Below are 57,335 nucleotides of genomic sequence, written 5' to 3'. Positions count from 1 at the left end.
GCTCACCCGCCTACCGGGCCGCCCTCGACGAAGAGCGCGAACGGGCGGCCCCCGCCGCGCGGGTGCGGGACACCGTGCTCGACATCGTCCGGGACCGCAACCGCAGCCGCGTGCTGCTCATGCTGTCCATCCTGCTCTTCGGCGGCGCCTGGGCCGCCTCCCGGGCGCTCATCACGCCCTACGGCATGGAGGTGCTGGGCCTGTCCCGCGGCGAAGCGGGCGGCCTCACGCTGCCCAGCGGGGTGGCCTTCATCGTGGCCGCCTACCCGGTGGCCCGGCTCGCCGAACGCTTCGGCCGGCTCCGGGTCATGACGGCCGGGATGACGGTGTTCGCGGCCGGCACGGTGTTCGCCACCGTGGTGGCGACGCCCGCCGGCGTCGTGGCCGGCCTCTGCGTGGCGTCCGCGGGGGCGTCCTCGTTCCTGGTCAACGCGGTCGTCGTCCTGTGGAACCTCGCCCCGTCCGACCGCGTGGTGGGGACCTACACCGGGCTCTACACCGTCGGCTGGGTCAGCGGTGGCTTCCTGGGACCGGCCCTGGTCGGCGGCTTGGTCGACCTGACCGGCTGGCCCCTCCTGCTGCTCCACGTCGCGATCGTCGCGCTGCTGGCCGTGCTGGCGGTCGTGCGCGTCAGTGCCCTGCAGCGCCGGACGCCCGCGAGCCGTGCGCTGTGACCGGGCGCGTGCTGATCACCACGGACTACCTGCGTCCCGGCGACGACGTCGACCTGTTCCTGCGCGAACGCGGGCTGGAGACCCGGCACCTGCCCCTGGCGGGCCGTCGCGATCCCGGTGAACTCGCCACCGCTCTCGCCGGGATCGACGCGGCACTGGTGGCCAACGAGCCGCTGACGGCGGACGTCCTCGCCCGCGCGCCGCGATTGCGGGTCATCGTGCGGACCGGCGTGGGTTACGACTCGGTCGACGTCGGCGCGGCGGCCCGGCTCGGGATCAGCGTGAGCAACCTGCCCGGCGTCAACGCCAACGCCGTCGCCGAGTACACCATCGGCCTGCTGCTCGCCGGAGCCCGGCGGCTCGTGCAGTCCGCTTCCGGTGTGGCGCAAGGGAACTGGCCGCGCGAGGACGGCCGCGAACTGCGCGGCTCGACGCTCGGGCTCATCGGCCACGGCGCCTCGGCGCGGGCCGTGGTGCCGCTGGCCCGCGCGTTCGGCATGGACGTGGTCTGCACGACGAACGTCCCCGCGCGGCTGCGGGAGCCCGGTGTCCGGTTCACCGGGCTGACCGAGCTGCTGTCCACATCGGACTACGTTTCGGTGCACACCGCGCTGACCGAACGAACCCGTGGCCTGCTGGGCAAAGCGGCGTTCGAGCGGATGAAGCCGACGGCACTGCTGGTCAACACCGCACGCGGCGCCATCGTCGACGAGGACGCCCTCGTCGCGGCCGTGCGGGCGGGCGAGATCGCGGGCGCCGCGCTCGACGTCGTGGCCGACGAGCCGCTATCCGCCGGCAGCCCTTTGCGCGGCGTGCCCGGCATCGTCGTCTATTCCCACCTGGCCGGGCAGACGGCCGAAGCACGTGCCGCCGCGGGCCTGCGCGGCGCGGAGGAACTGGTCGCCGCCCTCGCGGGACGGGCGCGGTTCGCAGTGAACACGGAGAAATGAGGGACATGGACACAGTGCGCGTCCTGGCGCCGAGCGGCATGCTCGGCGCCGGCTGGGACCACGCGACGATCGAGCGCGGCATCGCCCTGGGCGCCGACGTCATCACCATCGACGCCGGCTCCACCGACTCCGGCCCGTACTACCTCGGGTCCGCGTCGCCCAAGACGGCCGCCGAGGCGGTGGCCCGGGACCTGCGCAGCCTGCTGACGGCCGCCGCCGGCGCGGACATCCCGGTGATCGTGGGCTCGTGCGGCACGAGCGGAACCGACCGCGGCGTCGACTGGGTCGCCGGGATCGCCGCCGAGGTGCTGGCCGAGGAGGGCCTGGACCTGGCGGTCGCCCGGATCTACAGCGAGCAGGACGCGGCCGGGCTGAAGGAACACCTCGGCGCGGGCCGGATCCACCCGCTGCCGCCGCTGGGGGAGCTGCGGGCCGAGACCCTGGAGAGCTGCACCCACATCGTCGGGGCGATGGGGCACGAGCCGATCGTCGACGCGCTGCGGGCGGGCGCCCAGGTCGTGCTCGCCGGCCGCGCGACCGACACGGCGGTGGCGGCGGCGTACCCGCTCCTGCGGGGGATGCCCGCCGGGCCCACCTGGCACGCGGCCAAGATCGTCGAGTGCGGCGGCCAGTGCACGAGCAACCCGCGCGCGGGCGGCGTCCTCGCCACCATCGACGCCGGCGGCTTCACCATCGAGCCGCTCGATCCCGCGGTGTCGTGCACGCCGCTCTCGGTGGCCGCCCACATGCTCTACGAGACCGCGAACCCGTTCGAGATGCGGGAACCCGCCGGCACCCTCGACGTCCGGGACGCGCGGTACACCGCGATCGACGACCGGAGGGTCCGCGTCGAGGGGTCGCGGTTCCACGTCGCCGACCAGTACACGATCAAGCTGGAAGGCGCGCGGATCACCGGCTACGAGACCGTGTCGTTCTCCGCGATCCGGGACCCGGGCATCCTCGCCGACCTCGACGCCTGGGCGCGGCTGATGCGCACGATGATCACGCAGCGGGTGGGGCAGACGCTCGGCCTGGCGGACGGCGACTACGCCTTCGACCTCCGGCTCTACGGCCACAACGCGGTGCTGGACGAGCTCGAGCCCGAGACCGGGCCGCCGCGCGAGGTCGGCGTCATGCTGCTGGTCAACGCGCCCGACCAGGCGACCGCCACCGCCGTCGCCAAGGTCGCCAACCCGCTGCTGCTGCACCTGCCGACGCCGGGGATGGACTACCTGCCGAGCTTCGCCTTCCCGTTTTCGCCCGCGGAGATCGAGCGCGGCGCGGCGTACGAGTTCGTGCTGAACCACGTCGTCGACTGCACCGATCCCGCCGAGCTGTTCCGGACCGAGCTGGGGGAGAAAACCCGTGCCTGACACCACTCTCGCGGATCTCGCCCACGAGGTCCGCTCCAAGAACGCCGGCCCGTTCTGGGTCACCATGGAGCTGTTCATGCGCGACGCCGAGGGCTACCGGCTCGCCGCGGACCTGGTGGACGAGCGGATGATCGCCCGGCTCTACCGGATCGCGGAAGACGCCATCCGGATCTTCCGGATCCCTTCGCTCAACGTCGTGAAGATCTCGTTCCCGCGGCCGGTGAGCCAGGGCTCGCTCCGGGACCGCGACGTCCACGCGGGACAGCACCACGTCCCGCTGGCGCGCGTCCCGGTGACCGGCGGGGACATCGCGTGATCCGGGTCGCGGACCTGCCCGCCGCGCACCCGGGCCGCCGGCTGCTGACCAAGCGCACGCCCTTCTTCGCCGCGCCGGGCGAGCCGCGCTGCAGCTACTGCGCCTACGTGCCCACGAGCTGGACCCCGGAGGCCGAACTGCCGGTCCTGGTGGCCGTGCACGGCACCGGCCGCAGCGTCGGAGAGCTGCGCGAGGGGTTCATCCCCTTCGCCGAACGCCACCGCCTGATCGTGGTCTTCCCGCTGTTCCCGGTCGGCATCGACGATCCGGACGACGTCGACGGCTACAAGCGCCTCGAGGCCCACGGCATCCGGTTCGACCTGGTGCTGCTGGAGATCCTCGAGCAGGTCCGGTTCCGGTGGAACGCCCGCGTCGGCACCGTGCTGCTGTGCGGGCACTCCGGCGGCGGCCAGTTCGCCCACCGCTTCCTGTACCTGCACCCGGACCGCGTCACGGCCGTCGCGGTCGGTGCCCCCGGTGGCGTGACGGTGCTCGATAGGTCGCTCGCCTGGCCGGAAGGCATCGGCGACACCCGCCGGCGGTTCGGGATCACGGTGGATCCCACCGCCGTCGCCCGGGTCCCGGCCCTGCTGGTCATCGGCGGCGACGACGACGGCCGCGCCGACCTGGCGGCCATGGGCGAGCACGGCCACAGCCGCCCGGAGCAGCTCGACCGGCTCGCGGAAAGCCTGACTCGGCACGGATCGGTGGTGGAGAAGGTGGTGGTGCCCGGCGTCGGGCACAGCGCCGCGGGGACCCGGCCGCCGGTCACCGGGTTCTTCGCCCGCCTGCTCGATCCTGCGTGCGCGCGGCCTGCTGGTGGCGGCGTAGCCCCGGAAGACCGGGGTACCCGCTCGCCAGGATGAACGCGCACCCGAAAGGAACGTGCCCGAATGGCGACACGCACCGTGACCAGCAACCGGGGGATGACGGCCGAAGCCGACATCGTGCTCAACACCGCCTCCGACGCCACCCGCGCCCAGGCGTGGCTGCCGGGTGGCGACGACCGCGACGTCGACCTGCGGGCGGACGAAGGCCGGGTGGCGTGGCGCACCGGCGGCTGGGCGGGTGACCTGCGGGTGACCGACAACGGCACCGGGGCCAGCGAAGCGGAACTGCGGGCGCAGGTCGACGACGACGCCGACACCGAAGAGGTACGCGCGGTTCTCGACCGGGCGCTGAGCGCACTGGCCGCCGAAGTGGACCAGAACTTCAACGCCGGCTGACCGGCCGTCGAGGACACCGGCTGGGCCGGCTTCTGCGGCTCACGATCGGGGGATACCGCCCCACCACGATCGCTGCGTGTGCGCCGATCACGGTTTCTGCGGTGCGGTGCCGGGTAGGAGGCAGGCAGACAGCCGGGGTCTGGCCTGCGGTCGCCCGGCGCCGGTTCGCACTTCACGGGAAGGGATCACCGACATGGCTGACAAGGACGCCAAAGAGGTCAACCCCGACGCGCCGGTCTCTCCGGGCACGGCCCCGGTGCCGGACCTGGACGTCGACGTGGCGCAGTTCATGGCAGACGACCCGCCGTCACCGGGGCCCGCCGCGGCCGAGCCACCGGACTGACTCAGCGCCGCGTCGGCGTGATCCGGCGCGCCGATCGGCCGCGCCGCTGCCAGACTGGCCGCATGGACGACGAGTCCGCGTGGACGATCACGATGCCGCCGGCGCGGACGACCGCCGGCATCGTGCAGGTGGAGATGTCCGGAGCGCTCGGCCCCGCGGCGCACGCCCGGCTGCGCGAGACGCTGCGGATCGCGCTGCTGACGGCGCTGTCACCCGAACCGGCGGCGCTCGGTGTCACGCTGACCGCGGTGACCTCGTGCGACGGGGTACTGCCGGCGGAGCTGCAGGAGCTGGCGCTCACCTGCGCGCGGGAAAACCTCGCGCTGCGCATCGAAGTCACCCCGGCGCTGCTGCCCGTCCTCGGCAGCCGTGAACTGGCGCCCTTCCTGCACCTTTCCGACGCGCCGGCCGCCGGCGCTTCGGACGTCGCGGTCGTCCCGACGTGGATCGACCGGGCCACGCTGGTCATCGCGGTCACCGGCGAGCTCGACCTGGTGACGACGGCGCGGACGCGGGACGAGATCGCGGTGATCCTCGCGGCCCGGCCGCTGCGGCTCGTGCTCGACCTGACCGGCGTGAGCTTCCTGGCTTCGACCGGCGTGAACGAGATCGTCCGGCTCGCCCACGCCGCCGCCGACGACGCCGTGGCCCTGCACGTCGCGGCCGGCGTGCACAACCGGCGGACCTTCGAGCTGCTCGGGCTCACCGGCACCTTGCTGCGCGTCTTCGACACCCGCGCCGACGCGCTGGCGGCCTTCGGCGGGTGAGTGCCCGGCCGGGCCGCGGACGAGCGGGATCGGCGGTGACCACCCTGGCCGATTCCGCCGAGGAGGCCGTGCGGCACGGGGACGGCACGACCCTGGCGGTGATCGCCGCATTGCTCGCACTGCCGCCGCCGCTGTCCTGATCGAGGTCGTCCGGAACCTCGGCGCGCTGCGCGATCCGGCCCGGCCGGCGTTGTGTGAACATAATCATGTGGAACCAAACGATCGTGTGCTGCGGGCGGGACCGGCCGGGTTCGCGGAGCTCGCCGAGGTGCTGGGTGACGCCGTCCGCGACATCGGGGCCTGGATGGCGGAGTACGGCAGCTACGACCCGCACCCCGCGCAGGACGTGCCGCTCGAGCTGTTCCGGGAGGCGACGGCGGAGCTGCACCGGCGCCTGCGGGACAACTACCCGTTCTTCCACCCCCGCTACGCCGGGCAGATGCTCAAGCCGCCGCACCCGGCCGCCGTCGCCGGCTACCTCAGCGCGATGCTGATCAACCCGAACAACCACGCCCTCGACGGCGGTCCCGCCACCGCGGCCATGGAGAAGGAGGTGGTCGCGGACCTGGCGGCGATGTTCGGCTTCGCCCGGCACCTCGGGCACCTGACCAGCAGCGGCACGATCGCGAACCTGGAAGCCCTGTTCGTCGCCCGCGAGACGCACCCGGGCAAGGCGATCGCGCACAGCGCCGACGCCCACTACACCCACGGCCGGATGAGCCACCTGCTCGGCGTCGAGGCCGTTCCGGTGGCCACCACCGCCGCCGGAACCCTCGACCTCGACGCGCTCGAGGACCTGCTCCGCACCGGACGCATCGGCACGGTGGTCGCGACGACCGGCACGACGGGCCTCGGCGCGGTCGACCCGGTCGCCGAGGTCGTCGCCCTCGCCCGCCGGTACGGGGCCCGGGTGCACGTGGACGCGGCCTACGGCGGGTTCTTCCGGCTCATCGCCGACGACACGGCGGACGGCGTGGCCGCGGCGCCGTTCCGCGCGATCGCCGACGCCGATTCGGTGGTGATCGACCCGCACAAACACGGCCTGCAGCCCTACGGCTGCGGTGCCGTGCTCTTCCGCGACCCGGCGGTCGCCCGCCACTACCTGCACGACTCGCCGTACACCTACTTCACGTCCGACGAGCTGCACCTCGGGGAAATCTCCCTCGAATGTTCCCGGGCCGGCGCCGCGGCCGCGGCGCTGTGGCTGACGACGCGGGTCCTTCCCCTGACCCCGGACGGGCTGGGCGCGGTGCTCCGGCCCGGGCGGCGGGCCGCGCTCGCGTGGGCCGGCCTGATCGGCGGCAGTGCCGAGCTGGCGGTGTTCCAGCCGCCGCAGCTCGACATCGTCAGCTACTTCCCGGCCCGGGACACGCTTTCCGAGATCGACCGGGTCAGCGCGCACGTTCTCGAGGCCGGGATGCGCCGCGCTCCGGAGGAGGCGTTGTTCGTGGCGACGTACACCGTCAGCGGCGCCGACCTCGCACGCCGCGGACACGCCGTACGCGAGGACGTCCCGCGCGCCCGGATCCTGCGGAGCGTCCTGATGAAGCCGGAGAGCGAAGCACACGTCCCCGGCCTGCACCGCGAAATCGTCCGGTTGAGCCGCGTATAACGCCCTATTCGGCGACGCCGGTTCGGTACAGACAGGGGACCGGCGCCTTCCCGCGAGGTGGGGTAGGAACAGGGCATGGTGACCCTGGATCGGCTCGTGAACGTCCTCGGCGGGTACGGCGTCCGGCTGTGCTGCTGCCCGGTCTCGCGGGACGTCGCCCTCCGGGACGTGGTGATGCACGACCCGGCCGAATCCCGCGAGCTGCGCGGGGACGTCCTGCTCGCGGTCGGCGCGGAGTCCGCCGGAGCGGCCGTGGCGTCGGCGGCCGCGGCCCGGGCGTCGGTCGTCCTGGTGCGGGGCCCGGTTCCCCCGGCGCCGGCGGTGATCGCCGCCGCGGAGGCCGCGGGAGTCGCGGTGCTCGCCGTGGACCCGGAGGTGTCGTGGGGGGAGGTCGCCGGGGTCGTCTACGGGCTGGTGCTCGAAGGGCGCGAGACCGAGTCGGGGCGCGGGCCGACGGATCTGTTCGCGCTGGCCGACAGCCTGGCCGATGCCCTGGGCAGCACGGTGACCATCGAGGACCAGCTTTCCCGGGTCCTGGCCTATTCCAGCCTGCAGCACGGCGCCGACCAGGTCCGGCTGGAGACGATCCTGGGCCGCCGGGTGCCGGAGCGCGCTCGCGAGCTGTTCGAGCGGCGTGGCGTGTTCGCCCACCTCGCCGAGTCCGACGAGCCGCTGTTCGTCGAGGCCGCGCCGGAGCACGGGCTGGGCGGCCGGATGGCGGTCGCGGTCCGGGCCGGCCGGGAGTCACTGGGCTCGATCTGGGTCGAGTGCGAGCGTCCGCTGGACGGGGCGCGGCGCGGCGTGCTGCGGGACAGTTCGCGCACGGTCGGGTTGCACCTGCTGCGGTCCCGGGCGAGCGCGGACCTCGAGCGGCAGGTCGAATCGGACCTGGTGATCCGGCTGCTGGAAGGCACCCCGGACGCGGCTTCGGTGCTCAGCAGGCTGGGGCTGGCGCCCGGGCGGTTCCGGGTGGTCGCCCTGCAGGCCCACATCGCCGAGGAGCGGCACGCCGCCCTGCTGCTGGCCTTCGAACGGGCCACGACGGGCTTCGGCTGGTCGCGCCCCGGACGCAGCACGTTATTCAGCAACACCGTCTACACCGTCCTCCCCGGCGAAGACGTCGCCGCGGCCCGGAAATGGGTCGGCGCCATGCGCGACGCCCTGCCCGCCCAGGTGACGGTCGTCGCGGGGATCGGTGCCGCCGCCACCTTCGCCGAACTGCCCGCGAGCCGGCAGGAGGCCGACGAATGCGTCGCCCTCCACGACGCGCACCCGGGCTCCGCCGCGGCGACGGTGTACGACGAGTCCTGGGACGACATCCTGGTGCAGCGGCTCCGGGCGGCCGCGGCGGCCGGCCGGGCCCCGGCCCGCGGGCCGATCTCCGACCTCGCCCGGCACGACGCGGAGAACGGCACCGGCTACCTCGCGACCTTGCGCGCGTGGCTGGAGACCCAGGGCGACCTCGGGCAGGCCGCCGAGCGGCTGGGCGTGCACCCGAACACGATCCGCTACCGGCTGCGGAAGATGGCCGAGGTCACCACCCTGCAGCTCGACGTGCCCGCGAAGCGGCTCGCGATGATCATCGAGCTCGTCGTCGCCGACCCGGCGGGTTGACCGGAACCGACAAACACACCGCCCGCGGTTGTCCGGTCCGGACAAGCACCGCCCGCCCGATCCGGGTCATCCTGGCCGCATCCAGCACCACTCGCGCCACGGAGGACCTGATGCCCGAACTCGACCGGTGGGACGGCGGCCCGCGCTCGGTGATCGTGATCGGCGCCGGCGTGGTCGGTTTGTCGACCGCGTGGTTCCTGCAGGAACGCGGGGTCCGGGTGACCGTGGTCGATCGCGCCGGCATCGCCGCGGGGGCGTCCTGGGGCAACGCCGGCTGGCTTTCGCCCGGGCTCGCCATCCCGCTCAACGAACCGGGTGTGCTGCGCTACGGGCTCCGGACGGTGTTCGACCGGCAGGCGCCGCTGCACGTTCCGGCGACCCCGGACCCCCGGCTGTGGGCGTTCCTGGCCCGGTTCGCCGCGCACTGCACCGGCAGGTCGTGGACCCGCGCGGTCGAGGCCAACCTCCCGCTCAACGAGGAATGCCTCGAAGCGTTCGACGTCCTCGCCGCGAACGGGGTCGACGCCCCGACCGTCGAAGCCCCCATCACGGCGGTGTTCGAGACCGCGGGCCACGCGGCCGGGCTGCTGGCCGAACTGCGGCGCCTGCGCGAAGCCGGGCAGGAAGTCGCCGCGACCGGGCTCACCGCCACCGAGCTCGCCGCGCGGTTTCCGCAGGTGAGCGCGCGCATCGGGGCCGGCGTCCGGCTCGAGGGGCAGCGGTACGTGGACCCGGGCCGGTTCGCCGAGTCGCTGGCGCGTTCGGTCGTCAGCCGCGGGGGCACGATCCGCAGCCGCTTCGCCGTCACGTCGGTGCGCCCGCATCCGCACGCGGTCGCCGTGCAGTCGGCCGCGGGGCAGACGTTGTCGGCCAACGCCGTCGTCCTGGCGACCGGCGCGTGGCTGGGCGAGCTCGGCAGGCGGTTCGGGGTCACCGTCGGGGTGCGGGCCGGGCGCGGCTACTCGTTCACCGTGCCGACGGACCACCCGGTGCCGGAGCCGGTGTACCTCCCGGACATCCGGGTGGCCTGCACGCCGTACCGCGGTGGCCTCCGGGTGGCCGGCACCATGGAGTTCCGGAAGCCGGACGCGCCGCTCGACGAAGCGCGGGTCGAGGCGATCATCGCCTCCGCCCGGCCCTTCCTCACCGGGATCCGGTGGGGGGAGCGCACGGACGTCTGGGTCGGCTCCCGTCCCGTCACGCCCGACGGACGCCCGGTCATCGGCGCGGCGGGCGCGCCGGGGTTGTTCGTCGCCGGCGGGCACGGCATGTGGGGGCTGACGCACGGCCCGATCACCGGGCGCCTGCTCGCCGAGCACATCACCACCGGCAAGCAGCCCGAAGCCCTCCGCCCGTTCGACCCGCTGCGGTGACCGCCGTGCACCCGACCGCGCTGACGCCCGGCGAGCGCAGCGAACTGGTCCGGCTGCGCGCCGAAAACGCGTTGCTGCGCATCGAAAAGGACCTCCTGCTGAAAGCGGCCACCGGGTTCGCCGTCGACGCCGGTGCCCTCCCGCCGGGCGCGGCCGGAAAGCCAGAGCCCCGCTGACCGACGCGGGCTCTCCGAAGTCCGTGGGGGCTGGGACCCTCCCCCACTCGTCCAGCCCCCACGGACGCCCAGCTCGAACCCCTCCGGAAGGAGATCGCACGACCACCTCGGCTCGCCCGTGGCTGACCCCCCACACCCACCGCAGCCTGCTCCGGGAGCGGGCCGACCTGCTGCGCGCCGGGAACGCCGCGGTCGGTGACGATCCCGACGGCGTGGTGCGCGATCGCCACCGCCTGGCCCGGATCCGCCGGATCGACGACATCCTGCGCGAGGCCGTCGTCGGCGAGGACCCGCCCGACGACGGGATCGCCGAACCGGGCATGGTCCTCACCGTCCGGTACGACGACACGGACACGGCCGAGACCTTCCTGCTCGGCTCGCGCGACGAAACGACCGAGGACGAGCTCGAGGTCTATTCGCCGGAGTCCCCGCTCGGCCGTGCCCTGGCCGGCGCCGAGCCGGGGGAGCAGCGGGCCTACCGGGTTCCCAACGGTGCGATCGTCCGCGTCACCCTGATCGACGCCGAGCCCTACGGACGCTTCCGGAACGTCACCGGCTGATCGTGGTTCCGGACGGCCGGTCCGGCCCGGCTCGTCCACTGAGGACTGTGCGGGCAATTGCTCCATAAGGGACATAACGATCCGCGGACCGGCTCCGGGCCCGGCTGGCGTCTTGACGCGCCCGCTGTGTTCGTCGATAGTGATGGCTCAATCCCGAAACTGAGCCGAAGTCCCAAGCCACCTGAACTGTTAGCGCTAACATCTGTCATCGATGAACAAGGGAGTTCATGGTGCCTGCGCTGTCCCTGTTGCGCCGCAATCGACTTCGGCACGGAATGCCGGTTCGGCACCGCGAAGCTCACCTCGCTCCGGCGCGAGGACACCACCTGGCTCGTCGCGGCCCCTGGAACTGACTGCGCACCGGCCCGTCCGGTGGCGCATTCCCCACCGTGTTAAGGAGATTCGATGACCCGACGATCGTGGATCCGCCGTGCCCTCTTCGCGGCAGGCACCACCACCAGCCTCGCCGCCGGCCTGCTCACGGCCACGGCCACGACTTCGCAGGCCGCCGCCCAAGGGCCGTGCGACATCTACGCCGCGGGCGGCACCCCCTGCGTGGCCGCGCACAGCACCACCCGTGCCCTGTATGCGGCCTACAGCGGCCCGCTGTACCAGGTGCGGCGCGCCTCCGACAACGCGACCAGGGACATCGGCGTGCTGAGCGCCGGCGGGTACGCCGACGCCGCCGCGCAGGATTCCTTCTGCGCCGGCACCAGCTGCGTCATCACGGTCATCTACGACGAGTCCGGCAAGGGCAACCACCTCACGCAGGCGCTCCGGGGGTACTGGCCCGGCCCGGCCGCGGGCGGGAACGACAACCTCGCCAACGCCTTCGAAGCGCCGGTCACGGTCGGCGGCCACAAGGCCTACGGCGTCTCCGTCGCGCCCGGTACCGGCTACCGCAACAACCACACCAACGGCATCGCGACCGGTGACCAGCCGGAGGGGATGTACGCGATCTTCGACGGCACGAACTACAACGGCGGCTGCTGCTTCGACTACGGCAACGCCGAGACGAGCGGCAACGACGACGGCAACGGCACCATGGAGGCCATCTACTTCGGCAACAACAAGGGCTGGGGCTACGGCAGCGGCGCCGGCCCCTGGATCATGGCCGACCTGGAGAACGGCTTGTTCTCCGGTGTGAACCAGCACTTCAACGCGAACGACCCGACGGTCACCAACCGCTTCCAGACCGCCATCGTCAAGGGCGCCCCGAGCCAGTGGGCCATCCGCGGCGGCAACGCCCAGTCGGGCAGCCTGTCCACCTACTACAGCGGCGTGCGCCCCAACGTCGCCGGCTACAACCCGATGAAGAAGCAGGGGGCGATCATCCTCGGCATCGGCGGTGACAACAGTGTCGGCGGGCGCGGCACCTTCTACGAAGGCGTGATGACCGCGGGCTACCCGTCGGACGCCACCGAGAACGCGGTCCAGGCCAACATCACCGCGGCCGGCTACAGCAGCGCCCCGACCGGCTCGGGCACCCTCACCCCCGGCGCCAAGGTGTCCCTCCAGGCGACGACCGCGTGCTGCACCTCCGACTACCTGCGCCACGACGACGCCGACGACAAGGTCGTCATCTCCGCCGTCGACGCGTCCAGCACGGCCACCCTCAAGGCCGACGCGACCTGGATCGTCCGGGCCGGCCTGGCCAACAGCTCGTGCCTGACGTTCGAGTCCGCCGACCAGCCCGGCCGGTTCCTGCGCCACTACGCGTTCCAGCTGCGGTTGAACGCCGACGACGGCGGGACCGCCTTCGCGCAGGACGCGACGTTCTGCTCCACGCCGGGCAACAGCGGCGTCGGGCGTTCGTTCCAGTCGGTCAACTACCCGGCGAAGTACATCCGCCACTACAACTTCACCGGGTACGTGGCGAGCAACGGCGGCAGCAACGCCTGGGACGCCACGACGTCGTGGGCTCAGGACACCAGCTGGCTCACCGCCACGCCCTGGAGCTGACCAGGAATCCCTCCGACCGTGGGCACGGCTTCCCTGCAGCGCCGCAGGGGGGCCGTGCTCGCTTCCACCGCCGCCGGCTCACGTGCCCTCGGGCCGGGCGAGCGCGGCGATGCGTTCCAGCGCCCGCGTGTGGCGGGCGAACAGCGCGGAATCGCCGGCCTGGCGGGGACGTGCAAGAACTCGTCGAAGTCGGATGCAGCACCGCCCGCGCACCACCGCGCGGAAGCCCGCCCGGTGCGGACACAGTGCCACCAGGGTCAACCAGCCCTACGGCCAGTTCCCGGCCGTGCCGCTCGGGGTGACCCCGGACGCGCGGCCGGCGCCGGTCCGTCGAGCGGCGTTCGCCTGGTCGCCGGTCCGGCTCGGTGGTGACAGAACGACGGAAGGCCAGGTCCCGGCCGAGGATCGCGGTGGTCGGCCCGCGCCGGGTCGGCGGCTCAGGGTTCGGTGCCCCAGGCGAGGGTGCCGGACTGGTAGGCGGTCGCGGTGGCCAGATCGCTGAATGCCGCCGCCGCGCGGTAGCTGTAGTCGTCGGCCTGGTTCAAGGGGGACCAGTCGGCCTTGGCGACGCGGATCTGGACCTCGCCGGTGTTCGCACCGGCGGCCAGGGTGCCGCCGGTGAAGGCGAGCTCCACGTAGGCGTCGGCGCCCGGGCGTGGGGTGACGAGCTTGACGACGCGCAAGGTGACGTTGCTGCAGCCGGCCACCGCGTAGTCGCACCAGATCTGGTAGCCCGGGTTGGTGGCGTCGCCGGTGAACCAGTAGCGCGCGGTGACACCGTTCAGCGCGACCGGCGTGCTGCCCCGGTTGACGATCTGCAGGCTGGTGCGGATCTGGTTGTCGGAGGCGGCGCTGCTGGAGCGCTGCTGGACGGCGAGTGAGCCGGTGCCCGGGTTGCCGCCGCCGGTCGTGGTGGTGACCGAGACCGGGCTGCCGGCCGCGGACAGGTTGCCGGCGGCGTCCCGGGCGCGGACCGAGAACGTGTAAGCGGTGCCGGGCGTCAGGCCGGTGACCTGGTAGGAAGTGCCGGTGGTGCTGCCGATCGCCGCGCCGGCCGCGTCGAGCACGTCGTAGCCCGCGACGCCCACGTCGTCGGTGGCGGCGGTCCAGGTGAGACCGACGCTGGTGCTGCCGGCGGTGGCGGTGACCCCGGTCGGGGCGGACGGCGGCGTGGTATCCACTGTGGACGGTCCCGGTGGGGTGCCCCACACCACGGTGGAACCCTGGGCGAGCACCAGCCGCGAGGCGTCCGCGGGCGCGGACCCGCTCGGGGCGAGGCCGGTGTGCGACCAGTCGTTCGCGGGGTCCCAGGTGCCGGTGCTGCTGATCCGGAACTGCACTTCCTTGCGGTAGCGGGATTGCCCGCCGGGGGCGACCCCGCCCGAACACGTCACCTCGACGTAGTACACCGCGCCGGAGAACGGGCGGATGGCCGGCGCGTCGCACTGGTTGTAGGCCGAGGTGACGGAAACCTGGCTGGGCGTGGTGGCACCGTCGAGGGTGAAGTAGTAGCGCAGCGAGCCGGTGAACGTGCGGGCCGGCCACGCCGACTTGTTGAGCACGTACGCCTTCACTTCGGTGAACGTCCCGCCGTCGGGCTGGTTCAGGGCACCCTGCGTCAGCAGCTCGGGGCCGTCCGGCGTTTCCTTCGGCGGGAAGGAGGCCAGCGGCGTGCCGCCGTACTCGCCGTAGAGGCGAGCCAGCGCACCGGTGAAGCCGGCGTTGTAGTCGAGGGCCACCTCGTTCATGGTGTAGTTGGTGCGGTCGTCGGTGTAGGAGTCGTTGGCCGAGCTGGGGCCGCCGACGAGCGCGCCGTAGAGGGTGTGCCGGCTCTGCGCGGGCTCGTTGATGTTGTCGGCCCAGGAGCCGTGCGCGGTGCGGTGGTGCGGGTTGCGGGGCGGGTTGACACCGAACCCGACTTCGAAGCTCGCGCCGCGCGGGTTGTCGCCGAGCGCGTAGTCGATCTGCCGGACGCCGAAGTCGTGGTAGGTCGTGGCGCGCGTGGGATCGGTGGCGCGCAACGAGTCCGCGTAGGTGAGCGCGACGAAAGCGGTGTTCGCGGCGTACCGCAGCGAGCCCCACTGGTCGAGCACGGCCTGGCCGCCGGGGGAGTAGGGCACGCGCTGGCCGTTGACGCCGGTGGTCCACCAGTCCAGCCAGCGGTTGGCGTCGGCGATGTACTCCGGGTCGTGGGTGAGCTGGGCGAGCAGGACGTAGGCGCCGTAGGACTTGTCGTCCCAGGCCAGCGTCCAGCGGTAGGAGCGGGTGGTGGTCTGCGGCTCGGTGCCCAGCTTCTCGTACTCGGCGCGCGCCTTCGTCAGGTAGTTGCTGTCGCCGGTGGCCTTGTAGAGCCAGATCGCGCCCCACACGAGCTCGTCCTGGTAGCCGCTCCAGGACTTGTAGAAGCTCTGGGCGTCGGTGATGCAGTTGGAGTAGACGCCCCGGTGGTTGTCGGCGAACGAGTACAGCTGCTTGGCGTGGGTGAGCAGGGTGGCCGCGTAGGTCGGGTCGCCGCCCTGGAACACCATCGAGCCGGCGGCCAGCTGCGCGGCGGCCTCGCCGGCGAGGTCGGAGCCGGGGCAGGAGTCGTCGATGCGGTAGGCGGGCCGCGCCATCGTCATCGTCTCGGCCGGGCCCCACCACTTGTGGTCGTCGTCGCCCTTGCCGACCTGGCCGTAGAGCACGTCGGGCTGCGGGTGCGCCTTGATCAGCCAGTCGGCACCCCAGCGCAGGTTCGACAGCAGGTACGGCCACTGGCCGGAGTTCTGGTAGGCCGTGCGGTTCTCGAGCGCGCCCCAGGCGAGCATGGTCATGCTGAACTCGAACGGCAGCCCGAACTTGACGTGGTCACCGGCGTCGTAGAAGCCGCCGGTGAGGTCCAGGCCGACGTCCTTGCCGTCGTTCAGGGCGGAGGGGCCCCGCCAGGAGACGCGGTTGTCGGCGGGCAGATTGCCCGAGCGCTGGGCGTCGTAGAACCAGACGGCCTTCTGCAGCGCCTCGCCGTAGTTGAACTTCCCCGCGGCGGCGGACTGTCCCGTGACGACCAGGGTCAAGCCGAGCACGAGCACCGCCACGATGGCCTGGGCTGCCGCCTTCGTCGTTGACGAGCGCACTCCGCCTCCTCGGTTCTGGGAGCGCTTCCAGAGGGAGGGTAAGGACCGGAGGTCAGGGGTGTAAAGGACCGTTTGCCGAGGTAGGCGAAACGGCGGCTTGGGGGCGGCCGTCCGGCGTAGCGCGGGGCATCGGTGGAGTTGCCCGGAGGCGGGGAAGCGGCTCGATTCTGGGAGCGCTCCTACAGAATCACGAGCTGCTCAGCGGGTGGGGAGGTCGATCTCGGCGTGCCGCTCGGCGAGCGTCCGGGCGAGGTCGGCCAGCTTGACGTTGAGGTCCTGGGACGTCCGCCTCAGGACGTCGAACGCGGCGTCCGCGGAGACGCCTCGTCGCGCCATGATGATCCCTTTGGCCTGGCCGATCACGTCGCGGCTGTCGATGGCTTTGCGCAGGTGGGCGGCCTGCAGTTCGGCGCGGGTGACGGCGTCGGTGGCGGCCAGGGCGAGGGAGGCGTGCGTCGCGAGCAGCAGCAGGACGTCGCGGTCGGCTTCGTCGAGTCCGTGCCGGGAGCGGGAGTAGACGTTGAGGGCGCCGCGGGACTCCCCGGTGGGCGGTCCGCTGATGAGCGCGGTGGAGACGACGGAGCCCATCCCGAGTTGCGTGGCGGCCGGGGCCCAGCGAGGCCAGCGCGGTTCGGCCGCCAGGTCCGGGGCGATCGCCACGGCCGGGCCGCCGGGCTCGGCGGCCTCGACGCAGGGTCCCTCCCGGAACCGGTACTGCAGCCGGTCGAGTTCGGTGGCGACCTCGTCGGTCTCGGCGGGGGTGTGGAAGTGGCCCTCGGTGTCGAGCACGGTGAAGCTGGCGAGCTCGGCGGCCGGGACCATCACCGTGGTCGCCTCGAGCACGCGCTGCAGGACGTCTTCCACGGTCGGGGCGGTGAGCAGGGTGCGCGTCAGCCGGGCGAACTGGTGGGCCAGCGGCCCCGGCGCGACGGGCTCGAGGTCGGCGGCGAACCGCTCCTTGTCACGCTGCCAGTCCTGGTCACTGCTCATGCCGGTCTCCCCGAGTCGCTGTGGAAGACGGCTGCCTTTTCAACCATCGCGACGACCAACGTAGCCCGCCGGGCGCCAGGTCGCCACGGGCCCGGCAAGACCGCACGGGCCACGCGCGGCCTCAGCGCAGACGGGCCACCAGCGCCAGCCAGGTTTCGGCCTCCGCGCGGTCGGCGTGGACGGGCAGGACGCGGCCGAGCTGCAGCAGCTTGATCGGGCGGAGCACGGCCCGCTGGGTGGCGACGATCGCGCAGGGGATTCCGCGGGCGTGGGCGTTGGTGACGGCTTCCAGCAGGGCGGACAGAGCGCCGGAGGAGCAGAACCCGACCGCGTCGAGGTCGATGATCAGCGCGGTGGGCCGTGACTTCAGAGCGGCGTCCACCTGGTCTCGCAGGCGGGGCGTGGTGGCCAGGTCGAGTTCACCCTCGACCGTCACGATCGACGCGTCCGCCGTGGTGGTCACGGTGATGTCCGTGCGTGCGTGGTGCCCTGGGTCGAGATCGCGGGGGGTGGCGATGCCGGGCATGGTTGGCCTCTCGTTGTCCGGGAGGCCGGGGGTTCACCGTGCCTCCCGCGTTTCCGGCCCGCGGGTGGACGGGCCGAACCGGTGGGGGCGGCTGGTGGCTCAACCGCTGCGTCGCGCTGGGCATACTGCCCAGCCCGCGGGAAACTCAACCAGCTCGCCGGCTGCGGCGGGACACCCACAGCAGGACCAGGGCCGCGCAGCCGTCGAGGGCGACGCAGATCCAGAGGCCGCCGCGGGTGCCGAACGACTCGGCGAGCACGCCGCCCGCCAGCGCGCCAGGGTGCCCGCCGCCTCCTTTCCTGCTCGGTGCCCCGGAGTGTGGAGCCCTGTCGAGGAGGATCGTGGCCACGGCGGTCGACAATCCGTCGACAGCCGGGTGCAGCGCAGGTCGGCGGCCCTTGACGCGCGAGCCACCCGGCACGGCCCGCACTCTCGGCGCCGGTCCGGCCGCGGCGGGTGGCCCGGCGGCCGATTCCTTTCTCCGGTGGTGGCGGTCTTCCTGTCGGTACGGCCGCCGAGCCGGCCGCGAAGCCCACCGAAAAAGGAGAGCCGTGAGCATTCCCGCCACCATGCGCGCCCTGGAACAGACCACCCTGAAGGGGCCGCAGGACATGCGCCTGATCACCGGCGTCCCCGTGCCGGAGCCCGGCCGGGGCGAGGTGCTGATCCGGGTCGTGGCCGCCGGGGTCAACTTCGCCGACGTCTCGAAGGCCTGCGGCACGTTCGGGGACGGTCCGCAGCCGCCGTACCGAACGGGTTTCGAGGCGGTGGGCGAGGTCGTCGCGACGGGTGAGGCGGTGACCGGCCCGGCGCCGGGGACGTACGTCACCGGTGTCGGCGACGGGGCCTTCGCCGAGTACCTCGTGCTGCCCGCGGCGGCCGCGATGCCGGTACCGGCCGGGTGGCGTGCGGAGCAGGCGCTCGGCCTCGCCGTGAACTGGCCCACCGCGCTCGCCGCGCTCAAGCCGCTCGGCCGGGTGGCGGCCGGGGAGACCGTGGTCGTCCCCGCGGCGGCGGGCGCGACCGGCCGGGCCGCGCTGACCCTGGCCAAGCACTACGGCGCGACGGTCGTCGCCACCGCCTCGCCGGCCAAGCACGAGACCGTGCTGGCGCTGGGGGCGGACCACGTCCTGGACTCCCGCGACGGCGACCTCGCCGCCGAGGTGCGGCGCCTGACCGGCGGTGCCGCAGCCGATCTGGTGCTGGAGTCGGCCGGCGGGGCCGCGTTCGCCGCGAGCCTGGCCGCGGCCAAGCCGGTCACCGGGCGGGTCGTCGTCTACGGCCTCGCGGGCGGGGAAGCGTCGCTGACCAACTGGGAGCTCGTGTACCGGCACCAGGTGCAGGTCATCGGCTTGAACATCGGCACGCTGATCCGGTCCGCGCCCGCGATCTTCGGCGAAGTGATGGGTGAGCTGTCTGCGCTGGTCGCGGCCGGGGTCGTCGGTCCGGCGGAACCGGTGGCCTATGAGCTGGCCGAGGGGCCTCGCGCGCTGGCGGACTTGGCCGCTCGGGCGACGGTCGGCAAGGTGGCGCTGCTGCCGTGACCGGGGCGGCCGGGCGGCGCTTGGCTCCGAGGCCCCGCGTCCGACTCCGCCGCCGACCCGCCATGGGTGATCGCGATACCTGCTGACCTGTGCTTCGATTCCTTTTCCGTGGTGTGCCGGTCCTACCGGGAGGAAGGATGCCGACCGGTGGGAACGAGGAGCAGCGCATGGCAAGCAGGCAATCCGCGGCGGCCCGCGACCAGGACCGGTTCGCGGCCGAGACCGGCGAGTACCGCCGGGAGCTGCTGGCGCACTGCTACCGGATGGCCGGCTCGGCGCACGACGCCGAGGACCTGGTGCAGGAAACCTACCTGCGGGCGTGGCGGTCCTACGCCCGTTTCGAGGGGCGTGCGTCGATCCGGTCCTGGCTCTACGCCATCGCGACCAACGTCTGCCTGACCGCGCTGGACCCGCGTCGCAACCGCGTGCTGCCCTCGGGGCTGGGCGGTCCCTGCGACGGACCTGATCGGCCGCCGGTCCCGGCCGCGCCGGGTGCGGTGTCCTGGCTGGAGCCGGTGCCGGACCACTGGGTCGGCGATCCGGCGGCGGCCGTGGCGGCACGCGAGTCCGTGCGGCTCGCGCTGGTCGTCAGCCTGCAGTGCCTGCCGGCCCGGCAGCGCGCGATCCTGATCCTGCGGGAGGTGCTGGCGTTCACCGCACCCGAAACGGCCCGCATCCTCGGCACCACCACGGCGGCGGTGAAGAGCGGTCTCCAGCGGGCCAGGGCCCGCCTGGACGAGCTCGAGCCCCCGGCCGGGGACCTGCTCGAACCGGCCGACCCGCGGGCGCGGGCGTTGCTCGAGGGCTACATCGCGGCGTTCGAACGCTCCGACGCCGGCCTGCTGGAGCAGGTCCTGCGCACCGACGCCACGCTGGAGGCGACCCCGTTCCGCGACTGGTACGCGGGCCGGGTGGCGTGCCTCGCCCTGCTCGGCAGGTACGTCATGGGCGAGCCGGGCGACTGGCGGATGACCGCCACCACGGCCAACGGCCAGCCTGCCGCCGCCGTGTACCACCGCGGCACCGGCGGCGTCCACCGGGCGCACGGCATCGTGGTGCTGACCGCGACGGCCACCGGTGTCTCCCGCGTGGTCGAGTTCCACGACCCGGCGCTGGTCACCACGTTCGGGTTTCCCGGGGAGCTCGCGCATCGGTGACCGTAGCGGCGGAGGAACAGCGCTTCGGCCATCGCGCGGTGGGCGGGACCGCCGGTGACGGCAGCGAACGGCTCGCCGATCGGAGACCAGCGGCGGCGGATCCGATGGTGGCCGCGCCCGGTCCCCGGGTCGTCACCCGGCGCGGGCGAAAGCCGGGCCGCGCGGGACGGGTCCCGGCCGTCGCGCACTGTGACGTAGGTCGCCGCGGCGGACCCAGTGCTGGTAGGAGGGCCGTCCGCGTTCCCGGCCCGCCGGCAGCCGCCGGGCGCCGGAATGATCGGGGCCGCTGGTTCGTTCCTCGCGGGGGCAGGGGGTTCAAACCGTGAGCCGGCCTGAGAACCGGTTTTTCGCCCGCACGAACGGAACCCCTCTGCATGTCCCCCTTTTCTCCACCCGCAGGCGTTCGCACCACGAGAACCCGTCAGGGGCCGCCGGTGCTGGCGCTGACCGGGGAGTTCGACCAGGCGACGCTGGGGCGGCCGGCGCTCGCCCTGACCGAATTGCTGGGTGAAGCCGCCGACGTGCTCGTCCTCGACCTGACCGACGTGACGTTCGGGAGCGCGGGCATGGTCACGATGCTGCTGGCCGCGCGAGCCCACGCGACCGAGCGCGGGACCGACTTCCGGGTGGTCACCGGGCGCAACCGGATCGTCGAACGGCTGCTGGACCTGACGGCGTCCCGCCCGGCTCTCGACACCTACCCCGACCTGGCCACCGCGCTCGACGCCATGAGTTCCGCCCGGTTCGTGGAGCTGGCCGAACGGATGTGGACCAGCGCGGCGTAGCCCGCCTGCTCCGGCGTTTTCCGATGTGAACGTTCAAAAGCCCGGGGAAATCTTCGAAAATCGTGCCGCGGAATGGCCCGGTTTTGATCGAATTGGTCCGTCCGCGGGAAGCGTGTCCCGGTTGGTTTCGCCGTCGCCGTCCGGGTGCTACCGTGGGCTTCCGCTTCGGCCGCAGGGCGGCGAGAAAGCGCTTACCGTCCCGAGCAACGAGGTCTTCGCGCGGACGAATCGCCAAGAGGGTACTCGCCACGGAGGTCAGGCAGTGCGGAAAAACAATTCCCGGCGGACATTCGCCGCGTTCCTGTTTTCCTCGGCGGTCGCGTTGGCGTCCGCCGGTGGTGTCGCCGCGGCGGCCGCTCCCGACGTGGCCGCGGCCGCGACGATCCAGAACGACGTCTTCTGGAAGGACACCTCGGGGAACCCGATCTACTCCCAGGGTGGCGGCGTGCTGAAGGTCGGTGGCACGTACTACTGGTACGGGGCCAAGTACAACGGCGCGGTCACCTACTACAACAACCCGGGCGGGGGGAAGAACGGGGACACGTCGCTGAGCGCGATCACCATCTACTCGTCGACCGACCTGGCCAACTGGAAGTTCGAAGGCAACGCGCTGACCGGCAGTGAGCTGAGTGGCGGCTGGGTGGGCCGGATCGGGGTCGCACGCAACCCGAACACGGGCAAGTACGTGCTGGTTTCGCAGCTGGACAGCGGCTTGGTGTTCGCCACGAGCAGCACGCCGAACGGCCGGTTCACCCGGGCGGGCACGCAGTCGAGCATCAGCGGTGTGTCCACCGGCATGTCCGGCGACCAATCGGTCTTCACCGACGACGACGGCAAGGCGTACCTGATCTACAGCAACAAGAGCGGCCGGTCGCACCTGTACGTCTCGGCGCTGCGGGCTTCGGACTACTTGCAGGTCGAGGCGGCCAAGAACGTGTACAACAGTTCCGCGGGCGGCCGCGAGGGCAACATCATGTTCAAGTACGCCGGGACGTACTACTTCTGTTCCTCCGACCTGCACGGCTGGAACGCCTCTCACACGTACTGCATCAGCGCGAAGAACATCACGGGCCCGTACTCCGCCGAATTTGTGCTGCAGGGAACCGATGCCGACTTCTCGCACGTGACCCAGACGGGCCTGGCGTTCACGGTGACCGGTTCGCAGGGTTCGTTCGTGATGTTCGGTGGTGACCGCTGGAGCGACTTCGCGGGCAACGGCCTCGGGTACAACGACTGGGTGCCGGTGACGTTCACCGGGACGACGCCGGTGTTCCACTCGCTGAGCCAGTGGACCGTCGACGCGGCCGCGGGCACGTGGGCGGTCGGCCGGGGCAACAACTACGTCCTCAACCCGAGTGCCGAGGCCGACCGGGTGGCGCAGAACGACCTCGCGGGCTGGACGATCTCCGGCGGGACCGTGAACGGCAACAAGCAGGGCGGCCACACCGGACGGTGGGCGTTCGCGCAGAGTTCGTCGTCGGCGTACACCGCTTCGCGGTATCAGAACATCTCGCTGCCGAACGGGACGTACACGCTGTCGGCGTGGGTGAAGAGCAGCGGCGGGCAGAAGAAGGCGACGATCTTCGCGAAGAACTTCGGGGGGAGTGAGCTGAGCGCGTCGATCAGCCAGGCACTCGGGAGCTGGACGAAGGTGACCGTCCCGAACATCGCGGTGACGAACGGGTCGATCCAGGTGGGCGTGTTCTCCGACGCGAACGCGGGCAACTGGGTGAACGTCGACGACTTCAGCCTGGTCCAGACGGGCAGCTAGCGCATCGGGTAGCCGGTGCCGGCGACGCGCTCAGCGACGGCGGCCAGGGTGGTGCCGGAGTTCAGCGCGGTCACGACGCTCGCGGTCAACGGCTGCCCGGCGTAGACGTGCCGCACCGCGTCGAGGTCGATCGGCGTCTCGTAGTAGTCCTTGGCCCAGTCCTGGAAGGCCTCGGGTGTGCGGTCGGTCAGCAGGGCGAACAGCCAATCGGCTCCGTCGTCGCCTTCGCGGGGGAATTCGACGACCCCGTGCCGCCACGCGGAATCGTCGTGCTGACGCCACAGGCACACCGTGACGTACGGGGTGCCGAACTCGTCGCAGAACGCCGGCTCGTCGACGTAGTTCCGGAACACCTCGGGCACGGCATCGAGAACACCGGGCCAGGGCTGCTCGTCGTCCGTGGCGAAGGGGCTCATCGGCGACTCGTGGTCGAAACCGCGCACGTACGCGCCCGCGGCGGTGAAAATCATGGAGTACTCGTTGCCCGCGCCGTCCCGCATGGACGCCAGATCGGCACCAGGCGCCCACGCGGTGTCGTAGCCGTGGTACCGGTCCTCGCTCCCGGGATCCAGCACGACGTCCAACGCGGCCAGCGCACGACACAGCGCGCGCAGGTCCGGAACGGCGGGCAGGCGGCGAGCGAGGTCGTACACGGTCACGTCGGTATCCAAGCAGAACGGACGGTGCGGGTCGCACAGGTCGCCGGATCGCTCTCGCAAGCGGACCCGCCGGCGTTCGCCCCGGGCAGCTCGACCTCGGTGGTCGCCATCGCCTTCAGGTGGCGGAGCAGCAGCACGGGGCGCCGCCGAGCGATCCGCGACACGCGGCCGCACGTGCTCCAGGAGCGAGTTTCGAGGCGTCCTGCGATGTGCGGTCGCTGCCGGAATTGCTCGCGGCGTTCCGCCGGTTCGCCTCGGCCACGGAGGAGGACTCGGCATGACCGGCACCGAGTGCCCCGGGTGTGCGAGGCTGGGGGAGACCGCCGCCGACCCGGCCGAGAGAGGACCCCGATGCACCGGCTCACCGTGCTGTACCCGCCGCCCGCCGACGAAGCCCACTTCCGCGACTACTACGTCGGCACGCACCTGCCGCTGGCGGCGAAACTCCCCGGCCTTGTGCAGTTCCAGTACTCCTTCGACGTGGCCGCCGTCCGCGGGGAGAGCAAGTACTTCGCGGTCTTCCACGCCGACTTCGAGTCCGCCGAGGCCATGGCCCGGGCGCTCGGCTCGGAGGAGGGCAAGGCGGTCGCCGCCGATGTGCCGAACTACGCCACCGGCGGCGCCGAGCTGATCCACTACCCGCTCGGCTGAGGGCGGGGGCCGCACGCGCCGCCCCCGCCCGGCCGCCTCATTCCGAGCGCAGGGTGTCCAAACGGGTCACCTGCCGCAGCAGCGGCATGGTCAGCCCGGTCACCAGCAGGACCGCCGCCACCGTCGTCGCCGCCAGGGTGAGCAGCACCGGGACGTCGACGATCATCGGCCGGTCCGCCAGCCGCAGGATCGGCGCGGTCAGCCCGAGCCCGGCCGCGACCGCCAGTGCGACGCCGACCACGACCGGGATCGCCGTCTGCCACAGCGATCCGCGGGCCAGCACCCCGATCGGCACGCCTGCCGCGGACAGCGCCGCGAGCGGCCGCCGCCGTTCGCTGATCTGCTCGATCGACAGCATCAGCAGGCTCATCGCCGCCACCGCGAGCACGAACAGGGACGCGGTGATCAGCACCGAGCGGAAGCTCTCCACCATCTGCCGGTCGCGGGCGGCGAAATCGTCGAGGTAATCGCTCTTTCCTGCCGAGGCGTTCCACGCGAGCGGGGTGATCGCCCTGGCGACGTTGTCGATCAGCGCCTGCACGTCACCGGTGCCCGATACGTAGACCGTGACCGTCGAGTCCGGGAGGGCGAGGCCGCCGAGCGCGCCGGGCGTGACCAGCAGGCTGTCACCCGCCGCGTCGGCCGCCTGCACGACCTTGACACCGGCCGGGACCGTCCACTCCGGACCGTTCACTTCCTCCCCGCGAGAGTAGCCCTGCAGCTGCAGCCGGCCGGCCGGCGCCGCGCCGCCGCGGCTCGGCACGAGGGAGAACACGTCGCCGTCGGAGCAGGCGCCGATGTTCGCCCGTGCTCTGAGCGCCACGCAGTCGCCGACCACGCCGTAGTTCCGCTCCTCCCCGGACCGGAACGTCAGGTTCCTGGCCGGGTGCACGCCGGTCACCTCGGGCACGGCCGACACCAGCTTGCCGACCTCGGCCTCGTGCGCGGCGGTGGTGTCGACCCGCACCGGGACGGCGGCCACGCCGTCCGGAGTGGCCTGCCGGTCGTCACCGCTCGCGAGCGAGGTGATCACGCCCTGGATCAGGATCGTGCCGGCGAGCACGACGACCAGGCCGGAGACCACGCGGCTGGCGGTGCCGCTGTCGAGCTGCAGCCGCCGGATCGCGAGCTGCCAGGACGGCGGACCGCCGTGCAGCCGCTCCACGAGCCGCTCGACCAGCCAGGGGAGCAGGGCCGCGACACCGATGAGCAGGAACACGCTGCCCACCGAGAGCGCCAGCGCGGCGGGCGTGTCGCCGTGCCCCCGCTCGAAGGCCAGGGTGGCGGCCAGGAACAGCACACCGGTCGCGGTGAGCGCCCAGCGCCACCACATCCGCCTGCGTACCGGTTTGCCCTGGCGGACCACGCCGAGCGGTTCCACGATCGTGCGGCGCAGCCCGAACATCGCCGAGCCGACCGCGAGCCCGGGTATCAGCAGCACGATCACCACGACCAGTGACCAGGACGGGACGAGGTCTTCGGGGAAGATGCGCAGCCCGAACGGCAGGATGTCGGCGACGAAGGTGCGCAGCACGGCGAAGAACCCGATCCCGGCCGCGAGCCCGAGTGCGGCCCCGACCAGCGATTCGGCCGCCGCGACCCGTTTGACCTGCCGCGCATCCAGGCCGATCAGCCGCAGTGCGGCGAGCCGGCGTTCCCGTTGCGCCGCGCCCATCCGCGACGCGGTGGTCACGAAGATCAGCAACGGCAGCAACAACACCGCCACGATCGGAAGGATGACGGCCAGCATCGCCGCCGACAGCCCGAGCCCGGTGTAGGGCAGGCCGAACGCATAGACCTTGCGGCCGTCGGCCTCGGCCTCGATCTGCGCGGCCGGCACCCCGTAGTACCCGCTGAGGTCGCCCGCACCGGCGACGCCTTCCCGCGACAGCTGGCCGACGATGCGCCCCGGCAGCTGGGCCCGCATCGAAGCGCCACCGGGGGCGGCCAGCTTCGCGGCGAGCTCCGGCGACACGACCAGTTCGCCCGGAGCGGGCAGCCTGCTGAGCCCCGGCGGCACCGGCGAGTCCGCCCCGGTCGCCGCGACCGCGGTGAGCTTGACGAAGTCCTCGCCGGCCGAGGCGTACCAGTTGTAGACCAGCAACGGGGCGACACCCGCGCGAGGCTGGGTGACCTGCGCGATCGCCGCCTTGCGCTCGGCCTGCGCGCCGACGAGGTGCTGGACCGCGGCCGCGGACAGCAGCACGGCGACCGCGAGCGCGATCCCGAACGCGGTCATCGCCAGGCGCAGCAGCGCCGCGCCGGACATCCGGCCGCCCCCGACGGCCAGCCGGAGGCCCAGCGCGAGATCCCGCATCATGCGACCAGCTCCCGGTCGACCGTGCGCCCGTCGCGCACCACGATCTCGCGATCGGAATAGGCCGCCACCCGCGGCTCGTGGGTCACCAGCACCACCGCGGCGTGCGTTTCCCGCGCGGCCCGGGTGAGCATCTGCATGACCTTCTCGCCGTTGAGCGAGTCCAGCGCGCCGGTCGGCTCGTCCGCGAAGACCACCTTCGGCCCGGTCACCAGCGCCCGCGCCACGGCGACCCGCTGCGCCTGCCCGCCGGACACGTCGCCGGGACGGCGCTTGGCCAGCCCGTCGACCTCCAGCCGGGCGAGCCACTCGGTCGCCGTGGCCTCGGCCTGCTTCCGCTTGGCCCCGGTCAGCCGCAGCGGAAGGGCGACGTTCTCCAGGCAGGACAGCTCGGGCACGAGCTGGCCGAACTGGAACACGAACCCGAATTCGGTACGCCGCAGCGCACTTCGTCCCTTGTCGTCCATCCCGACCAGGTCGGCGCCGCGGTAGCCGATGGTGCCCGAGTCCGGCCGGACGATGCCGGCGAGGCAGTGCAGCAGCGTCGACTTGCCCGAACCGGACGCACCCATGATCGCGAGCACTTCCCCCGCCGAGACCGACAGCGACGCCCCGTCGAGCGCCCGCGTCTGCCCGAACGACTTGTTCAGCCCTTCGGCGACGAGCAACGGTGTTCCCGGCCCGGTCATCAGCGCACCGCCTTTTCGAGTTCGCCGAGGCGCGCGGCGGTGAGCTCCAGCCACCGCAGGTCCGCCTCGAGGTGGAAGAGCGCGTGATCGCAGATCAGCTGATCGGCGAGGTCGCCCCCGTTCTTGCGTTTGGTGAGCGCCCGCATCGCGTTCAGGTGCTCACCCCGCTGGACGTCGAGCACCTCGGCGGCGCTGCGGCCGGACAGCAGCGCGAGCACCACCTTCGTGTACAGCGTGTTCTGCAGGTACGGCTGCGGGTCTTCCGGGGTGCGCAGCCACGTTTCGACGTCGGTGATCCCGGCGTCGGTGATCGTGTAGCGCTTCCGCTCCGGCCCGTCGCCGCTCTCGACGCCCGCCACCTCGACCATGCCGTTGCGCAACAGCCGGGACAAGGTCGAGTAGACCTGGCCGTAGGCGAGCGGGCGATCCTGCCCGAACTGCTCGTCGTACGCGCGTTTCAGGTCGTAGCCGTGTCGCGGGCCCGATTCGAGCAACGCGAGCAACGTGTGTGAAACCGACATCCTGCTCGTCCTCCCTTGGCCCCGGGTTCGGGGTTGGGATCACTATAACGCAGGTGTATACGCCGGGTGTATACGCACGGGGGATAGCGGGTTGTCGCAGGTTAGCGGCCTGCGTCGAGGTGTCGATGCGGTCAGCGCACGGCTTGCTTGCCGTTCCCGATCTGGATGCGGAGAGAGCTGAGCCCCCGGGAGATGTGACTGCGGACGGTGCCGACCGCGCAGTCGAGCACCTCGGCGATCTCACCGTCGTCGAGATCGTCGTAGAAGCGCAGGACGATCGCGGCCCGCTGCGCTCGCGACAGGGCGGCCAGCAGCTGGGCGAGCCGGTCGGCGTCGGCGATGCGGTCGGCGTGGTCGGGCGCGGCCGCTTCGGCGAACTTCGTGACGTCCGGGGTGGTGTGGACCGAGCGCTGGTACCAGCGGCGCCGCCACGAGAGGTAGCCGTTGACCACCATCTTCCGCAGGTACAGCTTCGGCCGGTCGGCCGCGGCCACCCGGCGCCACTGCTGGTGCGCGCGCACGAGCGCGTCCTGCACGACGTCCTGCGCCAGGTCGCGGTCGCCGGTCAAGACGGCCGCGAACCGCACCAGGTCGGGCAGCTCCTCGCGCGCGAACTCTTCGAAGTGCACATCGAATCAGACGCCCGGACCCCGGCGAACTGTTGCGCCGCGACGGGAATTGCCGGCGAGCTCGGCGAATCGGCCCGACCCCGGCCCCCTCCGCAACAGATCGCGGAGCAGCCGCATCTTAAGGGTGTGCAGTTCGAAGGGTTCTCGCGCGGGCCACGGCCCGGGGCACAGGAGAGTGTGATGACCGACCTCGAGGCGTTGCGCCGCACCCTGCGCGCACAGGAGTCCTTGGCGCCCGACCCCGACGGCGTGCTCGCCGTCGCCACCCGGCGGCTGCGGCGCCGCCGGATCGCCGGTGTCACCGCGGTGACGCTCACCGTGGCCGCACTCGGGGTGGGGGCCGTCGCGATGCTGGGCCGGGGTACCGCCACGGTGGCACCGGCGTCGCGCGTGAACGCCCCGCCGGTCTCGGTGACCGCTGCTCCGGCCGCCGGCCAGGTGCCGCCGTCCCCGCCGGCGGTGAGCCTCGAAGACGGCTCCTGGGACCTGCTGTTCTGGGCCGTCCAGCCGCACTTCGCCGCCGTGCACTACGGGCAGGCGCATCGCTACGCGTTCGAGATCGAAGTTCGCGACGGCACGGCACCGCATGGCGCGCCGGCGGCGAAACCGTCGGACGCCGGTCAGCTCCGGCACCCGCAGACGGTGCAGTGGCAGGACGCCCCCGGCCGGTGGATCCGGGTGACGACCACGAAGCCGGTGACGCCCGAGGAAATGCTGGCCCTGCTGGGGAAGATCCGCACCGCTCCGCCGGTGCTCGGGTCGCCGCTGAAGTCGCTGGAGGTCCCCGCGGGCCAGAAGGTCGCCACGTTCACCAGCGAACCCGAGACCAACACTTTGGTGCTCTGTCCCGACCTCGAGGCGGGGATGGCCCCGCTCGACAAGCGGTGCCTCTCGCTGACCGTGTCGCTGACCAGCCGGGCCGGCAACGCCGAGGGCGGGGCCTCTCCCGAGGACCCGCTTCCCGTACGCCGGTTCCGGACGCTCGGGGCGTACACCGTCGAAGTCCAGAGCTCGCCCGCCCAGGAGCAGACCGCGGCGGCCATGCTGGACTCCGTCCGGCTCAACCGGTGAGCACGCTTGGCAGGTCATCCCGCCCGTTGCGGTCGACGAAGGCGAGGGCGTCTACAGTGGACTTCCGGGGCGAACCGACAGAGAGGCGTGACGCCGTGCGGAAGCTGGTCTACGGCATGAACCTGTCCTTGGACGGCTACATCGCCGCACCGGGGGGCGACTTCGGCTGGAGCGAGCCGAGCGATGAGCTGTTCCGGTGGTGGCTCGAGCAGGAGCAGGCGATCGGGTTGTTCCTGTACGGCCGCAAGCTGTGGGAGATCATGAGTTCCTACTGGCCGACAGGCGATCAGCAGCCGGGCGCCACCCCGGCGGAGGTCGAGTTCGCGCGGAACTGGCGGGACACGCCGAAGGTGGTGTTCTCGTCGACGGTCGGCGAGGCCGGCTGGAACACCCGGGTGGTCACCGGCGACGCGGTCGAGGAGATCACCCGGCTCAAGGCCGGCGACGGCGAGCCGATGCGCGTGGGTGGGGCGACGCTGGGCGGCGCGGCCATGCGGGCCGGGCTGGTCGACGAGTACGAGATCGTCACCCACCCGGTTCTGGTGGGCGGCGGCACGCCGTTCTTCGCCGCGGTGGGCAGCCAGGTGAAGCTGGACCTGGTGGAGACGCGGACGTTTCCCGGCGGGGTCGTGCTGACCAGGTACGCTGTACCGGCCACGGCCTGACACCGAGGGGGATGGGTGACCGAGGAGTACCCGCAGCAGGCGCGTCCCGTCCACGTCCCGGTCGAGATCGACGGCCGGACGCTGTTCGTCGAGGCCGTCCCGGTCGGAGAGCAGGAGGACCAGGAGGTCGCCGCGCGGCTACTGGGCTTCGCCGAGTTCACCGACTCGCTCGGTGCGCTGACCGGGTCCGTCACCGACGCCGTCCTCAGTGGCCTGCGGAAGGTCAAGCCCGCGAAGGTGGCGGTCGAATTCGGCTGCGAGGTCGGCGTGGAGAGCGGGCAGCTGACGGCCATCCTGGTCAAGGGCACGGCGAAGGCGAACCTGAAGGTGACTTTGGAGTGGAAGCCCGGCGAGCAGGGCTGAGGCCGACCGGCTCTACGTGCCACGGCCCTCGATCTTGTTGAGGTAGTCCCGGATGACCCTTTCGGTGGTCAATCTGGCCCGGAGCTGAACGCCATGGGCCACGTCGAGGTCTTCGACCGCGGAGGCGGCCTCGAGCCGGACTCTCGGGCTCACCAAAGTGTCGGAAGCCACGTGACGCAAGATCTCTATGCCCAGCTTCTTGTCGGTTCTGCCGATCCGCGTGCCGAGTCGTATTCGATCGCCGGACCTCGCGTCGGTGCTCAAGGCTATCCGGCGGATGACCGCCCGGCCCGATTTCCTGTCCAGCAGCCAGATCTGCTCGGCGGCGCCCAGCCGGACCTCAGGCTGGGTTTCGACGCCTTCCACCAGTCTACGGGCGGTCTCGAGCCCAGCCCGGGGCGCCACTTCGCAGAGTGTGGTCAGTGCGGCCAGCCGAAGAGTCGGGGAGAACTGATGCCCCGCGGTCAGGTCCTGAAGGGCCGTGGCACCGACTTCTGCATCGATCTGGGCGGCCTCTCGGGCGGCTCGGACCCAGAGCTTTTGCTCGGCAATAGTGGAATACCCGGAGCGGCTGTCGCTGTGGACACCGACTATGTCAGCCAGCGCACGTGCGGCGGCGTGGGGAGCTACGCGACCCGCGGCGATTCCGGCAGCGATCCTCTCCTCGCCGAACGCCGGATCCGCCACGAGCTGGAGCAGTAGCGGCACGCCGGCTTCGGAGTCGATGGCGACAATTCGCTCGGCGGCATCCAATCGGATGTCTTTGGCGACCATCTTGCTGTCGACAATCGATCTGTATGCCTGCACGGCGTGCTCGTCGCCGTGGTGGGTGAGTACCTGTGCGGCCTCGAGACGGGTATCGACGCTCACTTGAATGTCCTGGGCGACGGCGAGCAGCAAGGAGGTACCGGAACCGGCTTCCCAGCTCTCGATCGTCAGGGCGGCGTTCAGGCGGATGCGGCCGGCCACCTCGTGGCCGTTGCTGAGCGAGGCCAATGCGTCCGAACCCGAGCCGGGACCGAGCGCGATTCCCGCGCTGAGCCTGGCCTTGTCCGAGGCACCGGGGTCATAGGTCACGGCGTGGAGCAGTTCGGCACCGCGCTGTGGGTCACGTTCGGCGATGACCCGCGCCGCCTCCACCCGCAGCTCGTCGGGCCGGATGTCACGGGCCAGCTTGCGCAACGCGGCCATCCCGCGCCGGGCGTGCTGCGCGAGCAAGTACTTGGCGGCCTTCAGCCGATCCGAACCGTCGAGCGTCTCGTCGACGGTGAGGTCTTCGAGGGCCTGGATGCCGATCGGGGCGTCGTGCTCCAGCAGCATCAAGCTGGAGTCGAGGCGGCGTTGCCAGCCTGCACCCTGCCGGGCCGTCAGCTGGAGGACCGCGGCGGCCCGCCCTCGGTCGATCTGGTTCAGCGCTTCGGCGGCCGCACGCCATTCGCCGTGGCTCCGGCCGTGTGCGGCCACCCAGCCGGCCAGGGTTTCCACCAGTTTGGCGTGCACCTTCGGCGGCAGCTCCACGCCCTGCCGGTGCAGTTCGACGAGGAAGCGGTAGTTGCCGTCGCGGTGGCGCCGCTGCAGCAGCCGGCGGAGAACGGGTGCCAGGTCGCGGCCCTGCCGGGCCCACAGGGCGGCGAGGAAGCTCTTGACTTCGAGGTCCGGCCAAGGCCACGGCTGGGGGACGAACAGCCGGCGCGCGCCGCGCCGGCGCGGGTCCGGGTGCAGGACGGCCAGGTGCGCGGCGGCCAGGTACTCCTGGACCGTCTGGTGGATGAACCCGAAGACACCGCGGCGTTCGACGAGCAGTCCGCAGCTGCGCAGCACCTCGCGGATGACGCTGTCCCACTCGGCCGACGACAGGCCGGCCGGCCGGGGGACGTGCCGCGCGATGATGACCGCGGAGTCGGTCCGGACCGCGAACCCGGACGGATCGGTCCCGGCACGTTGCCCTTCGTGGGCCAGCAGCCGGAGCAACTCGGGGGTCCGCTGGACCAGGTCCTCGCCCGCCGCCTCGGCTTCCGGACCGCTCCGGCCGGTCCACTCGGCGAGCAGGTCCCGCACGTTCGTGATCTTCCGCTTGGTCAGCAGCAGATCGACGAAGTCGGCGTAGAGCTCCGCCCGGTTCTCCGGCAGGCGCTGGCCGGGCGAGTTCGCGTAGAGGATGCACAGCATGGTCGCGATCAACGGGACGCCGGCCAGCCGGTCGAGCCGGGCCTCGTCGACCCGCCGGACGAACCCCGCGGCGGCGGACCGCGGATCGGCGAGCTTAAGCTGGGTGAACCAGTTCTGGGCGAAGTCGGCCAGCTCGTGGCGCCCGAACGGCTCGATCGTGAACGTCGGGTAGTCGCCGTTCTCGGCGATCCTCTCCATCAGGAAGTCCGGAAGCGGCCGCGAAGTCAGCAGGAACCGGTAGCGGCCTTCGTTGCGGTGCCGGGAGACCTTCGAAAGCACGATCGACCGCAGCTGCGGGTTCAGGATTTCGTCGACGCCGTCGACCAGCACCAGCCATTCCGCGCCGGGGAGCGGAGGTTCGCCGAACAGGGCGGTCAGCGTGACCCGGTCGAGGTCGGTGTCGAGGCTGCGGACGACGCCGTCGGCCAGCATCTCGCTCAGACCGTAGCGAAGGGTGAGGGCCTCGGCCGCGACCAGGATCGGCACCACGTCGCCTTCGCCGTCCCGCAGCCATTTCCGGGCCGACAAGGCCGTGAGGTGACGAGCGAGGCTCGACTTCCCCGCACCGGGCCCGCCGAGCACCTGGACACCGCGGAACGCGTGCAGGAGGCTGTCCGCCTCCACGAGTTCCCCGGCCTCGGCGGCCGCCTCGTCCTGCGGGGCCCGGCCGGCCTTTTGCCGAAGGTAGACCTTGGACAGCGGGGAGGGGACGTCCAGCATGGCCGCGTAGGGATGGCTGTCGTCGGCGGCGCTCGCCGCCTCGAGGTACCGGCGCAGCCGCGGTCCCGGATACCGTGCGCCGGACTCCGCGAGCTGGGTCTCGTCCAGCAGTTCCAGCCAGGCGCGGGCGGCGGGCATTGCCGTGTTCGCCTCGGCGAGGCCGGGGTAGACGGCGAACGCCGTCTCGATCGGAACGAAGCGTGCGGTGTCGTCGTGCGCGCCGTCGCGGTAGCGGACGACCCCGCAGACCGCGCCGGTTCGCCAGTTGAGCACCGGAGCTCCGCTCATGCCCGGTTTGATCCGCCCCTGGGTGCCCTTGAGCAGGACCGGGCCGTCGATGTGCTCGGATGTCCCGTCCAAGCGCAGCGAGACGACGTCGCCGGCGCGGTACTTGCCCTCCGGGTGGCCGAAAACCCACAGTTCGTCGCCGGGCGCCACCGGGGCGGCCAGGTGGACGGGCGCGGCCCGTTCCCCGCCCAGCGGCCGCAGCAGGGCCAGATCCACGCCGCCGGGTCCACCCGCCAGGTAGTAGTCGCCGAGGACTTCGTAGTCGCAGGCCGCCCGCGCCGCGGTGGCCGGGCCGTGCACCACCTCGACCGGTCCGCCGGCCGAGGTGACGACGTGGGCGCACGTCAGGACGAGCTCCGGGGTGACGAAGAAGCCGCTGCCCTTGACCGTCGTCGACGGGATGGTCAGTGGCACGGTCGCCGCACGCACGACCGCTGCGAGCGCTTCGCGTTGTCCGTGCATACCCTCCATCGCTCCCTCGATCGGAGGTAGAGCGTCCGATGCCGGTTCGCCCGTGTCAAGGCACACCGCGGTGGCCGGTTCTGCGCTACCGTCGGGGGGACTGCAGCCACGGGGGGAATCATGCGTCGACTCGTCGTCTCCGCCGTTTGCGCCGTGCTTCTGGCCGCCGGCACCGGTACCGCCGCCGCCGCGGGGCCGGACCCGCGGCAGACCGCGCTGGACGCGGCCGTGCAGGCCGGGACCGTGGGGATGATCGCGGTCGCGGCGGATCCGGCCGGGCGGTGGCGCGGACGTGCCGGAGTGGGTGACGTCGCCACCGGCGCGAAGCCGGACACCGGCGGGCGGTTCCGCATCGGCAGCGTGTCCAAGACCTTCACGGCGACGCTCGTGCTGAAGCTCGCCGCGAAGGGCAGGCTGGGGCTGGACGAGCCGGTCGCGAAGTACCTGCCCGGCCTGCTGCCCTACCCGGAGCCGATCACCGTGCGCCAGCTGCTGCAGCACACCGGCGGCGTGCCGCGGGATCTGGCGCCGCAGTACACCTGGACGACTCCGGAGGAGCTGGACACCGAACGCTTCGTGCACTTCGGCGAGGTGGAGGCGATCCACGACAGCACGGTGCAGCCGCTGCTGTTCCCGCCCGGGACGAGCTGGTCGTACTCCAACACCGGCTACAACGTCCTCGCGCTGCTGGTGGAAAAGCTCACCGGCCGCCGGTTCGAGCAGGTGCTCGCCGACTGGATCACCGGTCCGCTGCACCTGGCCGACACCTTCCTGCCGCGTGACTTCCCGCTGGTGCCGCGCCCGGCCATCCGCGGCTACGAGCAGCTCTACCCGGCGCCGCAGGGGCTGACCGACGTCACCGTGTACAACCTCAGCCGCTACTTCGGGGCCGGGAACATCATTTCCAGCGCGGCCGACCTGAACCGCTTCTTCGACGCGCTGCTCGGCGGCGACCTGCTGCCGGCCGGCCTGCTCGCGCAGATGAAGACCACGGTTCCGTGGCCGGGCGAGGGCGGGCTGGTCGACTACGGGCTCGGGCTGATGCACATCTCCCTGACCGGGATCTGCGGTCCCGGAGCCCCCGACATCTGGGGCCACGCCGGGGACGTGCCCGGCTACAGCACGTGGAGCATGACCGACGAGACGGCCACCCGGGGGATCACGGTCGCGTCCAGCCCCGACTTGACCGTTCCGCCCGCCGCCGCGGCCCGCCGCGTCCTGGCGATGGCGACGGAGTTCTGCACCCCCAGCGTGCCCGGCGCCGAGGCGCACGCGGCCCGGCTCCAGGCCGCGATGCGCTGACCGGCCCGGAGCTCGCGGCCGCGTGAGCTTGTGGTCGCTCTCGGAGGCCGTCAGCGCGCGGCGAGCACCCGGCGCACTGCGCCGGCGCCCAGCACCACGGGGGAGCGCAGCGCCCCGACCTCGCCGATCTCGATCTCGACCACGTCTCCCGGCTGCAGCCCGGAATCGAGCCCCGGGACGACGGACGTGCCCGTGGAGAGCACGGCACCGTCGGGGAAGTCGTTGTCCCGCCAGAGGTATTCGACCAGTTCGGCCGGCTTGCGGTTGAGCTGGGCGGTGTTCGCTTCGCCGGCGAACACCTCGTGACCGTCGCGCAGGATGCGCATGCGGAGGTCGAGCGCCAGCGGGTCCGGCACCTCCCACGCCGGCCGCACCCGCGCCGCCACCGCGCAGGAACCGGTGTAGATCTTGGCCTGCGGGAGGTAGAGCGGGTTCTCGCCTTCGATGCTGCGGGAGCTGACGTCGTCGACCACCAGGTACCCGGCGATCTCCCCGGCGGCCGTCAGCAGCAGGCCGAGTTCCGGCTCGGGCACGTTGTTGGCGGAATCGGCGCGGACGGCGATCGGCTCGCCGTCGGTGACCACGCGCCACGCAGCCGACTTGAAGAACAACTCGGGTCGCTTCGCGCGGTACACCCGCGCGTAGACGTCCTGGTCGGCGCTCTCCTCGCGGCGGGCCTCCTCGGACCGCAGGTAGGTCACCCCCGCGGCCCACACCTCCATCCGCCCGTCCAGCGGCGGCAGCAGGCGGGTCCCGGCCATGGGCACCGGCTCACCGGCGTTCTCGGCCAGCTCACGGATCTGCGCCACGGGCCGGCGCAGCAGGTCGCTCATCGACGCCACCGCGAGCGGCCGCAGCCGCTCCCCGGCGAGCAGGCCGACTCGGATGTCGCCGGTTCCGTCGGCGAATCGCACCAGGTGGCTCAAGCCGGACCTCCTCGTTCGATGTCGAACCTACGGCGGGACGTGGCAGCCCGGCTACTCGAACACGCCGTAGCCCGCGACGGCGTGGGCCCGGACGCCGTCCATGTCCAGCTCCACGCCGATGCCCGGGGTGTCCGGCAGCGTGATGTACCCGTCCTTGACGATCGAGCCGCTCCCGTCCGGGGCGTGGACGTAGCTGTCCCACACCGCGCGCTCCTCGAGCGCGTGCCATTCCTGGACGAAGAAGTTGGGGATCGCCGCGCACTGGTGTGACGTGGCCATCGTGCCCAGCGGGGTCGACACCAGGTGCGGGGCGAACGGAACGTAATGCAGCTCCGCGAGGTTCGCGATCTTCTTGGCCTCGGCCAGGCCGCCGCACTTCGGCACGTCCGGCTCGATGACGTCCACGGCGCCGCGTTCGAGCAGTTCGCGGAATCCCCAGCGCAGGTACAGGTTTTCTCCCGCGCAGATCGGCGTGCGGGTCTGCGCCCGCACCCGGGCCAGCGCGTCGACGTTCTCCGCCGGCAGCGGCTCCTCGAGCCACATCAGGTGGAACGGCTCGAGCTCCCACGAGATCCGGCACGCGCTCGGCACGTCGTAGCGGGCGTGCAGGTCGATGGCCAGGTCGATGTCCGGCCCGATCGCTTCCCGGACCGCCGCCACGCGCGAAACCATCGAGTGCAGCTCGGCGGCGTTGATCGTGTGGTTGAAGGCGTCGTACTTGGCCGGGTGGTACAGGTTGTCGACGTCGAACTTGAGGGCGGTGAAGCCCTCGGCGACCATCCGCTGGGCCCGGTCGACGCACCCGGCGATCGAGCCGGCCGGGTCGTCGCCGTCGCCGCAGTCGGCGTACAGCCGGATCCGGTCGCGGAACTTGCCGCCGAGCAGCCGGTGGACCGGCTGGCCCGCGGCCTTGCCCGCGAGGTCCCACAGCGCGAGCTCGATCCCGGACAGCGCGATCACGAACACCCCGCCCTGGGAGCCCGCGAAGACGTTGCTGCGGCGGAGTTTTTCCCAGCAGCGCTCGACGTTGCGCGGGTCTTCGCCGATCAGCAGGGGAGTCAGGGTCGCGATCATGCCCACGACGGCGGCCGCGCCGGCGTCGGGATTGGCCTCGCCGAACCCGCTGAGGCCTTCGTCGGTGTCGATCCGTACCAGCGTGGCCTGACCGTGGTAGGCGACCACCGCCGTCGTGACGTTCACGATCCGCATTGCTCTCCCGCCGCCGGGTGGTGCGTACGAACGGACTAACGCGACGTCCAACTTGTCCTATAAGCTGCTCACATGCCAAGGAGACAAGAGTCTCCGGACGCTGTCAAGGTCCGGACCCTTCCGGTGCAGGTGGCGGCCCACCTGACCCGGCGGATCGTCCAGGGCGAAATCGACGAGGGACGAGCGCCGTCGGAACTCGAGATCTCGAGTGAGTTCGGAGTTTCCCGCGTGGTCGCGCGGGAGACGCTCAAGATCCTCGCCTCGCTCGACATCGTCGACGTCGCGCAGGGCCGCCGCGTGGTCGTGCGCCCCCGCGCGGAATGGGACTACCTGAGCCCGCTGCTGATCGAGTGGCTGCCCACGGAGATCGTCGACGAGCTGCTGCAGGAACTGCACCAGATGCGCGCGCTGCTCGAGCCCGAACTGGCCGCCATGGCCGCGGCGAGCATCACCGACGAGACGCTGGCCCGGCTCGGGGACGAGATCGGCCGCATGGCGGCGCTCGAAACGGACCCCGAGGCCTACCTCGAGGTCGACCACGAATTCCACATGGAGATCTGCCGGGCGGCCGACAACCGCATCCTCGACCGGATCATGTACTCCGCCCGCTGGCTCGGCACGGCCAGCCGGCGCCTCACCAACGAGGCGCCGGCCGGGCTGCGCCGCGCCACCGTCCAGCACACCGAGATCTACGAGGCGCTCGTCGCGCGCGATCCGGAAGGGGCCCGCGCGGCGATGCGCAGGCACCTGAGCAACAACTACTCCACGCTCCTCGCGGAGAAGGAGCACCGAAGCAAACGGGCCGCCCGGCGGCGCTAGCCGCCGATCCGGACGGCGCTCGACCCACACACCAGCGTTCGGCATCACTCACCGCATGAACGACCCGCAGCGCGGCGTTCGCCCCGCTGTCCCGCCGGTTGCACCGTCGCCCCGTCGGTCCGCGTCCGCAGCGATCGGACGCGAAAAGGAGTGGTCATGGCAGAGAAAACGGACTGGTCGAGACGCTCGTTCCTGGGGATGAGCGCGCTGGGCGTGCTCGGTCTCGCCGGGTGCGGTGGCGGCCCCGCACCCGCACCGCAGGTCGACGTCCAGGTGCCCAAGGCGCTGCTCGACCAGGCTGCCGCCCTTCGCGGCGGCTCGGTGGGGATACTCTCTCAGAAGCTGTATTCGGAGGCCGCCAACAAGGCGCTGGACAAGTCGCTGCAGGTCTTCGCGCAGGCCACCGGCACCACCATCCGCAACGACCTGGTGTCCGGGGACGCCGGTGACATGGTCGCGAAGATGGACGCCGAGGTGAAGGCGGGCACCAGCCGCGATCTGGCCTTCGTGAGCGACCGGCGGTTCGTCGGCCAGCTGCACAACCTGGGCGCCCTCACCGACGTCACCGACGTGGTCGAGGAAATGCGCGCGCTCTACGGGGAACCCGCGACGGAGGCGGCCGACTACTGCGTGTTCGACGGACGCTGGTTCGCGATCCCGTACCACTTCATCGCGACCGGGATGTACCTGCGCAAGGACTGGTACCAGGAGAAGGGCCTGCCGCTCAAGCCCCACTACACGTGGGAAGAGCTGCGCGACAACGCCTTGGCGGTGTCCGACCCGGCCAAGCGGCGCTTCGGCTGGGGGCTCACGGTGAACCGCTCCGGCGACGCCAACGGCTTCATCGCCAACGTCATCAACACCTACGGCGGCGCGATCGCGGACAACACCGGCACGAAGGTGGTGTTCAACTCGCCGGAAACCGTCGAGGCCGTCTCGTTCATCGGCGACATCTACACGAACCCGAAGTACCAGCCGATGCTGCCGCCCGGGATCGGGAGCTGGACCGACTCGAGCAACAACGAAAACTGGCTCGCCCAGATCCTGGGGCTGACGCTCAACCAGTTCAGCGTCTACGCCGACTCGAAGACCAAGAAGAACCCGGTGTACGCCAACACGCACGTGTTCAACGGCGCCACCGGACCGGCACTCGACCGGCCGCTCGCGTTCGGCGAGTCCAATTCGTTCGTCGTGTTCAAGGGGGCGAAGAACCCCGGCCTCGCCAAGGTGGTGGCGAAGTTCATGGCCGGTGGGAGTGCGCTGCTCGGCGTCGCCAAGGAAGCACCGTGCCTGGTCAACCCGTCGTGGGACAAGGTGTGGGACTCCGACCCGTACTACACCAGCGGTGACCCGGCCTTCCCCGCGTTGCGGGAGCAGACCCGCGCGAAGCTCCCGGTGACCACCAAGACCGGCTACGCGTTCCCCCAGGCCCCGAGCCCCGGCGAGCAGGCCGCCACCGCCGCGTACCTGCTGACCGACATGATGCAGTCGGTCATCCAGGGTACCCGGCCGGCCGACGCCGTCGCCGCGACCCACGCCCGGATCGTGCAGATCTTCGAACAGCAGGGTTATCGGCAGTGACCATCCTGCGTCCGAAGAGGACACCGGCGGCGCCGGTCGTCCCGGCGCCGGGTGCGTCGTCCTCGCTCACCCGGACGCAGCGGCTGCTCGGGCGCGACTGGCGCCTCGCCGCGGTGTTCATCGGGCCGACGCTGGTGCTGGTCGCCGGCCTGATCCTGGTCCCGATCATCGGCTCGGTCCTCACCAGCGCCACGGAGCGCCACGGCGCGGAGACGGTGTTCGTCGGGCTGGACAACTACACCGCCCTCCTCGGCGACGCGTTGTTCCACAAGGGCGTGCTGAACTCGTTCGTCTTCACCGCCTACGCCGAGATCTTCAAGGTGACCTTCGGCCTCATCGCGGCGCTGATGCTGCACCACCTGCGCCGCGGCCGGGCGATCGTCGCCGGGGTGATCCTGCTGCCGTGGGTGATCCCGACGGTCGTCACGGCCTTCACCTGGCGGTCGTTGCTCGACCCGATCTTCGGCAGCGTCAACGTCCTGCTCACCGAGTCCGGGATCGGGCCCGGCCTCGCCGCGATCGGGCTCGTCGACAAGTGGCCCGCGGAGTGGCTGTCCGACCCCGCGCTGGCGATGCCGGCGGTCATCCTGGTCAACGTCTGGAAGGGCATCCCGTTCTTCACGGTGACGTTCCTCGCGGGACTCAAGGCCATCGACGGCAACCTCCACGAAGCGGCGATGGTGGACGGCGCCTCGCCGTGGCAGCGCTTCGTGCACATCACGCTGCCCGGGCTGCGTCCGGTCATGATCGTGACGGTGCTGCTGTCGTCGATCTGGACGTTCAACAACTTCGACCTGATCTGGCTGATGACCCAGGGCGGCCCGGGCGACGCCACCGCCCCGTACGTGATGGTGGCCTACTCGAAAGCCATCCAGCAGCTGCAGCTCGGCGCGGGTGCCGCGGCCACGCTGGTGATGCTGCCGATCATCGGCATCCTCGTGGTGATCCTCGTGCGGCTGATGCGACGCGGCGACCGGCCCGGCGCGGCCGACCGCGGACGACGGCGGCTGACTTCCGGTCAGCGCCGGGCGCTGCCGTGGGTGATCGTCGCGGTCTCGGTGCTCGTGCTGGTCTGGGCGTCGCCGCAGATCGTCTGGAAGGCCGCGCTCGTGCTGGGCGTGTTCGTGGTGCTCGCGGCCGCCGTCGGCCGGGCCGTTTCCGCGCTCGCCGCACGGAGCAAACGGGTGGCCGCGCGGGTGGTCGGCGGCACCGGCACGGGCGTCGCGCTGGTGGCGCTGCTGGGTTTCGTCCTCGCCCCGCTCTACTGGATGACGGTCACGGCCTTCAAGTCCGACGACCAGATCGTCGCGCGCACCGACGACCTGTGGCCGACCCCGTGGAGCACCGAGCAGTTCACCAACCTGTTCACCGGCCGGGCGTTCGGCACCTGGTACGTCAACACGATCCTGGTGTCGGTGGCGTCCACCGCGATCGCCCTGGTCTGCGCGGCGCTCGCCGGGTATGCGCTGGCGCGGCTGAAGTTCCGGGGTTCGGAGAGCTTCACGGTGACCATCCTGCTCACCTACGTGATGCCGGGTGCGCTGCTGTTCATCCCGCTCTACCAGCTGGTGAGCGGGATCGGGCTCAACGACTCGCTGTGGTCGCTCGTGCTCGCCTACCCCACGTTCACCCTGCCGTTCGCGACCTGGCTGCTCGTCGGCTACTTCAAGTCGATCCCGGCCGACCTCGAGGAGGCCGCACTGGTTGACGGCTGCACGCGGTTCGGGGCGTTCCTGCGGATCGTGCTGCCGCTGGCCAAGCCGGGCCTGCTGGCGGTCGCGCTGTTCACGCTCACCAACGCGTGGAACGAATTCCTGTTCGCCTTCGTGTTCATCACCAAGGACGAGTACAAGACACTGCCCGTCGGCATGCAGTCGATGATCTTCGGGGACGTCGTGCCGCAGGGCCAGCTGGCCGCGGCCTCCCTGCTGGTCAGCATCCCGGTCGTGCTCATGTACGGGTTCGGGCAGCGGTTCCTGACCGAGGGCCTCACCGCGGGAGCGGTGAAGGGGTGAGCGCGCCGGTCAGGCCCGGCCCTGTTCGGCGCGCCACCGCTCGTACTCGGGCCGGGCCTCGTCCGACAGCGGGTAGTACCGGCGCAGATCGCCGCCCTCGGCGAGCCGGATGCGGGAGAACTCCTCCCATTCCGCGTGCTCCTGCGCGACCGCCAGCAGGGCGGGGGCGAGCTTGACCGGCACCACGACCGCCCCGTCGTCGTCGGCGACGACGATGTCTCCCGGCTCGACGAGCGTGCCCCCGCAGGCCACCGGCACGTTGACCGCGGCCGGGACGATGTCGGTCTGGGCGTGGAAGTTCGGGGTGGCGCCCCGGACCCACAGCCCGAGGCCGAGCTTCTTGGCCTCGCCGATGTCACGCAGGCACCCGTCGACCACCACACCCGCACCGCCGCGGCCCTTGAAGTAGGTCAGCATCATCTCGCCGAACACGCCGCTGCTCATGTTCCCCCGCGCGTCGACGACGATCATGTCGCCGGCCTGCGCGTGGTACATGACGTGCCGGTGCAGCTGCTTCTCCGGTTCTTCGTATTCGTCGACCGGATACCGGTCTTCGCGCTTCGGCAGGAACTGCAGGGTCAGCGCCGGGCCGGCCACGCGCACGCCGGGGGTCACCGAAACCGGGCCGCGGATGAACGCGCTGCGGATGCCCATGCGGCTGAGCTCGGCGCTGGCCGTGGCACTGCCGATGGCCGCGAGGGCCGCACTCAACTCGGCGGGCGGGCGAACGATGTCGGGCGTCTCGACCACGTCGGCAAGCTCCCTCGGATCGGCGCTGTGGCAAGCATTCTACCGCGCCGGCGCCCGGAAACCGCCGATCTTCCGCTCGAGCAGTTCGGCCAGCCGCAACGGGGTGCGGTCCTCGAACATCGGGCCGACGAGCTGCACGCCGACCGGCAGGCCCTCGGGCGATCGGCCGGCCGGGACGGCGGTGGCGGGCAGGCCGGGCATGGTGGCCAGGCCGGCCCAGACGAGCTGGTCGAAATAGGGGTGCTCGACGCCGTCGATGTCGATGCGCCGGTCCAGCGGGGTGGCCTGGTGGTCGTGCGGGAACGCGGGTGTCGGCGTGATCGGGCACACCACGACGTCGAACTCGGCGAACAGCTGCCGCCAGCCGTGGCGGTGGACCTCGCGGCGGTGGTTCGCCGCCATCCAGTCGCGGTGGCTGGACACCAGGGCCCGCAGCCGCACGGCGTCCAGGCTCCGGTCGTCCGCGTCCAGCCCGGCGACGCGGATCCTGAGCTGCTCGTCCGTTTCGATGGGAAACCGGGCCGTGGAGCCGGAAATCAACAGCTGCATGTAGAGCTGCGCGGCTTCGGTGAGGTCCGGCAGCAGCGGGCTGTGCCGTTCGACGCGGGCGCCGTCGTCGGCGAGCGCGTCCGCCACCCGGTTCACGGCCGCCCGCACGGCCGATCCGGTCGGAAGGCACGGGTGGTCTTCGAGGACCAGGACCCGGAAGTCGCCGAGCCGCTCGTGGCGTGCGGGCGGCAACGCCAGCTGGTACGCCACGCCGTGCGTCAGCGGGTCCGGCCCGGCCATGACGTCGAACAGCAGCGTGAGGTCGCGGGCGGTGCGCGCCATCGGACCGACCACGGCGAGGTCCAGGTCGACCGGCAGGGCCGGTTCGGACGGCGGAACCATGCCGCGGCTCGCCACCAGCCCGAGTGTCGGCTTGTGCGCGTACACACCGCAGAAGTGCGCGGGGGTGCGCAGCGAGCCGGCGATGTCGGAACCGAGGGACAGCGCGCCGAACCCGGCCGCCAGCGCCGCCGCCGACCCGCCGGACGACCCGCCCGCCGTGCGCTCGAGGTCCCACGGGTTGCCGGTGGTGCCGTAGATCTCGTTGAAGCTCTGGATGTCCTGCAGTCCCAACGGGACATTGGTCTTGCCGAGCACCACCGCGCCGGCGGCCCGGACCCGCGACACCTGGACCGCGTCTTCGGCAGGCACGTGGTCGCGGTGCGGCGGCATGCCCCAGGTCGTGGGCAGCCCGGCGATGTCGTAGCACTCCTTGACCGTCACCGGGAGACCGAGCAGCGGCCCGTCCTCTCCGCGCGCCCGCGCCCGGTCGGCACCGCGCGCGGCCGCACGCGCCCGGTCGAAGTCCCGTACGCAGATTGCGTTGATCCCTTCGTCGTCCCGTTCGATCCGGGCGATCGCGTCCTCGGTCAGCTCCACCGACGTCACTTCACCGGCGCGCAGGGCGGCCAACATTTCTTCGGCAGATGCGTGGTTCCACTCCATGGATCCGACCGTAACCGCACCCGGGTGGAGCCATAAAACTTCTTTTCGCGCAACGGAACGGGCGAGGTCAATCCGGGAACCCGTGCACCGGCAACACGAGCCGGAAGCAGGCGCCCGCCCCGACCGCGGTCTCGAGTTCGACGTCGCCGCCGTGGGCGCGGGCCAGGGAACGGGCGATGGCGAGGCCCAGGCCGGCGTCGGCACCGGGCTTGCGGGTCCGGGAGCGGTCGGCCCGGTAGAAACGGTTGAAGACGCGGCTTGCCTGCTCGGCCGTCATGCCCGGGCCCTCGTCCGCCACCTCGAGCACCGCCCGGCCGGCCACTCTGCCGACGCCGATGCGGACGCCGGTGCCCGGTGGCGTGTGGGCGGCGGCGTTGCCCACCAGGTTGGTGACGACCTGCCGCAGCCGGGCCTCGTCGGCGTCGACCGGGGCCGGGCCGGGTGGCCCGGTGCCGCCCGGCCCGGTCAGGGAGACGGTGCGGGCCGGGTCGAGGGCCCGCAGGTCGTGCCGGGCGTCGCCGGCGAGGGTGCGCAGGTCCATCGGCGCCCGGTCGAGCTGCTCTTCGGGTGCCTCGTCGAGCTGGGCGAGCAGCAGCAGGTCCTCGGTCAGCGCGGTGAGCCGGGTCGCTTCGCGATCGATGCGGCGCATGGCCTCGTCCACATCGGACGGTTCCGGCAGGGCACCCATCCGGTAGAGCTCGGTGGAACCCTTGATGCCGAACAACGGCGTGCGCAGCTCGTGGCTGACGTCCGAGACGAACGTGCGCATCCGCGCCTCGGACGCGGCCCGGTCGGCGAAGGCCCGTTCCAGCTGGCCGAGCATGGTGTTGAGCGACGCCGCGAGGTGCCCGACCTCCGTGCCGGGTGAGGCGAGGTCCGGGACGCGCCGGGTGAGGTCGCCGCCGGCGATCGCCGCGGCCGTGTGCTCGATCCGGCGCAGCGGACGCAGGCCGCGGCCGAGGGCGAGCCAGCCGGCCGCGGTCAGCACGACGAGCAGCCCGGCGCCGGTGACCAGGCTGCTCGTCCGCAGCTGGGTGATCGTGGCGTCGGCTTCGGCGAGCGGGGCGGCCGAGACGACCGTCCCGCCCCAGCGCACGGCCGGCCGCGCGACGGCTCGCCAGCGCTGCGAGCCGTCGGCGGCGTCCAGGTCGACGGCCGTCCCGTCGGCCGGCACCGTGCGCAGGGCGCCGACCGGGGGCAGCGTCGCACCGTCCACACGCGACGAATGGAGGCCGCCCGCCACCGCGCCGCCGGCGTCGAGGTACACGACGTACGGCGTGCCGAACAGTTCGAGCGCGGGATCGACGAGCTCGGGCCGCACGGCGGGGTTCGCGGCCGGGGGTCCCGCGGCCCGGGAGATGAGCTCGGTCAGCGAACGCAGCTGGCTGTCGAGCCGGTCGAGCTGGAAACGCTCCAGCTGAGCGGAAACGAGGGCACCGATCAGGGTCAGGCCGGCGAGCAGCAGCCCCGCGGTGAGCAGCAGCAGCCGGGCCCGCAGGGAAAGCCGCCTCACCGGCGGGGCTCGCGCAGCACGTAACCCACGCCGTGCACGGTGTGGATGAGCTTCGGCTCCCCGGTGTCGACCTTGCGCCGGAGGTAGGAGATGTAGGTGTCGACGATGCCGGCGTCGCCGCCGAAGTCCTCACGCCACACCCGGTCGAGGATCTGCGCCTTCGACACCACCCGCCCGGCGTTCTCCATCAGGTAGTGCAGCAACCGGAACTCCGTGGCGGACAAGCGGATCGCCTGCCCCGCGCGCGTCACCTGGTGGCCCTCGGCGTCGAGCGCGAGCGTGTCCACCGTGTACACGTCCGCCGGGTGGCCGGCCGTCCGGCGGAGGATCGCGCGGATCCGCGCGATCAGCTCCGCCAGGTCGAAGGGCTTGGTCACGTAGTCGTCGGCGCCGAGGGACAGGCCGGTGACCTTGTCGGACTGGCGGTCGCGCGCGGTGAGGAACAGGACGGGCACCGGCGCGCCACTGCCGGGGTGCCGTTCGCGCAGCCGCCGGACCACCTCGAAGCCGTCCATGTCGGGCAGCATGACGTCCAGCAGCACCAGGTCGGGCGGCTCCGCGGTGGCCGCGGCGACGGCTTCCCGCGCGGTCGCCGCCGATGTCACCCGGAAGCCGGCGAACCGCAGCGCGGCGGAGAGCAGCTCCCGGACGGTGGCTTCGTCGTCGACCACCAGCAGCCGGGACGTCATCGCTTCCATACCCGCGAGGATACGGAGACTCCGTCGGCGAGCAGGGAGCCCGCGAAGCCGGCCACCGCGCCGCCCGCGAGCCCGGCCACCAGCGCGAGCAGAGGATTCGCCGTCAACCGCGCGGCGAAGACGGGCAACGAGAATCCGAACGCGCCGACGGTGACGTCGACGGAGACCCGCGACAGCAGCGTCACGACGGCGAGCACGGCCCCGGTCGCGGGAGCGAACCACCCGGCGCTCGCGACGGCCCGGCGCCAGGGGGTACCGGGCCGGCGTCGCCGGAGCGCGACGCCGAAGGCGAGCAGCAGCACCACCGCCACCCCGGACGCCGGGCCGCCCGGCGGGAGGTGGGGTGCGCAGGGCAGCAGGCCGGTGGTGCCGACCGTCCACGGCACACCCAGCCCCAGCAGCAGGACGCCGGACACCAGCTGAGGCAGGAAGAGCAGCACCGCCCCGGCCGCGGCCGGGCCGCCGAACGCCCACGTGAGGGTCAGGCACAGGGCGGTGCTCCCGCCCGCGAGCCACGCCACCGTGCGCAGGCTCCCGGCGCGGGCGGGGAATCGCCGGCCGGCCCAGCACGTCCCGACCACCGCGAGCGTCCCGGCCAGGGCGCCCACCACGGCCGGCCCGACCGCCACGGAGAATCCGGCCTCCAGCGCGCCCGCGAGGGGCAGGCGCGGCGAACCGCCGCTCCGGGCGCAGCCGCCGGTCGCGGCCCCCTCCGGCAGCGGCAGCTTTCCCCGTGCGACCGCGGCGAAAGCGCCCACCGCGAGCGGAAGGGCCACCGCTGCCGCGGCGCCGCGGACCAGGAGGCCGTCCGGACGGCCGCGCAGCAGCAACGAGCCCAGCACCACCGCGCCCGCCAGGGAAATCCCCAGGGGCAGCACGTGGAGGCTGCCCCGCACGGCGACCGGGAACCCGGCCGCCGGGACGGCGCCGATCTCCGCGGTGCCGCCCGTCGCCAGCGCGACGGCCGCAGCCGTCAGCGCGCTGAAGCCGCCGGCACCCACGAGGGCCAGACCGGCGGCGGCGACCACGGTCATGGCGAGCAGCGCGGCGGCCGCCGCCACCAGGCCCCGGGCAGCCTCCCGCATCACACGTCCCGGCGCCGGAAGACCACGAACGCCACGGCCAGCACAGCGGCCACCCCGGCGCACATCCCGGCCAGGTTCAGCCACGGGTGCGGGAAGTCCGGATCGGGCACCGTCTTGAGGACCGCGGACGCGCCGAGCGTCGGCCAGTAGAAGAACAGCCGCTGGAGCCAGGCGGGGAAGAGAGCCGCGAGGGCGGGGACCAGGAAGACGATCCCGACCAGGGTGGCGAGCGCGCCCGCGGTGGCCCGCATGAGCGTGCCGAGCCCGGCCGCCAGCAGCGCGATCGCCGCGAGGTAGAGCCCGCCGCCCGTCACGGCGGAGAGCACCCCCGGATCGCCGAGACCGGCGTGCGGCACGCCGTGGGCGGCGAGGACGGCCTGTCCGACGAAGAAGGCGGCGAACATCAGCGCCTGGCCCGCCACCACGGCGACCCCCACCGCCACGACCACCTTGGCCGCCAGCAGCCGGTGCCGTCGCGGCGTGGCGATCAGCGACGTCTGCATCAGGCCGGTCGCGTGCTCGGCGGTGACGACCAGGATGCCGAGCACCCCGATGACGAGCTGCGCGACGATGTACGACGTCAGGCTGCGGTTGGTCGGATCCCAGGGCCCCTCGCCGGGGTAGTCCTTCGCGGCGGCGTTCATGGCGAGCCCGGTGATGCCGAGCCCGACCGCGAACAGGCACGCCAAGGTGTACCAGGTGGAGCGCAGGCTGCGGAACTTGATCCACTCCGCGTGGACGGTCCGGGTGAAGGGCACGCTCATGCGGCGGCCCCCCGGTAGTCGAGGCTGTCGCGGGTCAGCTCCATGAAGGCGTCTTCCAGCGAGACGCGCTGCGGGGTGAGCTCGGCGAGCGCGACGCCGTGGTAGGCCGCGAGTTTCCCGATCTCCGCGCTGGTCATGCCGGACACGACGAGGGCGGCCTCGGCCCCCTCCCGCACCGCCGCCCCGGCGGTGGCCAGCAGCCGCGCGAAGCCCGGTTCGGGCGTGCGGACGAGCACGGTGCCTTCGCCGCGCACGAGTTCGCTCACCGGGGTGTCGGCGACGAGCCGTCCCCGGCCGATGACGACCAGGTGGTCGGCGGTCTGGGCCATTTCGCTCATCAGGTGGCTGGACACCAGCACCGCCCGGCCCTCGGCCGCGAGGGAGCGCATGAACTCCCGGATCCAGCGGATCCCCTCGGGATCGAGGCCGTTCACCGGCTCGTCGAAGATCAGCACCCGCGGGTCGCCGAGCAACGCCGCCGCGAGGCCGAGCCGCTGCCGCATCCCGAGCGAAAACCCGCCCGCCCGCTTGCCGGCCACGCCGGTCAGCCCGGTGCGGGCGAGCACCTCGCCGACCCGTCGGCGGGGGAGGCCGTTGCTCACCGCGAGGGCGAGCAGGTGGTCGTGCGCCTTCCGGCCGCCGTGGACGGCACCGGCGTCGAGCAACGCGCCCACCTCGGTCAGCGGCACGGGGAGGTCCTGGTAGCGGCGCCCGCCGATGGTGACCGAGCCCCGCGTCGGCGCGGCGAGGCCCACGATCATCTTCATGGTCGTGGACTTGCCGGCGCCGTTGGGGCCGAGGAACCCGGTCACCTGTCCCGGTTCGACGGTGAACGACAGGTCGTCCACCACGGTCTCGGGCCCGTACCGCTTGGTCAGGCCCCGTATTTCGATCGTCATGCGGCGAGCGTGGCCCGCCCGCCTGGCCGGATCCTGCGAGGTTCTGGGAGAACTCTGAGAGCCCGGCCGCCCGGAGCGGGGCCCGGCCGGCCGCCACTCCGGAAATCGCAACCGGCGTCGGCGGATCAGGCTTGGTGGACCGGGGTCGTCGTGCGTGTCGTCAGCCCGCCTGGGCCGGTGGCATCGACCGGTACTTCTCCAGCACCGCCGGGTCCTGCAGCGACATCCACTTCGTGACTTCCGCGTAGGTGGCGCAGACCGTCTCCGGCCGGGCGCAGACCTCGCCCATGAAGCCTTCCGCAGCCCGGGAGAACGCCCCGCCGGCCCAGTCGTTGAAGTGGTTGCCGATGACGAGCGGTGCGCGGTTGCCGTCGAAGGCTGCGCGGTAGGCGGTGCGGTAGGTCTCGAGGGTGGCCTGGGTGTACTGCTCGGCGTGGGACGGGTCGTTCCTGGCGTGGTTGAACTGGTACCAGAGGTTGTAGTCCATCATGATGACCTTCTTGTGCAGCGCCGGCACCTTGACGTACGGCATCCAGAACTCCCAGATGCCGTCGAGCCGGGTGGGCCACTTGACGCCGTCGGACGGCTGGCTGGAGTCGAAGGTGTAGCCCGCGTCGCGCATGGCCGGGAACGCCTCGGCCCAGTTGCCTTCGAGGCACGGGGTCCGGCCGCCGGTGACGTCGTGGGCGGACAGGTGCAGGCCCAGGTGGTCGCGGGCGTCGTCGACGAACCGGCTGAACTGGCCGATTTCGTCGGTCCAGCCCTTCGCGGTCCAGCGGCCGACGCTCGGCTCGGCGCCGGTGCAGAAGTGGCCGTTGTAGTGGGTGCCGATCTGGTGCCCCGCGGCGACGGCGGCGTTGAGGTCCTGGACGCGGGTGGCGACTTCCGCGGCGCTGCCGCCGAAGCCGATCGAGGCCGCGCCGGGTTTGTGGCCGGGCCCGGTGTAGTGCGGCCGCTGCTCGTCGGTCAGCAGGTAGATGCCGGAGAGGAAGCCGCTGAAGTGCGCGTTGACGGATTTGGCGAGGGCCAGGTAGCGGCTCCAGTGCTCGTGCGAGCCGGCGCCGTCGAAGGAGAAGAGCACGAACTGCGGCGGCTTTTCGCCCGGGCGCAGCGGGCGCATCCACTCCGCGTCCTTGACGACCGGCGGGGCGGTGGTCGAGGCGGCGGGAGGCGGACCGCCGTCCGGTGGGCCGGGCCGGGTCTGACCGCGGCCGGGCGTCAGGAGCAGGACGCCGGCCAGCACGAGGGCGAGGGCGACGGTGAACCAGGTGCCCGGCCACCGCGCCCATCGGGATGAACGGGAACTCATGGTAGTGCCTCCCCCTGCTACGTACCGTCACGGAGAAAGACGGGGGAGGGGTGATCCGGGTGCATTCGGGGTGAGATGCGTAACCCACACGCAACTTCTCCCGGCAAAGGAAGCGTCCCCGCCCGCGGCTGCGGACGGGGACGTCAGGGAGAACGTGCGTCAGCGGCTGCCGCGCAGGGTGGTCCGCCCGGCGTAGCGCGCCTCGGCGCCGAGTTCCTCTTCGATGCGGATGAGCTGGTTGTACTTCGCGGTGCGGTCCGAGCGGGACAGCGAACCCGTCTTGATCTGGCCGCAGCCGGTCGCGACGGCGAGGTCGGCGATCGTGGTGTCCTCGGTTTCCCCGGACCGGTGGGACATCACGACCGAGTAGCCGGCCTTGTGCGCGGTGTCGACCGTCGTGAGGGTCTCGGTGAGGGTGCCGATCTGGTTGACCTTGACCAGGATCGAGTTGGCGATCCCGCGCTCGATGCCGTCCCGCAGCAGCGTGACGTTGGTGCAGAAGACGTCGTCGCCGACGAGCTGGACCCGGTCGCCGATGCGGTCGGTGAGCTGCTTCCAGCCGTCGAAGTCGTCCTGGGCGAGACCGTCCTCGATGGACACGATCGGGAACCGGCGGGTCAGCTCGTCGAGGTAGGCCACGTGCTCTTCGACGCTGCGCTTGCGGCCTTCGCCGGTGTAGTCGTAGACGCCGTCGGTGTAGAACTCCGACGCGGCCGGGTCGAGCAGCAGCGCGATGTCCTCGCCCGGGGTGTACCCGGTCTCCTCGATCGCGCGGACCACGAACTCGAGCGCTTCGTCGGCCGAAGCGAGGTTCGGCGCGAACCCGCCCTCGTCGCCGACGTTGGTGCTGTGCCCGGCTTTCCGCAGCGCGGCACGCAGGGTGTGGAAGACCTCGGAGCCCATCCGCACGGCCTCGGCGAAGGTCTCGGCGCCCACCGGGCCGATCATGAACTCCTGGAAGTCGATCGGGTTGTCGGCGTGCGCGCCGCCGTTGACGATGTTCATCATCGGCATCGGCAGCTGGTGGGCGAACACCCCACCGACGTAGCGGTAGAGCGGCAGGGTGTTCGCCGCGGCGGCGGCCTTGGCGACGGCGAGGGAAATGCCCAGCGTCGCGTTGGCGCCCACGCGCGCCTTGTTCGCGGTGCCGTCCACGGCGATCAGGGCGGCATCGACCTCGGCCTGCGCTTCGGCGGCGAGCCCGACGACCGCGTCGGCGAGCTCGGAGTTGACCGCGGCGACCGCCTTGCGGACGCCTTTGCCGTGGTACCGCGACGCGTCCCCGTCCCGCAGTTCGACCGCTTCCCGCGTCCCGGTCGAAGCGCCCGACGGAACGGCCGCCCGGCCGAGCGAGCCGTCCTCGAGCAGCACGTCGACTTCGACGGTCGGGTTCCCCCGGCTGTCGAGCACCTCACGACCACGAACACGGGCGATTGCCGTCATCTGGGCTCCTCGAAGCTCGTCCCCAGCGCGCCGGCGGCGGGTGCCGCGACGCCGTTTCCGGGGGCAGGCTAGCAGGATTTTCTGAATCGATCACGTGCGGTGAGCGGCGAGCACCGCCGCGAGGCCCTTCCGCAGGTCCTCGACGAAATATCCGGGCATTTCCAGCGACGGGAAGTGTCCCCCGCGCTCGGGCGAGTTCCACCGGACGATCCGCCGGTACCGCTCCTGCGCCCACGCGCGCGGGTACTTCTCGATGTCCCGGGGGTAGGTCGTGATCGCCGCCGGGACGTCGACCCGGAGCTCGGGGTCCAGTGAGTTGTGGCTCTCGTGGTAGATGCGGGCCGCCGACGCGCCGGTGCGCGTCAGCCAGTACAGGGTGACGTCGTCCAGGACCGTGTCGAGGGGGATCGTCTCGAACGGGCTGTCGTCGGTGTCCGACCACTCGGCGAACTTGTCGAGGATCCAGGCGAGCAGGCCGACCGGCGAGTCGACGAGCGAGTAGCCGATGGTCTGCGGCCGGGTGGCCTGCTGCTTCGCGTAGGCCGCGCGGTGGTGCCAGAAGTGGTGGGTTTCCTCGGTCCACCGGCGTTCCTCCGCCGTCAGCCCGTCCGTGGTCATCCCGGGTGGCCCCGCGGCGAACGTCGTGTGGATGCCGAGGACGCGCGCCGGGAACCGGCCGGCGAGCACCGTGGTGATGTTGCCGCCCCAGTCGCCTCCGTGGGCGAGGAACTCGGGGTAGCCCAGCCGGCCCATCAATTCCACCCAGGCGGCCGCGATCTTTTCGGTGCCCCACCCGGTGGTGGCCGGCCGGTCGCTGTAGCCGAAGCCCGGCAGCGAGGGAACGACGACGTGGAACGCCGGCGTGTCCGCGTCGTCCGGCTCGGCCAGCTCGTCCACCACGCCGGTGAACTCGGCGATGCTGCCCGGCCAGCCGTGCGTGAGGACCAGCGGCGTGGCGTCCGCGCGCGGGGACCGGCGGTGCAGGAAGTGGATGCCCAGCCCGTCGATGGTCGTGCGGAACTGGCCGATCCGGTCGAGGCGGTCTTCGAACGCCCGCCAGTCGTACGCGGTGCGCCAGTGGTCCACGACCCCGACCAGGTCGGCGAGCGGAACGCCCTGGTCCCACCGCTCCCGGCCGGCCGCGGCGGGGCGCACCGTCTCGGCTTCCGGCAGCCTCGCCACGGTCAGCCGCGCGCGCAGGTCGTCGAGGTCGGCGTCCGTTGCGTGCGCGCTGAATGCCCGGACATCGCTGGTCGGATGGGACATGAGACCTCCTCGGTCGTCGTTAGAACCGGCTAAGACGGTTCTAACAGGGCCCGAGGCCGGTCGCAACCGGCTAAGGTGGTTCCATGCGTGCTGGGTTCCCCGACTTCCGCCTCGGTTCCGTGCTGGCGACCAGCTTCACGGCGACGCTGACCGAGCGTCGTGGCGACGCGGTGGAGCGCATCCCGACGCCGCAGCGGCTGGTCGACTGGCTGGCCGTGAGCGGCCTCGCCGTCGAGTCCTGCACGACCGCCCAGTTCGACCTCGCCCGGGAGCTGAGGGAGTCGATCCACGCGGCCGCGACGGCGGCCGCGGTCCAGGAGGCACTGCCCGAGGCCGCGGTCCGGGTCATCAACGACCGCAGCGCGCAGGGGCGTGCCGCGGCCGTCCTGACGCCCGACGGCAAGCGGCGGTGGCGGCTCAGTTCGCCTTCCTCCGTGGAAGACGCTCTCGGCGTGATCGCCGCCGACGCGATCAGCATCATCGCGGGCGAACGAGACGGGAAGCTGGCCCTGTGCGCGTCGCCGACCTGCCGGGCCACGTTCTTCGACACGAGCCAGAGCCGCACCCGCCGGTGGTGCGACATGAACACGTGCGGGAATCGGCAGAAGAAAGCGCGTTTCAACGCCAAGAAACCCGACTCGGCGGAGTGATCGCCGCGGGTCGTCCGCTTCGTCGGCTCGCCTCTGTCGGTTTGTGTGGCACAGGTCACACGCCTTCGGCGTAAAAGCCTGCGCCGGTTTCGCGATAAACCTGCAGATTCGCCGGAAAGCGCTTCGATGACGCGCAGTGTTGATCCATCCGGCGTAGCGGGGGATTCATCCGATCGGCAGCAGTGCGGCTGTTGAAACATTTGACGCGACAAAAGTAATCGGTGGGGGAGATGGCGGAGACGGCTGAGATATCCGAGCGCGCGGAGACGGAACCGGTCCTGCACGACCGGGTCCGGCGGCTGTACCTGGGCGGCCTCGCCGTGGCGCTCGTGCTGCTCGCGTTCGCGGTGCGGTGGTCGCTGATCCGGTACGACACTGCCGATTACCGTTATTTCCTCCGCCCTTGGTACGAATTCATCGGCCAGCACGGCGGTTTCCGCGCTTTACGGGAGGATTTCACCGATTACAACGTCCCGTACCGCTATCTGCTGGTGGTGCTGCACTACCTGCCGCCGCCGCCTCAGGGCGGGATCAAGGCGCTGTCGGTGTTGTTCGACGCGGTGGCCGCGTATTTCACCTACCGGATCGTCGCCCTGAAGTACCCGTCGCGCTGGACGCCGGCGGTGGCCGCGTTCGTGGTGTTCATGCTGCCGACCGTGGTGCTCAACGGCGCCATGTGGGCGCAGTGCGATTCGATCTACGCCTCGTTCGTGCTCGGCGGTGTGTACCACCTCCTCCGGAGGCAGCCGTGGTGGGCGTGCGCGTTCATCGGGCTCGCGCTGTCCTTCAAGCTGCAGGCGATCTTCATCCTGCCGCTGCTGCTGGCGATGGTCCTGCTCGGCCGGGTGCCCTGGCGCGCCCTGCTGGTCATCCCCGCGGTCTACCTGGCCCTCGACCTCCCGGCGATCCTGCTCGGCGCCGACCCGATCCGGTTGCTGACCATCTACCCGCGTCAGTCCGGCCTCTACCCCGAGATGACGCTCAACGCACCGTCGGTCTGGCAGTTCTTCCGCGGCGTTCGCGACACCAATGTCATGCACAACGCCGGGGTCCTGGTCACCGTGCTGCTCGTCCTGACGCTCTGTCTGCTGCTCCTGCTCGCCCGGGCCGAACTGACGACCCCGCGGATCCTGCTGGTGGCCACCGTTTCCGTCATCCTGGTGCCCTACGTGCTGCCTTCGATGCACGAGCGGTACTTCTATCTCGCCGACCTGCTCACCGTCGTCCTGGCCTTCCACCTGCCCCGGCGCCTGTGGTACGTGCCCATCGGCGTGCAGTTCGTTTCCCTCCTCAGCTCCATCCCGGGGATCTTCGAAACGCCGGGCGGCGAACGCGCCGTCGGCCCGGTCGACTTCCGCGTCCTCGCGGCGCTCGAACTCGCCATGCTCATCGCCGTGAGTTACCACGCCATCCTGGAATTCCGCCGCCCGGAGCGAGCAGGCCGCCCGCTTGAGCCGGCCGCCTGACGTTTCGGGTGTGCTCGAAACGTGTGCGGGCCCGTTGACGGTGATCAAGTACCGCTGGCAACGTCGCGCACGGCGAGAAGTGCGCACCCGGCTGGGGAAGGTGAGGGGTGGGGCACTTCCGGCTTCGGGCTGAACTTTTCTGGGGAAGGCGGACGCCCGCATGACCAACCACAGTGGACTGACGCGCCCGGCCCGCCGCGGGCCCGGGCGCGCCGGTGACCGTCGGCGCACCCTCTTCCCGCTCCGCTTCGGCGGAGGCGCGGGCTGACGCTTTCGCGTCGTCCGACAGCTATTACACGCCGGCCCGAGCCGGTCGCGGCGGTGCCGCCGGTCCTCGGCATGCCCACGTGCCCGCCACCCGATCTCGAAGGGCAGGGGATTGCTCGAAGCCACCGTCCTCGGCCCCGTCGGGGCGACGGTCCACGGGACACCGGTGCCGATCAAGGGACGGCTGGGGCGCACGGTGCTCGCCGCGCTGGCGCTCGCCTGCCGGCAGCCGGTTTCCGTGGAGCGGCTGATCGATGCGCTGTGGGGCGAGCGGCCGCCGGCCACCGCGCGGACCCAGGTGCACATCCAGGTCTCCAAGCTGCGTGCCTCGCTCGACCGGGCGGGCGCCGGCGGGGCCGTGGTCACCGTGCCGAGCGGGTACCTGCTGGACTGCGTCGCCGACGTCGACGAGGTGCGGCGGCTGCTGCTGACCGCGCGAGCGGCCGGGGACCCCGCGGACACCGCCGCGCTGCTGCGGTCCGCGCTCGACCGGTGGGCCGGGACGCCGCTGGGCGGGGTCACCCCGCACCTGGCCGGCGCGGAGCTGCTCCGGCTGGACGAGCTGCGGATGTGCCTGGCCGAGGAGTGGATCGACGCCGAGATCGCGTGTGGGCGGGCCGCGCGGCTGCTGCCCGAGCTGAGCGCGCTGGTGCAGGCGCACCCCCTGCGCGAGGGCCTGCACCACCGGCGGATGCTGGCGCTGCACCGCGCCGGACGGCGGGCCGACGCGCTGGCCGCGTTCCACGAGGCCCGGCGCGTGCTGCGGGACGAGCTCGGCGTGGACCCGTCCCGGGAGCTGCTCGCGCTGGAGGCGGAAATCCTCGCCGTCGGGACGCCGCCGTCGGCGACCGTGGTGCCCGCCCAGCTGCCGCCCCGGACCTCCGGGTTCGCCGGACGCGAAGCGGAGTCGGCCGCGATCAGGGCCGTGGTGGTGCGCCGGGCCGACGCGCCTCCGCTGGTGCTGGTCACCGGGATGCCCGGGATCGGCAAGACGGCGCTGGCCGTGCACGCGGCCGCGGCCGCGGTGCACGCCTATCCCGACGGGCAGCTCTACGCCGACCTGCGGGGTGCCGATGCCCGGCCGGCCGCCCCGCACGACGTCCTCGCCGGCTTCCTGCGCGCGCTGGGCGTGCCGGCGTGGTCGATGCCGGCCACCGTCGAGGACCGCACGGCCGAGTTCCGCAGCCGCACGGCGGGCAAGCGCGTGCTCGTGTTGCTCGACAACGCCGCCACCGCCCGGCAGATCGAGCCGCTCCTGGCCGCCGATCCGGGCTGCGCCACGATCGTGACGAGCAGGTCCGTGCTGCCCGAGGTCGAGCCGGTGGTCCGGGTGCCGCTCGCGCCGCTGTGCGACGAGGTGGCCGGGACGGTGCTGGCGAACGTGGCGGGCGCGGCCCGGCTGGCCGGAGGCGACGGCACGATCGCCGCGGTGATCGAGGCGTGCGGGGGCGTGCCGCTCGCGTTGCGGATCGCCGGGGCGCAGCTCGCGGCGTACCCGAAGCTCAGCGTGGCGGAGCTGGCCGCGCGGCTGTCCGACGAGTCGCGGCGGATGCGGGAGCTGGTGGCCGGGCAGCGCAGCGTGCGCGACAGCCTCGACGCCAGTTTCCGGCTGCTGGACCGCGACGCGCGCGCCGCGATGCTCGCGCTGGCGGCGATCGGGGCGCCGACGTTCACCGGCTGGCCGCTCGCGCCCGTGCTCGGCGTGCCGCTGCACCGCACCGGCGAGGTGCTGGCGCACCTGTGCGCGATGAACCTGCTCGACCAGGCCGGCCCGGGGCGCGACGGGGTGCCCCGCTACCGGATGCACGACCTCGTGCGGGCCTACTGCCGCACCGTCGGCCCG

General features: G+C 72.1%; 51 protein-coding genes (2 of these 51 running past the window's edge). 29 read left to right on the top strand and 22 right to left on the bottom strand.

What is annotated here, in order from left to right:
- From IE317_RS08845 to IE317_RS08780, 14 genes are all read left to right on the top strand, one after another.
- Nucleotides 1–674, top strand: the 3' portion of a protein-coding gene (locus IE317_RS08845) for an MFS transporter (protein ID WP_191308088.1). 592 nt of this gene lie to the left of the window's left edge; 674 of the gene's 1,266 nt are visible here — the last part of the coding sequence; its start codon lies off the left edge, out of view; its stop codon occupies nt 672–674.
- The gene (locus tag IE317_RS08840) at nt 671–1,624 is read left to right on the top strand and encodes an NAD(P)-dependent oxidoreductase (RefSeq protein ID WP_191308086.1); all 954 of its coding nucleotides are present in this window, start codon (nt 671–673) and stop codon (nt 1,622–1,624) included. Before IE317_RS08845 ends, IE317_RS08840 begins: the two co-directional genes overlap by 4 nt.
- Nucleotides 1,625–1,629: 5 nt before the next feature.
- On the top strand, nt 1,630–2,997 hold the full coding sequence (locus IE317_RS08835; RefSeq protein ID WP_191308084.1) for an acyclic terpene utilization AtuA family protein: 1,368 nt from the start codon (nt 1,630–1,632) through the stop codon (nt 2,995–2,997).
- Complete coding sequence (locus IE317_RS08830; protein WP_191308083.1) at nt 2,990–3,313, top strand: DUF4387 domain-containing protein; 324 nt, start codon at nt 2,990–2,992, stop codon at nt 3,311–3,313. Before IE317_RS08835 ends, IE317_RS08830 begins: the two co-directional genes overlap by 8 nt.
- Entirely contained in the window at nt 3,310–4,179 is an 870-nt protein-coding gene (locus IE317_RS08825) for an alpha/beta fold hydrolase (protein ID WP_229902563.1), read from the top strand. The genes IE317_RS08830 and IE317_RS08825 overlap by 4 nt, the downstream gene beginning before the upstream one ends.
- Before the next feature lie 27 nt (nt 4,180–4,206).
- Nucleotides 4,207–4,539, top strand: coding sequence for a hypothetical protein (locus tag IE317_RS08820; RefSeq protein ID WP_191308081.1), 333 nt, complete (start codon nt 4,207–4,209; stop codon nt 4,537–4,539).
- A 193-nt stretch (nt 4,540–4,732) separates the two neighbouring features.
- Nucleotides 4,733–4,882, top strand: a complete 150-nt coding sequence (locus IE317_RS08815; RefSeq protein ID WP_191308079.1) for a hypothetical protein — start codon at nt 4,733–4,735, stop codon at nt 4,880–4,882.
- A 62-nt stretch (nt 4,883–4,944) separates the two neighbouring features.
- A complete protein-coding gene (locus IE317_RS08810) occupies nt 4,945–5,649 on the top strand; it encodes an STAS domain-containing protein (RefSeq protein WP_191308077.1) in 705 nt (234 codons plus the stop codon).
- 304 nt (nt 5,650–5,953) lie between these two features.
- Nucleotides 5,954–7,261 (top strand): pyridoxal phosphate-dependent decarboxylase family protein, encoded by a 1,308-nt coding sequence (locus IE317_RS08805; protein ID WP_191308434.1) that lies wholly within the window; start codon nt 5,954–5,956, stop codon nt 7,259–7,261.
- A 75-nt stretch (nt 7,262–7,336) separates the two neighbouring features.
- Complete coding sequence (locus IE317_RS08800) at nt 7,337–8,875, top strand: PucR family transcriptional regulator (RefSeq protein WP_191308075.1); 1,539 nt, start codon at nt 7,337–7,339, stop codon at nt 8,873–8,875.
- Nucleotides 8,876–8,985: 110 nt separating this feature from the next.
- A complete protein-coding gene (locus IE317_RS08795) occupies nt 8,986–10,248 on the top strand; it encodes an NAD(P)/FAD-dependent oxidoreductase (RefSeq protein ID WP_191308073.1) in 1,263 nt (420 codons plus the stop codon).
- The gene (locus IE317_RS08790; RefSeq protein WP_191308506.1) at nt 10,245–10,424 is read left to right on the top strand and encodes a hypothetical protein; all 180 of its coding nucleotides are present in this window, start codon (nt 10,245–10,247) and stop codon (nt 10,422–10,424) included. The genes IE317_RS08795 and IE317_RS08790 overlap by 4 nt, the downstream gene beginning before the upstream one ends.
- 212 nt (nt 10,425–10,636) lie before the next feature.
- A complete protein-coding gene (locus tag IE317_RS08785; RefSeq protein WP_308443391.1) occupies nt 10,637–10,984 on the top strand; it encodes a GreA/GreB family elongation factor in 348 nt (115 codons plus the stop codon).
- Between the two features lie 405 nt (nt 10,985–11,389).
- On the top strand, nt 11,390–12,946 hold the full coding sequence (locus tag IE317_RS08780; protein ID WP_191308072.1) for an alpha-L-arabinofuranosidase B: 1,557 nt from the start codon (nt 11,390–11,392) through the stop codon (nt 12,944–12,946).
- A 437-nt stretch (nt 12,947–13,383) separates the two neighbouring features.
- On the opposite strand, the gene IE317_RS08775 is transcribed toward IE317_RS08780, so the two are convergent.
- From IE317_RS08775 to IE317_RS08760, 4 genes are all read right to left on the bottom strand, one after another.
- On the bottom strand, nt 13,384–16,059 hold the full coding sequence (locus tag IE317_RS08775; RefSeq protein WP_191308070.1) for a glycoside hydrolase family 9 protein: 2,676 nt from the start codon (nt 16,057–16,059) through the stop codon (nt 13,384–13,386).
- A 198-nt stretch (nt 16,060–16,257) separates the two neighbouring features.
- Entirely contained in the window at nt 16,258–17,049 is a 792-nt protein-coding gene (locus IE317_RS08770) for a GAF and ANTAR domain-containing protein (protein WP_191308068.1), read from the bottom strand.
- A 121-nt stretch (nt 17,050–17,170) separates the two neighbouring features.
- The gene (locus IE317_RS08765; RefSeq protein WP_191308067.1) at nt 17,171–17,575 is read right to left on the bottom strand and encodes an STAS domain-containing protein; all 405 of its coding nucleotides are present in this window, start codon (nt 17,573–17,575) and stop codon (nt 17,171–17,173) included.
- 145 nt (nt 17,576–17,720) lie between these two features.
- A complete protein-coding gene (locus IE317_RS08760) occupies nt 17,721–17,924 on the bottom strand; it encodes a hypothetical protein (protein WP_191308065.1) in 204 nt (67 codons plus the stop codon).
- 202 nt (nt 17,925–18,126) lie between these two features.
- Between IE317_RS08760 and IE317_RS08755 the strand changes: the two genes are divergently transcribed.
- The 4 genes from IE317_RS08755 (at nt 18,127) to IE317_RS08740 (ending at nt 22,832) form a co-directional block, all read left to right on the top strand.
- Nucleotides 18,127–19,119, top strand: coding sequence for a zinc-binding dehydrogenase (locus tag IE317_RS08755; protein ID WP_191308063.1), 993 nt, complete (start codon nt 18,127–18,129; stop codon nt 19,117–19,119).
- 167 nt (nt 19,120–19,286) lie between these two features.
- Nucleotides 19,287–20,276, top strand: coding sequence for an RNA polymerase subunit sigma-70 (locus tag IE317_RS08750; RefSeq protein ID WP_191308061.1), 990 nt, complete (start codon nt 19,287–19,289; stop codon nt 20,274–20,276).
- A 374-nt stretch (nt 20,277–20,650) separates the two neighbouring features.
- Nucleotides 20,651–21,061, top strand: a complete 411-nt coding sequence (locus IE317_RS08745; protein ID WP_373308999.1) for an STAS domain-containing protein — start codon at nt 20,651–20,653, stop codon at nt 21,059–21,061.
- Between the two features lie 262 nt (nt 21,062–21,323).
- Nucleotides 21,324–22,832: a family 43 glycosylhydrolase gene (locus IE317_RS08740; RefSeq protein ID WP_229902561.1), complete on the top strand. Its 1,509-nt coding sequence runs from the start codon at nt 21,324–21,326 to the stop codon at nt 22,830–22,832.
- Here IE317_RS08740 and IE317_RS08735 read toward each other — a convergent pair.
- Nucleotides 22,829–23,491: a hypothetical protein gene (locus IE317_RS08735; protein WP_191308057.1), complete on the bottom strand. Its 663-nt coding sequence runs from the start codon at nt 23,489–23,491 to the stop codon at nt 22,829–22,831. The genes IE317_RS08740 and IE317_RS08735 overlap by 4 nt on opposite strands.
- A gap of 351 nt (nt 23,492–23,842) precedes the next feature.
- Here IE317_RS08735 and IE317_RS08730 point away from each other — a divergent pair, with 351 nt between their 5' ends.
- Entirely contained in the window at nt 23,843–24,142 is a 300-nt protein-coding gene (locus IE317_RS08730) for an EthD family reductase (protein ID WP_191308055.1), read from the top strand.
- A gap of 37 nt (nt 24,143–24,179) precedes the next feature.
- On the opposite strand, the gene IE317_RS08725 is transcribed toward IE317_RS08730, so the two are convergent.
- The 4 genes from IE317_RS08725 to IE317_RS08710 form a co-directional block, all read right to left on the bottom strand.
- On the bottom strand, nt 24,180–26,462 hold the full coding sequence (locus IE317_RS08725) for an FtsX-like permease family protein (protein ID WP_191308053.1): 2,283 nt from the start codon (nt 26,460–26,462) through the stop codon (nt 24,180–24,182).
- Nucleotides 26,459–27,148 carry an ABC transporter ATP-binding protein gene (locus IE317_RS08720; RefSeq protein ID WP_191308051.1) on the bottom strand — a complete coding sequence of 230 codons (690 nt, stop codon included), beginning with the start codon at nt 27,146–27,148 and terminating at the stop codon, nt 26,459–26,461. The genes IE317_RS08725 and IE317_RS08720 overlap by 4 nt, the downstream gene beginning before the upstream one ends.
- Nucleotides 27,148–27,669 (bottom strand): PadR family transcriptional regulator, encoded by a 522-nt coding sequence (locus IE317_RS08715; RefSeq protein WP_191308049.1) that lies wholly within the window; start codon nt 27,667–27,669, stop codon nt 27,148–27,150. The genes IE317_RS08720 and IE317_RS08715 overlap by 1 nt, the downstream gene beginning before the upstream one ends.
- Nucleotides 27,670–27,800: 131 nt before the next feature.
- Nucleotides 27,801–28,298: a SigE family RNA polymerase sigma factor gene (locus IE317_RS08710; RefSeq protein ID WP_191308048.1), complete on the bottom strand. Its 498-nt coding sequence runs from the start codon at nt 28,296–28,298 to the stop codon at nt 27,801–27,803.
- A gap of 180 nt (nt 28,299–28,478) precedes the next feature.
- On the opposite strand from IE317_RS08710, the gene IE317_RS08705 reads away from it, so the two are divergent.
- The 3 genes from IE317_RS08705 (at nt 28,479) to IE317_RS08695 (ending at nt 30,397) form a co-directional block, all read left to right on the top strand.
- On the top strand, nt 28,479–29,369 hold the full coding sequence (locus tag IE317_RS08705) for a hypothetical protein (RefSeq protein ID WP_191308046.1): 891 nt from the start codon (nt 28,479–28,481) through the stop codon (nt 29,367–29,369).
- A gap of 95 nt (nt 29,370–29,464) precedes the next feature.
- Nucleotides 29,465–30,034: a dihydrofolate reductase family protein gene (locus tag IE317_RS08700; RefSeq protein WP_191308044.1), complete on the top strand. Its 570-nt coding sequence runs from the start codon at nt 29,465–29,467 to the stop codon at nt 30,032–30,034.
- Nucleotides 30,035–30,049: 15 nt separating this feature from the next.
- Nucleotides 30,050–30,397 carry a CU044_2847 family protein gene (locus IE317_RS08695; protein ID WP_191308042.1) on the top strand — a complete coding sequence of 116 codons (348 nt, stop codon included), beginning with the start codon at nt 30,050–30,052 and terminating at the stop codon, nt 30,395–30,397.
- A 12-nt stretch (nt 30,398–30,409) separates the two neighbouring features.
- Here IE317_RS08695 and IE317_RS08690 read toward each other — a convergent pair whose 3' ends face one another.
- On the bottom strand, nt 30,410–34,036 hold the full coding sequence (locus tag IE317_RS08690) for a serine protease (RefSeq protein ID WP_191308040.1): 3,627 nt from the start codon (nt 34,034–34,036) through the stop codon (nt 30,410–30,412).
- Nucleotides 34,037–34,156: 120 nt separating this feature from the next.
- On the opposite strand from IE317_RS08690, the gene IE317_RS08685 reads away from it, so the two are divergent.
- Nucleotides 34,157–35,338 carry a serine hydrolase domain-containing protein gene (locus IE317_RS08685; protein WP_191308038.1) on the top strand — a complete coding sequence of 394 codons (1,182 nt, stop codon included), beginning with the start codon at nt 34,157–34,159 and terminating at the stop codon, nt 35,336–35,338.
- A 50-nt stretch (nt 35,339–35,388) separates the two neighbouring features.
- On the opposite strand, the gene IE317_RS08680 is transcribed toward IE317_RS08685, so the two are convergent.
- Nucleotides 35,389–36,264 carry a fumarylacetoacetate hydrolase family protein gene (locus IE317_RS08680; protein WP_191308036.1) on the bottom strand — a complete coding sequence of 292 codons (876 nt, stop codon included), beginning with the start codon at nt 36,262–36,264 and terminating at the stop codon, nt 35,389–35,391.
- A 51-nt stretch (nt 36,265–36,315) separates the two neighbouring features.
- Complete coding sequence (locus IE317_RS08675) at nt 36,316–37,473, bottom strand: mandelate racemase/muconate lactonizing enzyme family protein (RefSeq protein WP_191308034.1); 1,158 nt, start codon at nt 37,471–37,473, stop codon at nt 36,316–36,318.
- A 72-nt stretch (nt 37,474–37,545) separates the two neighbouring features.
- Between IE317_RS08675 and IE317_RS08670 the strand changes: the two genes are divergently transcribed.
- From IE317_RS08670 to IE317_RS08660, 3 genes are all read left to right on the top strand, one after another.
- A complete protein-coding gene (locus IE317_RS08670; protein WP_229902560.1) occupies nt 37,546–38,292 on the top strand; it encodes a FadR/GntR family transcriptional regulator in 747 nt (248 codons plus the stop codon).
- A gap of 156 nt (nt 38,293–38,448) precedes the next feature.
- Nucleotides 38,449–39,873, top strand: a complete 1,425-nt coding sequence (locus tag IE317_RS08665; protein WP_191308032.1) for an ABC transporter substrate-binding protein — start codon at nt 38,449–38,451, stop codon at nt 39,871–39,873.
- Complete coding sequence (locus IE317_RS08660) at nt 39,870–41,888, top strand: ABC transporter permease (RefSeq protein ID WP_191308030.1); 2,019 nt, start codon at nt 39,870–39,872, stop codon at nt 41,886–41,888. The genes IE317_RS08665 and IE317_RS08660 overlap by 4 nt, the downstream gene beginning before the upstream one ends.
- Nucleotides 41,889–41,897: 9 nt before the next feature.
- Here the strand turns inward: IE317_RS08660 and IE317_RS08655 are convergent, their stop codons facing one another.
- The 10 genes from IE317_RS08655 to IE317_RS08610 form a co-directional block, all read right to left on the bottom strand.
- Entirely contained in the window at nt 41,898–42,638 is a 741-nt protein-coding gene (locus IE317_RS08655; protein WP_191308028.1) for a ribonuclease activity regulator RraA, read from the bottom strand.
- 39 nt (nt 42,639–42,677) lie between these two features.
- Nucleotides 42,678–44,132, bottom strand: a complete 1,455-nt coding sequence (locus IE317_RS08650; RefSeq protein WP_191308026.1) for an amidase — start codon at nt 44,130–44,132, stop codon at nt 42,678–42,680.
- 67 nt (nt 44,133–44,199) lie between these two features.
- Nucleotides 44,200–45,645 (bottom strand): sensor histidine kinase, encoded by a 1,446-nt coding sequence (locus tag IE317_RS08645; RefSeq protein ID WP_191308023.1) that lies wholly within the window; start codon nt 45,643–45,645, stop codon nt 44,200–44,202.
- Nucleotides 45,642–46,334 (bottom strand): response regulator transcription factor, encoded by a 693-nt coding sequence (locus IE317_RS08640; RefSeq protein WP_191308426.1) that lies wholly within the window; start codon nt 46,332–46,334, stop codon nt 45,642–45,644. Before IE317_RS08640 ends, IE317_RS08645 begins: the two co-directional genes overlap by 4 nt.
- Nucleotides 46,331–47,428 (bottom strand): hypothetical protein, encoded by a 1,098-nt coding sequence (locus IE317_RS08635; RefSeq protein ID WP_191308021.1) that lies wholly within the window; start codon nt 47,426–47,428, stop codon nt 46,331–46,333. The genes IE317_RS08640 and IE317_RS08635 overlap by 4 nt, the downstream gene beginning before the upstream one ends.
- Complete coding sequence (locus IE317_RS08630) at nt 47,428–48,192, bottom strand: ABC transporter permease (protein WP_191308019.1); 765 nt, start codon at nt 48,190–48,192, stop codon at nt 47,428–47,430. Before IE317_RS08630 ends, IE317_RS08635 begins: the two co-directional genes overlap by 1 nt.
- Entirely contained in the window at nt 48,189–49,091 is a 903-nt protein-coding gene (locus IE317_RS08625) for an ABC transporter ATP-binding protein (RefSeq protein WP_191308017.1), read from the bottom strand. The genes IE317_RS08630 and IE317_RS08625 overlap by 4 nt, the downstream gene beginning before the upstream one ends.
- 160 nt (nt 49,092–49,251) lie before the next feature.
- Nucleotides 49,252–50,400 (bottom strand): polysaccharide deacetylase, encoded by a 1,149-nt coding sequence (locus IE317_RS08620; RefSeq protein WP_191308015.1) that lies wholly within the window; start codon nt 50,398–50,400, stop codon nt 49,252–49,254.
- Nucleotides 50,401–50,559: 159 nt separating this feature from the next.
- A complete protein-coding gene (gene eno, locus IE317_RS08615) occupies nt 50,560–51,843 on the bottom strand; it encodes a phosphopyruvate hydratase (protein WP_191308013.1) in 1,284 nt (427 codons plus the stop codon).
- A gap of 90 nt (nt 51,844–51,933) precedes the next feature.
- Entirely contained in the window at nt 51,934–53,109 is a 1,176-nt protein-coding gene (locus IE317_RS08610) for an epoxide hydrolase family protein (protein WP_191308011.1), read from the bottom strand.
- A gap of 83 nt (nt 53,110–53,192) precedes the next feature.
- Between IE317_RS08610 and IE317_RS08605 the strand changes: the two genes are divergently transcribed.
- The 3 genes from IE317_RS08605 to IE317_RS08595 all read left to right on the top strand — a co-directional run.
- Complete coding sequence (locus IE317_RS08605; RefSeq protein WP_191308009.1) at nt 53,193–53,759, top strand: CGNR zinc finger domain-containing protein; 567 nt, start codon at nt 53,193–53,195, stop codon at nt 53,757–53,759.
- Between the two features lie 230 nt (nt 53,760–53,989).
- Nucleotides 53,990–55,225, top strand: coding sequence for a glycosyltransferase 87 family protein (locus IE317_RS08600; RefSeq protein WP_191308007.1), 1,236 nt, complete (start codon nt 53,990–53,992; stop codon nt 55,223–55,225).
- A 379-nt stretch (nt 55,226–55,604) separates the two neighbouring features.
- Nucleotides 55,605–57,335: the 5' portion of an AfsR/SARP family transcriptional regulator gene (locus tag IE317_RS08595; protein WP_191308005.1), read on the top strand. Its footprint extends 1,134 nt past the window's final position; only the first 1,731 of its 2,865 coding nucleotides appear in the window; its start codon is at nt 55,605–55,607; the stop codon falls past the right edge of the window.

It is taken from the genome of Amycolatopsis bullii, from assembly GCF_014654205.1.
In the GTDB taxonomy this organism is placed as follows: domain Bacteria; phylum Actinomycetota; class Actinomycetes; order Mycobacteriales; family Pseudonocardiaceae; genus Amycolatopsis; species Amycolatopsis plumensis.
This window is presented reverse-complemented; position numbering and strand designations above follow the sequence as displayed.

What these genes read in the sequence shown, in the direction of transcription:
- IE317_RS08770 (WP_191308068.1), bottom strand. Translation starts at nt 17,049, where the DNA reads ATGAGCAGTGACCAGGACTGGCAGCGTGACAAGGAGCGGTTCGCCGCC.
- IE317_RS08605 (WP_191308009.1), top strand. Translation starts at nt 53,193, where the DNA reads ATGCGTGCTGGGTTCCCCGACTTCCGCCTCGGTTCCGTGCTGGCGACC.
- IE317_RS08815 (WP_191308079.1), top strand. Translation starts at nt 4,733, where the DNA reads ATGGCTGACAAGGACGCCAAAGAGGTCAACCCCGACGCGCCGGTCTCT.
- eno (WP_191308013.1), bottom strand. Translation starts at nt 51,843, where the DNA reads ATGACGGCAATCGCCCGTGTTCGTGGTCGTGAGGTGCTCGACAGCCGG.
- IE317_RS08640 (WP_191308426.1), bottom strand. Translation starts at nt 46,334, where the DNA reads ATGACGTCCCGGCTGCTGGTGGTCGACGACGAAGCCACCGTCCGGGAG.
- IE317_RS08665 (WP_191308032.1), top strand. Translation starts at nt 38,449, where the DNA reads ATGGCAGAGAAAACGGACTGGTCGAGACGCTCGTTCCTGGGGATGAGC.
- IE317_RS08625 (WP_191308017.1), bottom strand. Translation starts at nt 49,091, where the DNA reads ATGACGATCGAAATACGGGGCCTGACCAAGCGGTACGGGCCCGAGACC.
- IE317_RS08835 (WP_191308084.1), top strand. Translation starts at nt 1,630, where the DNA reads ATGGACACAGTGCGCGTCCTGGCGCCGAGCGGCATGCTCGGCGCCGGC.
- IE317_RS08720 (WP_191308051.1), bottom strand. Translation starts at nt 27,148, where the DNA reads ATGACCGGGCCGGGAACACCGTTGCTCGTCGCCGAAGGGCTGAACAAG.
- IE317_RS08765 (WP_191308067.1), bottom strand. Translation starts at nt 17,575, where the DNA reads ATGCCCGGCATCGCCACCCCCCGCGATCTCGACCCAGGGCACCACGCA.
- IE317_RS08820 (WP_191308081.1), top strand. Translation starts at nt 4,207, where the DNA reads ATGGCGACACGCACCGTGACCAGCAACCGGGGGATGACGGCCGAAGCC.
- IE317_RS08670 (WP_229902560.1), top strand. Translation starts at nt 37,546, where the DNA reads ATGCCAAGGAGACAAGAGTCTCCGGACGCTGTCAAGGTCCGGACCCTT.
- IE317_RS08630 (WP_191308019.1), bottom strand. Translation starts at nt 48,192, where the DNA reads ATGAGCGTGCCCTTCACCCGGACCGTCCACGCGGAGTGGATCAAGTTC.
- IE317_RS08705 (WP_191308046.1), top strand. Translation starts at nt 28,479, where the DNA reads ATGACCGACCTCGAGGCGTTGCGCCGCACCCTGCGCGCACAGGAGTCC.
- IE317_RS08650 (WP_191308026.1), bottom strand. Translation starts at nt 44,132, where the DNA reads ATGGAGTGGAACCACGCATCTGCCGAAGAAATGTTGGCCGCCCTGCGC.
- IE317_RS08800 (WP_191308075.1), top strand. Translation starts at nt 7,337, where the DNA reads ATGGTGACCCTGGATCGGCTCGTGAACGTCCTCGGCGGGTACGGCGTC.
- IE317_RS08745 (WP_373308999.1), top strand. Translation starts at nt 20,651, where the DNA reads ATGTCCCCCTTTTCTCCACCCGCAGGCGTTCGCACCACGAGAACCCGT.
- IE317_RS08685 (WP_191308038.1), top strand. Translation starts at nt 34,157, where the DNA reads ATGCGTCGACTCGTCGTCTCCGCCGTTTGCGCCGTGCTTCTGGCCGCC.
- IE317_RS08810 (WP_191308077.1), top strand. Translation starts at nt 4,945, where the DNA reads ATGGACGACGAGTCCGCGTGGACGATCACGATGCCGCCGGCGCGGACG.
- IE317_RS08715 (WP_191308049.1), bottom strand. Translation starts at nt 27,669, where the DNA reads ATGTCGGTTTCACACACGTTGCTCGCGTTGCTCGAATCGGGCCCGCGA.
- IE317_RS08690 (WP_191308040.1), bottom strand. Translation starts at nt 34,036, where the DNA reads ATGCACGGACAACGCGAAGCGCTCGCAGCGGTCGTGCGTGCGGCGACC.
- IE317_RS08805 (WP_191308434.1), top strand. Translation starts at nt 5,954, where the DNA reads ATGGCGGAGTACGGCAGCTACGACCCGCACCCCGCGCAGGACGTGCCG.
- IE317_RS08675 (WP_191308034.1), bottom strand. Translation starts at nt 37,473, where the DNA reads ATGCGGATCGTGAACGTCACGACGGCGGTGGTCGCCTACCACGGTCAG.
- IE317_RS08750 (WP_191308061.1), top strand. Translation starts at nt 19,287, where the DNA reads ATGGCAAGCAGGCAATCCGCGGCGGCCCGCGACCAGGACCGGTTCGCG.
- IE317_RS08730 (WP_191308055.1), top strand. Translation starts at nt 23,843, where the DNA reads ATGCACCGGCTCACCGTGCTGTACCCGCCGCCCGCCGACGAAGCCCAC.
- IE317_RS08610 (WP_191308011.1), bottom strand. Translation starts at nt 53,109, where the DNA reads ATGTCCCATCCGACCAGCGATGTCCGGGCATTCAGCGCGCACGCAACG.
- IE317_RS08600 (WP_191308007.1), top strand. Translation starts at nt 53,990, where the DNA reads ATGGCGGAGACGGCTGAGATATCCGAGCGCGCGGAGACGGAACCGGTC.
- IE317_RS08635 (WP_191308021.1), bottom strand. Translation starts at nt 47,428, where the DNA reads ATGCGGGAGGCTGCCCGGGGCCTGGTGGCGGCGGCCGCCGCGCTGCTC.
- IE317_RS08795 (WP_191308073.1), top strand. Translation starts at nt 8,986, where the DNA reads ATGCCCGAACTCGACCGGTGGGACGGCGGCCCGCGCTCGGTGATCGTG.
- IE317_RS08725 (WP_191308053.1), bottom strand. Translation starts at nt 26,462, where the DNA reads ATGATGCGGGATCTCGCGCTGGGCCTCCGGCTGGCCGTCGGGGGCGGC.
- IE317_RS08620 (WP_191308015.1), bottom strand. Translation starts at nt 50,400, where the DNA reads ATGAGTTCCCGTTCATCCCGATGGGCGCGGTGGCCGGGCACCTGGTTC.
- IE317_RS08780 (WP_191308072.1), top strand. Translation starts at nt 11,390, where the DNA reads ATGACCCGACGATCGTGGATCCGCCGTGCCCTCTTCGCGGCAGGCACC.